The 57671-nt window shown below is 43.8% G+C and carries 48 protein-coding genes and 2 tRNA genes (1 of these 50 only partly in view); 26 read left to right on the forward strand and 24 right to left on the reverse strand.

Annotated elements, in window-relative coordinates; translation table 11 throughout:
* Nucleotides 1-131 precede the first annotated feature (131 nt).
* The 4 genes from rpsL to rpsJ all read left to right on the forward strand — a co-directional run bounded on the left by rpsL (nucleotide 132) and on the right by rpsJ (nucleotide 3671).
* Nucleotides 132-545, forward strand: coding sequence for a 30S ribosomal protein S12 (rpsL, locus tag B0I21_RS13800; protein WP_002993550.1), 414 nt, complete (start codon nucleotides 132-134; stop codon nucleotides 543-545).
* A gap of 19 nt (nucleotides 546-564) precedes the next feature.
* Complete coding sequence (gene rpsG, locus B0I21_RS13805; RefSeq protein WP_037500026.1) at nucleotides 565-1032, forward strand: 30S ribosomal protein S7; 468 nt, start codon at nucleotides 565-567, stop codon at nucleotides 1030-1032.
* Nucleotides 1033-1169: 137 nt separating this feature from the next.
* On the forward strand, nucleotides 1170-3293 hold the full coding sequence (gene fusA, locus B0I21_RS13810) for an elongation factor G (RefSeq protein WP_133641068.1): 2124 nt from the start codon (nucleotides 1170-1172) through the stop codon (nucleotides 3291-3293).
* A 72-nt stretch (nucleotides 3294-3365) separates the two neighbouring features.
* A complete protein-coding gene (gene rpsJ / locus B0I21_RS13815; RefSeq protein ID WP_002993539.1) occupies nucleotides 3366-3671 on the forward strand; it encodes a 30S ribosomal protein S10 in 306 nt (101 codons plus the stop codon).
* A 73-nt stretch (nucleotides 3672-3744) separates the two neighbouring features.
* On the opposite strand, the gene B0I21_RS13820 is transcribed toward rpsJ, so the two are convergent.
* Complete coding sequence (locus tag B0I21_RS13820; protein ID WP_133641069.1) at nucleotides 3745-4377, reverse strand: porin family protein; 633 nt, start codon at nucleotides 4375-4377, stop codon at nucleotides 3745-3747.
* Nucleotides 4378-4628: 251 nt separating this feature from the next.
* On the opposite strand from B0I21_RS13820, the gene B0I21_RS13825 reads away from it, so the two are divergent.
* A tRNA-Cys gene (locus B0I21_RS13825) sits at nucleotides 4629-4699 on the forward strand.
* 29 nt (nucleotides 4700-4728) lie between these two features.
* Nucleotides 4729-4908 (forward strand): spore protein, encoded by a 180-nt coding sequence (locus B0I21_RS13830; protein ID WP_133641070.1) that lies wholly within the window; start codon nucleotides 4729-4731, stop codon nucleotides 4906-4908.
* A 52-nt stretch (nucleotides 4909-4960) separates the two neighbouring features.
* On the opposite strand, the gene B0I21_RS13835 is transcribed toward B0I21_RS13830, so the two are convergent.
* Entirely contained in the window at nucleotides 4961-5713 is a 753-nt protein-coding gene (locus B0I21_RS13835) for a copper homeostasis protein CutC (RefSeq protein WP_133641071.1), read from the reverse strand.
* Between the two features lie 183 nt (nucleotides 5714-5896).
* On the opposite strand from B0I21_RS13835, the gene B0I21_RS13840 reads away from it, so the two are divergent.
* Complete coding sequence (locus B0I21_RS13840) at nucleotides 5897-6292, forward strand: hypothetical protein (RefSeq protein WP_133641072.1); 396 nt, start codon at nucleotides 5897-5899, stop codon at nucleotides 6290-6292.
* 43 nt (nucleotides 6293-6335) lie between these two features.
* On the opposite strand, the gene B0I21_RS13845 is transcribed toward B0I21_RS13840, so the two are convergent.
* Complete coding sequence (locus tag B0I21_RS13845; protein ID WP_133641073.1) at nucleotides 6336-7208, reverse strand: energy transducer TonB; 873 nt, start codon at nucleotides 7206-7208, stop codon at nucleotides 6336-6338.
* A 152-nt stretch (nucleotides 7209-7360) separates the two neighbouring features.
* Entirely contained in the window at nucleotides 7361-8362 is a 1002-nt protein-coding gene (gene tsaD / locus B0I21_RS13850) for a tRNA (adenosine(37)-N6)-threonylcarbamoyltransferase complex transferase subunit TsaD (protein WP_133641074.1), read from the reverse strand.
* A 39-nt stretch (nucleotides 8363-8401) separates the two neighbouring features.
* Here tsaD and B0I21_RS13855 point away from each other — a divergent pair, with 39 nt between their 5' ends.
* Nucleotides 8402-12799, forward strand: coding sequence for a translocation/assembly module TamB domain-containing protein (locus B0I21_RS13855; protein WP_449448554.1), 4398 nt, complete (start codon nucleotides 8402-8404; stop codon nucleotides 12797-12799).
* Here B0I21_RS13855 and B0I21_RS13860 read toward each other — a convergent pair.
* Nucleotides 12796-13086 (reverse strand): hypothetical protein, encoded by a 291-nt coding sequence (locus tag B0I21_RS13860; RefSeq protein WP_133641076.1) that lies wholly within the window; start codon nucleotides 13084-13086, stop codon nucleotides 12796-12798. The two genes, B0I21_RS13855 and B0I21_RS13860, sit on opposite strands and share 4 nt — an antisense overlap.
* Nucleotides 13087-13294: 208 nt before the next feature.
* Here B0I21_RS13860 and B0I21_RS13865 point away from each other — a divergent pair, with 208 nt between their 5' ends.
* Together B0I21_RS13865 and B0I21_RS13870 are read left to right on the forward strand one after the other, a co-directional pair.
* Nucleotides 13295-16849, forward strand: coding sequence for a SusC/RagA family TonB-linked outer membrane protein (locus B0I21_RS13865; RefSeq protein ID WP_133641077.1), 3555 nt, complete (start codon nucleotides 13295-13297; stop codon nucleotides 16847-16849).
* 18 nt (nucleotides 16850-16867) lie between these two features.
* Nucleotides 16868-18259, forward strand: coding sequence for a RagB/SusD family nutrient uptake outer membrane protein (locus B0I21_RS13870; RefSeq protein ID WP_133641078.1), 1392 nt, complete (start codon nucleotides 16868-16870; stop codon nucleotides 18257-18259).
* A 52-nt stretch (nucleotides 18260-18311) separates the two neighbouring features.
* On the opposite strand, the gene B0I21_RS13875 is transcribed toward B0I21_RS13870, so the two are convergent.
* The gene (locus B0I21_RS13875) at nucleotides 18312-20567 is read right to left on the reverse strand and encodes a Tex family protein (protein ID WP_208292347.1); all 2256 of its coding nucleotides are present in this window, start codon (nucleotides 20565-20567) and stop codon (nucleotides 18312-18314) included.
* Between the two features lie 204 nt (nucleotides 20568-20771).
* Nucleotides 20772-21278, reverse strand: a complete 507-nt coding sequence (locus B0I21_RS20490; protein ID WP_133641080.1) for a Sec-independent protein translocase subunit TatA/TatB — start codon at nucleotides 21276-21278, stop codon at nucleotides 20772-20774.
* Nucleotides 21279-21411: 133 nt separating this feature from the next.
* Between B0I21_RS20490 and B0I21_RS13885 the strand changes: the two genes are divergently transcribed.
* Entirely contained in the window at nucleotides 21412-22869 is a 1458-nt protein-coding gene (locus B0I21_RS13885) for an MATE family efflux transporter (RefSeq protein WP_317130185.1), read from the forward strand.
* A gap of 76 nt (nucleotides 22870-22945) precedes the next feature.
* On the opposite strand, the gene B0I21_RS13890 is transcribed toward B0I21_RS13885, so the two are convergent.
* The 3 genes from B0I21_RS13890 to B0I21_RS13900 form a co-directional block, all read right to left on the reverse strand.
* On the reverse strand, nucleotides 22946-24322 hold the full coding sequence (locus B0I21_RS13890) for a dihydrolipoamide acetyltransferase family protein (protein WP_133641081.1): 1377 nt from the start codon (nucleotides 24320-24322) through the stop codon (nucleotides 22946-22948).
* Nucleotides 24323-24421: 99 nt separating this feature from the next.
* Nucleotides 24422-25684 carry a competence/damage-inducible protein A gene (locus B0I21_RS13895; protein ID WP_133641082.1) on the reverse strand — a complete coding sequence of 421 codons (1263 nt, stop codon included), beginning with the start codon at nucleotides 25682-25684 and terminating at the stop codon, nucleotides 24422-24424.
* 21 nt (nucleotides 25685-25705) lie between these two features.
* On the reverse strand, nucleotides 25706-28357 hold the full coding sequence (locus B0I21_RS13900; RefSeq protein WP_243836136.1) for a putative LPS assembly protein LptD: 2652 nt from the start codon (nucleotides 28355-28357) through the stop codon (nucleotides 25706-25708).
* Between the two features lie 163 nt (nucleotides 28358-28520).
* Between B0I21_RS13900 and B0I21_RS13905 the strand changes: the two genes are divergently transcribed.
* The 3 genes from B0I21_RS13905 (at nucleotide 28521) to B0I21_RS13915 (ending at nucleotide 32993) form a co-directional block, all read left to right on the forward strand.
* Nucleotides 28521-29387, forward strand: coding sequence for an N-acetylmuramoyl-L-alanine amidase family protein (locus tag B0I21_RS13905; protein ID WP_133641083.1), 867 nt, complete (start codon nucleotides 28521-28523; stop codon nucleotides 29385-29387).
* A gap of 57 nt (nucleotides 29388-29444) precedes the next feature.
* On the forward strand, nucleotides 29445-30392 hold the full coding sequence (locus B0I21_RS13910) for an MlaD family protein (protein ID WP_133641084.1): 948 nt from the start codon (nucleotides 29445-29447) through the stop codon (nucleotides 30390-30392).
* A gap of 708 nt (nucleotides 30393-31100) precedes the next feature.
* Nucleotides 31101-32993 carry a serine hydrolase domain-containing protein gene (locus tag B0I21_RS13915; protein WP_133641085.1) on the forward strand — a complete coding sequence of 631 codons (1893 nt, stop codon included), beginning with the start codon at nucleotides 31101-31103 and terminating at the stop codon, nucleotides 32991-32993.
* 135 nt (nucleotides 32994-33128) lie between these two features.
* On the opposite strand, the gene B0I21_RS13920 is transcribed toward B0I21_RS13915, so the two are convergent.
* From B0I21_RS13920 to B0I21_RS13950, 7 genes are all read right to left on the reverse strand, one after another.
* Nucleotides 33129-33623 (reverse strand): nucleoside deaminase, encoded by a 495-nt coding sequence (locus tag B0I21_RS13920; protein ID WP_133641086.1) that lies wholly within the window; start codon nucleotides 33621-33623, stop codon nucleotides 33129-33131.
* A gap of 413 nt (nucleotides 33624-34036) precedes the next feature.
* Nucleotides 34037-34843, reverse strand: coding sequence for a hypothetical protein (locus tag B0I21_RS13925; protein WP_133641087.1), 807 nt, complete (start codon nucleotides 34841-34843; stop codon nucleotides 34037-34039).
* Between the two features lie 112 nt (nucleotides 34844-34955).
* Nucleotides 34956-35534 (reverse strand): RNA polymerase sigma factor, encoded by a 579-nt coding sequence (locus B0I21_RS13930; protein WP_133641088.1) that lies wholly within the window; start codon nucleotides 35532-35534, stop codon nucleotides 34956-34958.
* Nucleotides 35535-36175: 641 nt separating this feature from the next.
* Nucleotides 36176-38266 carry a S9 family peptidase gene (locus tag B0I21_RS13935; protein WP_133641089.1) on the reverse strand — a complete coding sequence of 697 codons (2091 nt, stop codon included), beginning with the start codon at nucleotides 38264-38266 and terminating at the stop codon, nucleotides 36176-36178.
* Between the two features lie 231 nt (nucleotides 38267-38497).
* Nucleotides 38498-40003 carry a cell envelope integrity protein CreD gene (gene creD, locus B0I21_RS13940; protein ID WP_133641090.1) on the reverse strand — a complete coding sequence of 502 codons (1506 nt, stop codon included), beginning with the start codon at nucleotides 40001-40003 and terminating at the stop codon, nucleotides 38498-38500.
* Between the two features lie 102 nt (nucleotides 40004-40105).
* Nucleotides 40106-40408 carry a winged helix-turn-helix domain-containing protein gene (locus B0I21_RS13945; RefSeq protein ID WP_133641091.1) on the reverse strand — a complete coding sequence of 101 codons (303 nt, stop codon included), beginning with the start codon at nucleotides 40406-40408 and terminating at the stop codon, nucleotides 40106-40108.
* A 2-nt stretch (nucleotides 40409-40410) separates the two neighbouring features.
* Nucleotides 40411-41025 carry a hypothetical protein gene (locus tag B0I21_RS13950; RefSeq protein WP_133641092.1) on the reverse strand — a complete coding sequence of 205 codons (615 nt, stop codon included), beginning with the start codon at nucleotides 41023-41025 and terminating at the stop codon, nucleotides 40411-40413.
* Between the two features lie 153 nt (nucleotides 41026-41178).
* On the opposite strand from B0I21_RS13950, the gene B0I21_RS13955 reads away from it, so the two are divergent.
* The 3 genes from B0I21_RS13955 (at nucleotide 41179) to B0I21_RS13965 (ending at nucleotide 43294) form a co-directional block, all read left to right on the forward strand.
* A tRNA-Leu gene (locus B0I21_RS13955) sits at nucleotides 41179-41260 on the forward strand.
* A gap of 74 nt (nucleotides 41261-41334) precedes the next feature.
* Nucleotides 41335-42669, forward strand: coding sequence for a trigger factor (locus tag B0I21_RS13960; RefSeq protein ID WP_133641093.1), 1335 nt, complete (start codon nucleotides 41335-41337; stop codon nucleotides 42667-42669).
* A gap of 64 nt (nucleotides 42670-42733) precedes the next feature.
* On the forward strand, nucleotides 42734-43294 hold the full coding sequence (locus B0I21_RS13965) for a GNAT family N-acetyltransferase (protein ID WP_243836138.1): 561 nt from the start codon (nucleotides 42734-42736) through the stop codon (nucleotides 43292-43294).
* 61 nt (nucleotides 43295-43355) lie between these two features.
* Here B0I21_RS13965 and B0I21_RS13970 read toward each other — a convergent pair whose 3' ends face one another.
* Complete coding sequence (locus B0I21_RS13970; RefSeq protein ID WP_166637857.1) at nucleotides 43356-44276, reverse strand: WG repeat-containing protein; 921 nt, start codon at nucleotides 44274-44276, stop codon at nucleotides 43356-43358.
* Nucleotides 44277-44378: 102 nt separating this feature from the next.
* On the opposite strand from B0I21_RS13970, the gene B0I21_RS13975 reads away from it, so the two are divergent.
* Complete coding sequence (locus B0I21_RS13975; RefSeq protein WP_133641095.1) at nucleotides 44379-45071, forward strand: hypothetical protein; 693 nt, start codon at nucleotides 44379-44381, stop codon at nucleotides 45069-45071.
* 12 nt (nucleotides 45072-45083) lie between these two features.
* Here the strand turns inward: B0I21_RS13975 and cysM are convergent, their stop codons facing one another.
* From cysM to B0I21_RS14000, 5 genes are read right to left on the reverse strand one after another with little or no spacing between them, the layout of a single operon-like run.
* Nucleotides 45084-45956, reverse strand: coding sequence for a cysteine synthase CysM (gene cysM, locus B0I21_RS13980; RefSeq protein WP_133641096.1), 873 nt, complete (start codon nucleotides 45954-45956; stop codon nucleotides 45084-45086).
* Nucleotides 45956-46774 carry a serine O-acetyltransferase EpsC gene (epsC, locus tag B0I21_RS13985; RefSeq protein ID WP_133641097.1) on the reverse strand — a complete coding sequence of 273 codons (819 nt, stop codon included), beginning with the start codon at nucleotides 46772-46774 and terminating at the stop codon, nucleotides 45956-45958. The genes cysM and epsC overlap by 1 nt, the downstream gene beginning before the upstream one ends.
* A 46-nt stretch (nucleotides 46775-46820) precedes the next feature.
* On the reverse strand, nucleotides 46821-47204 hold the full coding sequence (locus B0I21_RS13990; RefSeq protein ID WP_133641098.1) for a DUF3037 domain-containing protein: 384 nt from the start codon (nucleotides 47202-47204) through the stop codon (nucleotides 46821-46823).
* A complete protein-coding gene (locus B0I21_RS13995) occupies nucleotides 47182-47979 on the reverse strand; it encodes a HipA family kinase (protein ID WP_133641099.1) in 798 nt (265 codons plus the stop codon). The genes B0I21_RS13990 and B0I21_RS13995 overlap by 23 nt, the downstream gene beginning before the upstream one ends.
* The gene (locus B0I21_RS14000; RefSeq protein ID WP_133641100.1) at nucleotides 47976-48518 is read right to left on the reverse strand and encodes a DUF4269 domain-containing protein; all 543 of its coding nucleotides are present in this window, start codon (nucleotides 48516-48518) and stop codon (nucleotides 47976-47978) included. The genes B0I21_RS13995 and B0I21_RS14000 overlap by 4 nt, the downstream gene beginning before the upstream one ends.
* 116 nt (nucleotides 48519-48634) lie before the next feature.
* Here B0I21_RS14000 and B0I21_RS14005 point away from each other — a divergent pair, with 116 nt between their 5' ends.
* The 6 genes from B0I21_RS14005 to B0I21_RS14030 all read left to right on the forward strand — a co-directional run bounded on the left by B0I21_RS14005 (nucleotide 48635) and on the right by B0I21_RS14030 (nucleotide 54733).
* Nucleotides 48635-49174 (forward strand): DUF1599 domain-containing protein, encoded by a 540-nt coding sequence (locus B0I21_RS14005; protein WP_133641129.1) that lies wholly within the window; start codon nucleotides 48635-48637, stop codon nucleotides 49172-49174.
* A gap of 9 nt (nucleotides 49175-49183) precedes the next feature.
* Nucleotides 49184-50383, forward strand: a complete 1200-nt coding sequence (locus B0I21_RS14010; RefSeq protein ID WP_133641101.1) for a BT_3928 family protein — start codon at nucleotides 49184-49186, stop codon at nucleotides 50381-50383.
* 1 nt (nucleotide 50384) lies between these two features.
* Nucleotides 50385-50906, forward strand: coding sequence for a shikimate kinase (locus B0I21_RS14015; RefSeq protein WP_133641102.1), 522 nt, complete (start codon nucleotides 50385-50387; stop codon nucleotides 50904-50906).
* Nucleotides 50890-51837, forward strand: coding sequence for a glycerophosphodiester phosphodiesterase family protein (locus tag B0I21_RS14020; protein WP_133641103.1), 948 nt, complete (start codon nucleotides 50890-50892; stop codon nucleotides 51835-51837). Before B0I21_RS14015 ends, B0I21_RS14020 begins: the two co-directional genes overlap by 17 nt.
* A gap of 379 nt (nucleotides 51838-52216) precedes the next feature.
* Entirely contained in the window at nucleotides 52217-52795 is a 579-nt protein-coding gene (locus tag B0I21_RS14025) for a hypothetical protein (RefSeq protein ID WP_133641104.1), read from the forward strand.
* A gap of 642 nt (nucleotides 52796-53437) precedes the next feature.
* Entirely contained in the window at nucleotides 53438-54733 is a 1296-nt protein-coding gene (locus tag B0I21_RS14030) for a family 43 glycosylhydrolase (protein ID WP_208292349.1), read from the forward strand.
* A 206-nt stretch (nucleotides 54734-54939) separates the two neighbouring features.
* Here B0I21_RS14030 and B0I21_RS14035 read toward each other — a convergent pair whose 3' ends face one another.
* Nucleotides 54940-56430: an acetyl-CoA hydrolase/transferase family protein gene (locus tag B0I21_RS14035; protein WP_133641106.1), complete on the reverse strand. Its 1491-nt coding sequence runs from the start codon at nucleotides 56428-56430 to the stop codon at nucleotides 54940-54942.
* Nucleotides 56431-56630: 200 nt separating this feature from the next.
* Between B0I21_RS14035 and B0I21_RS14040 the strand changes: the two genes are divergently transcribed.
* Together B0I21_RS14040 and B0I21_RS14045 are read left to right on the forward strand one after the other, a co-directional pair.
* Complete coding sequence (locus tag B0I21_RS14040; protein WP_133641107.1) at nucleotides 56631-57446, forward strand: helix-turn-helix domain-containing protein; 816 nt, start codon at nucleotides 56631-56633, stop codon at nucleotides 57444-57446.
* Between the two features lie 17 nt (nucleotides 57447-57463).
* Nucleotides 57464-57671, forward strand: partial view of a 3-keto-disaccharide hydrolase gene (locus tag B0I21_RS14045; RefSeq protein ID WP_133641108.1) — the 5' portion only. 656 nt of this gene lie beyond the right edge of the window; 208 of the gene's 864 nt are visible here — the first part of the coding sequence; its start codon is at nucleotides 57464-57466; its stop codon lies off the right edge, out of view.

Raw genomic sequence — 57671 nt, forward strand, 5'->3', positions numbered from 1 at the left:
AGACAGCCAGCCCTCCCCCGCCAGATCTTCAAAAAAAATTAACACACAACACTTTACTGTTTAGATATTAATCATTATCTTTGCGGACTTTAAAATTAATTTTTACAAATTAAAAAAACAAAAACAGGTAAATGCCTACTATTCAACAATTAGTTAGAAAAGGTAGAGTAGCTCTGGTTGACAAGAGTAAGTCACCAGCGTTGGACAGCTGTCCACAGCGAAGAGGCGTGTGTACGCGTGTATACACTACTACCCCTAAAAAACCAAACTCAGCAATGCGTAAAGTAGCTCGTGTACGTTTAACAAACGGTAAAGAGGTGAATGCTTACATCCCAGGTGAAGGCCACAACTTACAAGAGCACTCTATCGTGTTAATCCGTGGCGGTCGTGTGAAAGACTTACCAGGTGTACGTTACCACATTATCCGTGGTGCATTGGATACATCAGGTGTTGCAGGCCGTAACCAACGTCGTTCTAAATACGGAACAAAACGCCCTAAACCAGGACAAGCAGCAGCCGCTCCTGCAAAAGGTAAAAAGAAATAATTAAACGGAGGAAAAGAAAATGAGAAAGTCAAAACCAAAAAAGAGAATCATTTTACCTGACCCGAAGTTTAACGATACTCAGGTAACACGTTTCGTAAACAATATGATGTTGGATGGTAAAAAGTCAACAGCGTATTCTATTTTTTACGATGCTGTAGAATTAGTAGAACAAAAAACACAAGAGAGTGGTCTTGAAGCTTGGAAAAAAGCGTTGAACAACGTTATGCCAGCTGTAGAGGTTAAGTCTCGTCGTGTGGGTGGTGCCAACTTCCAAGTTCCTATGGAAGTTCGTCCAGAGCGTAAAATCGCTTTAGGTATGAAATGGTTAATTTCATATGCACGCAAACGTGGTGAAAAAACTATGTACGAGAAATTAGCAGGAGAAATCATTTCAGCTTCTAAAGGTGAAGGTGCTGCTGTGAAGAAGAAAGAAGATACGCACAAGATGGCGGAAGCTAACAAAGCGTTCTCACACTTCAGATTCTAATTTTGAAGACAACGAATAAAATATGATGACACCGACTGTCAATAAGCATCACAAGCCTTATTACAGTCGGTGTACTTATTTCTTTCAAACAACATTGCACAAAAACAAGCTTTCAAAGCAAACTGCATAAATATATTATGGCAAGAGATTTAAAATTCACTAGAAACATCGGTATCGCTGCCCACATTGATGCTGGTAAAACGACGACAACTGAGCGTATTCTTTACTACTCAGGTGTTAACCACAAAATTGGTGAGGTGCACGAAGGTGCTTCAACAATGGACTGGATGGAGCAAGAGGCTGAGCGTGGTATCACGATCACTTCTGCTGCGACAACTGTATTCTGGAACTACCGTGGCAATAAATACCAAGTAAACGTTATTGATACCCCAGGTCACGTTGACTTTACCGTAGAGGTAAACCGTTCTTTGCGTGTACTTGATGGATTGGTATTCTTGTTTTCGGCCGTTGATGGTGTTGAGCCGCAATCCGAAACAAACTGGCGTCTAGCCGACAACTATAAAGTGCCCCGTATTGGTTTCGTTAACAAAATGGACCGCTCTGGTGCTGACTTCTTGAAAGTTGTTAAGCAAGTTAAAGATATGTTGGGATCAGAAGCCGTAGCATTACAATTGCCTATCGGTGCTGAGGACTCATTCACTGGTGTTGTTGACTTGATCAACAACCGTGGTATCGTTTGGAATGAGCATGATAAAGGAATGACCTTTACAGAAGTGCCTATCCCTGATGATATGGTTGATGAAGTAGCGGAATACCGTGAAAAATTATTAGAAGCTGTTGCTGGATACGATGAGTCGTTGATGGAGAAATTCTTTGACGATCCAAACTCGTTGACAGAACGCGAAATCTTAAACGCTTTGCGTGCTGCTGTATTGGATAACTCCATCGTTCCTATGGTATGTGGATCATCTTTCAAAAACAAAGGTGTACAAACCATGTTGGATCTTGTGATGGAATTATTGCCTTCACCTTTGGATTCAGAAGGTGTAAAAGGTACGCATCCTGATTCTGGCGAAGAATTGCTTCGTAAGCCTAGCGTGAGCGAGCCTTTCGCAGCATTAGGTTTCAAAATTGCAACAGATCCATTCGTAGGTCGTTTATGTTTTATCCGTGCTTATTCTGGAAAATTAGACGCAGGTTCTTATGTCTTGAACACACGTTCAGGAAACAAAGAGCGTATCTCGCGTATCTTCCAAATGCACGCTAACAAGCAAAACCCTATTCCTTTTATCGAGGCTGGTGATATTGGCGCGGTAGTAGGTTTCAAAGATATCAAAACAGGTGATACGCTATGTGACGAAAAAGCACCTATCGTGTTAGAATCTATGGTGTTCCCTGAGCCGGTAATCGGTTTGGCGATCGAGCCTAAGACACAGGCTGACGTTGATAAATTGGGTATTGGTCTTGGTAAACTAGCAGAAGAGGATCCTACATTCGTTGTTAAATCTGACGAAGAGACTGGTCAAACTGTAATCTCCGGTATGGGCGAGCTTCACTTAGAGATCTTGATCGACCGTTTGAAACGCGAGTTCAAAGTAGAGGTTAACCAAGGTGCTCCTCAGGTAGCTTACAAAGAGTCTATCAAAGGTACTTCTGAGCACCGCGAGGTTTACAAAAAACAATCCGGTGGTCGTGGTAAATTTGCAGATATCAAAGTTGTGGTATCCCCTATCGACGAAGATTATGACACATCGAAATCTGCACTTCAATTTGTGAACGAAATCGTGGGTGGTGCTATTCCAAAAGAATACATCCCTTCTGTACAAAAAGGTTTCGAAAGCTCATTGAAAAATGGCGTGTTGGCTGGTTACCCGCTATCCGGCATGAAAGTTCGTTTGATTGATGGATCATTCCACGCAGTCGATTCAGACTCTCTATCGTTCGAATTGGCAGCTAAAATGGCTTACCGTGAGGCATTGCCGAAATGTACCCCAGTATTGATGGAGCCTATCATGAAAGTGGAAGTGTTAACACCAGAAGAAAACATGGGTGATGTTATGGGCGACTTAAACCGTCGTCGTGGTCAGATGCAAGGTCTTGATTCACGTAACGGAGCACAAGTTATCAAAGCCTTGGTACCACTTTCTGAAATGTTTGGTTACGTAACACAATTACGTACGATCACTTCGGGCCGTGCGACATCAACCATGGAATTTGATCATTACGAAGAAGCACCACGTAACGTTGCTGACGATGTAATCGCAAAATCAAAAGGCAGAGTTAAAGGATCTGTAGAATAATCCTTATCTAAAATAAACCGACCTCCTGTTGTGAATAGCTCTAACGGGAGGTCATCTTAAAAACAAATAAAAATGAGCCAAAGAATCAGAATTAAATTGAAATCTTACGATTACAATTTGGTTGACAAGTCAGCTGAGAAAATCGTAAAAACAGTAAAACCTACAGGTGCAGTAGTTAGTGGTCCTATTCCATTACCTACGGAGAAAAAAATCTATACCGTTTTACGTTCACCACACGTTAACAAAAAAGCACGTGAGCAATTCCAATTGTGTGCTTATAAGAGATTGTTGGATATCTATTCATCAAACTCAAAAACTGTTGATGCCTTGATGAAACTTGAATTGCCTTCAGGCGTTGAAGTTGAAATCAAAGTGTGATAGATTTCAAGTACTGAAAAAATAAAAGAGGCTACCGAATCGGTAGCCTCTTTTGCATGCTGGTATCTTGTGCCTAGAATTGGAAACCAACGCCAAACGACAATACGCGGTTGGATCTTTTGTTTTCAGTGTTATAAAGGCTCGTCAACCCGAGTCCATAACCGGCATTAATTAAAAATCCGTTTGATAACTTGTAACCCGCCATAAAATTGGCACCAGCGTCAATGACTTTCATTTCATCATCAGCACCGCCGAAGTTAATATCTGTTTCGATATCTCCAGAACCGAACTCCGTCTCTCCACGATTTTTTTCCTTACCGCTTACATTAAAGCCAATATAAGGTCCAGCACCTAAAAAAACATTTCCTGATCCCGCAGGAATCCAGTACACCGCATTAACAGGAATTTCGATTGACATCGTATTGATGGTATTGGTACCGTCAAAACCTGCTATGCTTCCACTTAATTTGCTACCTTTCCCTTGTAAAGATACGCCGGGTTGTATAGAGAATTGTGGCGCTACTGGTAAGTCCGCAAAACCGGTCACGTAAAATGACGGATTCATTTTCTGTAAATCGCTATAGCCAGAACTTAAACCACTATACTTACCTAAGTTCAAACCTGCTTTTAGACCCCAGCTCGTTTGAGCTTGTGCGCCTGCAGCTAATAATAATGCTGCTCCTAAAGAAAGTAAAATCTTTTTCATACTCTTTATTTTTGTTTTACAAGGGTGGTATTGCAACATTCAGACCAAAAATAAACAAGCACTTGAAAACAGTATTTATACAACTGATTATAAGCAGCTTAATTACTTTACAAAACCGATTACCATCCCGTAATAATAGCCGTAAACCTATGGCCCGGTTACGCACAAAAAAATATGTAGAGAAACTTTTAAAATAAGCGTTGTAAATATGAAAACTAAAGTTTATTTTTGCATTCCCTTAGGGGATAAAGGGTCGGATGGCCGAGTGGCTAGGCTGAGGTCTGCAAAACCTCCTACAGCGGTTCGAATCCGCTTCCGACCTCGTTTTATTGACAATAAAAAGACACAACAATGGGAGTTACACGTTTAAAAAGAAAAGATAGAAGAAATAAAACTGTTTCACGTGTGGAAGTTCAGTTTTTGAAATTAGGCCGCAATATTGAGCTAGGTTCGAAAAGCCAAATGCCAAAGAAAAGCCAAATCACGAAGAACAACGAAATTTTGAATGCACTAGCTACCGACGCTAAGTAAGGCTATTCAAGAAAGAGATAAAAAAGGAGAACGGAAATGTTCTCCTTTTTTATTAATGTGCCTCCAAGAGCTCTTTCAACGCTTTTACTAGCTCGCGCGAGGTCTGCCAAGTGGGTTCATTCATCCCATCCAGAGCGTCAGATTCGAAAGCCATACGCGATTTGACCGAAATCTTTGCGGAGCTATGCACCGACTTTGCGCCCGTCTTCCGTATAAGGTCTATTATATTGCTAGCATTCACTCCAGCCCCGGGCATAATTTCGATCCGGCCATCGGCTTGTACTATCAGTTCGCGAAGTAATTCTTGCCCCTCATCTGCGGTGTTTCTCAATCCGGAAGTCAAGATCCGATCAAAGCCAAGTGCAATCACATCTTCCAAAGCTTCAGTGGGGTTTTGCGTGCGGTCGAAAGCGCGGTGAAATACCACCGTCATCGGTTTCGCCAAAGCGACGAGCGCCGCATTGCGCGCATGATCTACGCCACCATCCGGGGAAAGAATCCCGAACACCACGCCGTTGCAGCCGGCCTGCTTGCAAAAGCTGATATCCATTTTCATTTCTTCAAACTCCTCATCGCTATATACGAAATCACCCCCTCGTGGACGTATTAGTACATGCATACCAATATGCAAAAGGTGTCGGGCACGTGCTATCTGTCCGTAGGAAGGCGTGATACCCCCATTCTCTAAATTTTGGCAAAACTCCACACGACTCGCTCCCCCAAGTTGCGCCTGCAGGGCGGAGTATGATGAGTTGGAACAAATCTCTAATTTGATCCCGTTTATTTCTTTTTCTATGACATCCATAGAACAAATTTGCCAATTTTCCCGAGGCTACGCAGCGATACAGCTGGGAGTTTTTATCGAATTATGATAACAACCAATAGATCAGTACGTTATTTTAATAAAAACAAAACTATTTGAATCCTTGCCTTGTTATAACAACTCGTGCTAAACCGTATAAAGTGAAATCTTTAATCGTTATTCGTCATGACAATAATATCTAGAGAAATCGAAATCCAAGACAAGCTATCCAATATCTTTGAGGAGCTTATGGACCGTAAAGAACTTATCCACGATGAATTGGTACAATCGCGGCAGAGTTATACACAGATATGTGACAAGCATATTTTTTCAGGCTTTTCCTCGGAAACAGAATGGATAAACGCCACGGAGCATCACGAGCAAAAGTTTCGGGAGTATGATGTACACTGCTATCTTGTAGACGTCTTGTCAGACTACAGGGATATTGAAGGGTATTTTCCGGAGTATATCGATATGCTAGCTAACGTAGAAACGATTATGCTAAGGTTTGCGCGTGAGGAGCAATACGAGATTTCGGCCATTATTAAGCTTTGGTTGGGCAAGCTCATCAAATCGCTCTAGAAAAGGCATGCATGAACGAGAACGTTCGTTCATGCTTATACGATCACATGGTGCTTAACGTTATAGGAAGCGTATATTGAACGCGTACCTGCCGCCCATTTTGTATACCCGGAGACCATTTTTTAGCACTTTTTAATATCCTGACAGCTTCTTGCCCGGTGCCAAAGCCAAGGTCGCGTAAAACTTTTATATCTGTTAGACTCCCATCACGCTCCACTACGAAAGAGACCAGTACACTGCCTTTTATGCCTTGCTGTAAGGCGGCATCAGGATAGACATAATGCTTACCAACCCATTGCACGAACGCTTTCATACCCCCAGGTGGCTCAGGCATAACTTCAACAGCGATAAAAGCTGCGTTGCCATCGGCAGATCCCGTTGTCTCGCCGGATGCTGTACCAGTCATCGCACCTTCTTGCTTCGTTGGTCCAAACTCGCCGTTAGCAAGATAAGTCCCTCCTTCCACCTTTTTCAAGGTGATACGCGCAGTCATCTTATCTTTCATCTCGTCTTGCGTGGCCATTTCCTCCGTCGCGTGATGTGCGCTCGTTACGATAGGCTCGACAGCACGGATCAGATCGATCGCTGGTGGATCGTGCGCAATCTGTTGGATGGGCTTGGCTTCCGGTATCAGCAACTCCTCTTCTTTCGGCAGATCAGGAACTTTTAAATCATCATCCAAAATCACGGCTGTCTCCTGATAGGTCACGGTAGGAAGAACTGCCTTGGGCATATGGTCGTAGGCAAATTTAGCACCTACTAGCACAATGACAACTCCGCTAACGATAAACAGGGCTCGGTTGGTAGCGAGCGCCGCATTCCTTCGTAGATCATAAGCACCGTACATACGATTTCGGGATGAGAATACTACATCCAACCATTCCTTTTCATAGATATCTAATTTGTTCGTCCACATAGCAAGTAAATTTTAAGGTTTACATTCGTTACATACATGATGCAAACGCCTGTTACTTTTCATAAAATTTTCTACAAAGCAGTGTGAGCCTCGAAATCAGAAAGAATAGGGGGAAGAATAGTATACGCGAAAAATAGCGGCGATAACGGCAACTACACGTGCATACGCGCGAGCGGCGTCACATCTTGCGCGACAAATGATTTTTGCAGGTATTTTTGATAGCCCGCAATGGCAATCATGGCGGCATTGTCGGTACAATACTCGAATTTCGGAATAAACACGTTCCACCCTAAACGGTCGCCCGTTTCCAATAAGGCCTTACGCAATCCCGAATTGGCCGATACCCCACCGGCGATAGCAATTCGGCTTACGCCCGTCAGCTTTGCTGCTTTTTTGAGCTTATTGAGCAAGATAGAGACGATACGCGATTGCACCGACGCACAAACATCGGCCAGCTGTTCTTGAAGAAAGTTTGGATTTATTTTTTCCTGTGCCTGCACCATATACAAAATTGCCGTCTTCAGTCCGGAGAAACTGAAATCCAAATTTTCAATCTGCGGTTCGGGAAGTTGAAAAGCATGGGGATTACCTTCCTTTGCATATTTATCGATAAGAGGGCCACCCGGATAAGGCAGGTTTAATATCTTCGCGGTTTTATCGAAGGCTTCACCCGCCGCATCGTCCAGCGTTTGCCCGAGGAGCTCCATTTCGAAATAATCCTTCACCAACACAATTTGCGTATGCCCCCCAGATACCGTCAGGCATAGAAAAGGAAATTCAGGTTTGGGATCGTCAATAAAATGGGCTAAAATATGCGCTTGCATATGATTAACCTCTATCAAAGGAATATTACGAGCCAGAGCAAAGGACTTCGCAAACGAGGTTCCAACAAGTAATGCACCTAAAAGTCCGGGGCCGCGCGTAAAAGCTACCGCATCAATATCATTTTTATGTATTTTTGCCTGCACAATGGCCTGATCGACGGTTGGAATGATATGTTGTTGATGCGCACGCGAAGCAAGCTCGGGAACAACGCCCCCGTATTTTGCGTGGATTGCTTGACTAGCAATAATATTTGACTTAATTTCACCGTCTATACAAATAGAGGCTGAAGTTTCATCACAAGAGGATTCGATACCGAGGATTATAGCCATTGCGCGAAGTATTAAACAGAACACAAAAATATCAAAAAAATACTAAAAATAACGCTTGTTACCTTGCTTAGCATCACCTTGCTAACAGTAGGTGTGATCTTTGCGTTGCGCTACCCCTCCGTCCAAACCTATGTAAGCAAGAAAACCGCAAATTACCTTAGCGAGCAGCTGGGAACAAAAATATCGGTCGGGAACGTGTATATAAACCCGTTCCGATCGGTAGAAATAAAAGGACTAACCGTAAACGATCGGAAAGGGAAAAAGATGCTGTATGCCAAGAGCATAACGGCCACTTTTTCGCTGGCGAAGCTATTTAATAATGAATTTGAAGTACGAAAACTTAGCTTAGAAAACGCCTATTTCCAGTACGAGATCTATAAAGATAGCACCAACCTCAGCTTTCTTATAAACTACTTTGCACCGAAGAAAAAAGGACCGAAAAAAAGTAAGTCGAAGCTTTCAATCAACCTGAGACAGGTTCAACTTCACGACAACCATGTTAAATTGGTCGATCACCGCTGGTCCAGAAAGCACAACGGCCTCAACTTCAATGACCTCGATATTCAAGGCATCTCTGGATTGTTGGACGAAATCCAGTTTAACGAACAGGAGCTGCAAGCCAACATCGAGCAATTAACCTTCAACGATAAGAGCGGGTTGCATGTGCGTGAGCTCTCCGCTAAATCGTACATATCCGCTAAAAAGATGACTTTTAAGGAGTTAACTTTACGCACAAGCCGTTCGAAAATTGGAAACTACCTGCAGTTTGAATATGATCACTTTGCCAGTTTTGAACACTTTGTCGACAGTGTGCATGTAACCGCAACCTTGGATCAGGCCTTTCTTGATTCCCGAGATATTGCATTTTTCGCTCCGGATATGTCTAAGGTTCGTTTCTTGACGACCATCCAGCAAGCCGAGCTGTGGGGAACGGTGGCCGATATAAAGGCACGATCCGTCAACCTAAAGACTGGAAAGCAAACCGCATTCCAGGGCAATCTTCGAATCGCTGGTCTTCCCGATATTGAGCGCACGAAATTTGATTTCGATATCAAGAGGCTCGTTACCTCAGCAAACGATTTAGAAAGCTTAGTCCCCGACTTAGCGGATATGCGTAGCTTTACACTACCTGCACAACTGCATAGACTGGGCAATATAAGCTATACCGGAGATCTGGATGGCTATTATCATAATTTTACCCTTGATGGAAAAGCCGAAACGGGTCTCGGATTGATCGACGCTAAAGCAACAGTGGCCATCCGCCCTACCCTACAATATGCAGGGCAGATCAACAGCTCGAATTTTAATATAGGAGAGCTCCTAAATGCAAAAAGCTTAGCGACAGCTGGTTTCGACTTTCAATTTGACGGCACAAGTTCCGACAAGCTCTCCCTTCAACTTGCTGGTCAAGGACGGTTTCATAACTTTTTTTTTAAAGGGTATGAATATGATCAAATACTGTTCGAGGGGGAGATACAAGACCGGCTGTTCACCGCAACAGGCAGTATTCAGGACGAGCAGGCAAAACTGGAATTTGACGGAGAGATCGACTGGGACACGGAAACACCTATTTATACACTTTCATCAGATATAGAGGTGCTGAACTTAAAAGACCTCCGCCTATTTACAGAAGATAGCATCGTGGTGAAGAAGTCTAATCTGCGCGCAACGATGCATGGCAACTCCTTGAATTCGCTTAATGGCCATATCTATTCAGATCATATTCAATTTCAATCTTCCCGTGGAGAATTTGTTATGGATTATCTTGATTTTAACTCCGAGGGTGATGAACAGTCGAAACTGCTAACGTTGAAGTCGGATGTGGTCGATGGTGTATTGAATGGGCAGATCGACCTCAATACAATAGCCGCTTATTTTCGTTCGCTCGCGATGCGTTATGCGCCTGCGATCAATATTGATGCGGCACCATACAATCCGCAAAACTTCGATCTTCAGGTTACCATAAAATCTTTTGATGCCGTATCCGCACTCTTTGACCCGAACTTACGGTTGGAAGATGGCGCGAATTTAAAAGCTACCTTTTCATCAGCCGATTACACGGCAAACTTCAGCGCGTTTAGTCCTGTAGTATCTTATAAGGGTTTGAAAATAACTAATCTTGCCTTGTCGGAACAGGCGGATGATAAAGCCTTCTCGCTATCGGTCTACGCCGATAGACTCAGTATGTCAGACTCGGCTTATGTGGAGCATGTTAGTATGCATAATACGTTGGCTAATGATAGCTTACATTTCAAGATGACACTCTCCGAGAACGATCGCGCCAACTATCTAAATCTAAACGGAAACATCCACTTTGCGCAGAATAAGCCCGCATACATAAAATTCGATAGATCAGAAATAGTCTTGAATAGGGAGCAATGGACCATCAATGAAGACGCTGATCTACGGGTATCCAAAGGCAAGTTTTACTTGAACAACCTCTTGATCATACGTGATAAACAGCAGATCAGTCTAAACGGCATACTGTCTGACGATGATGCCGATCGTTTAGATATAGCCTTTAGCGACTTCAGTTTATCATCCTTAGCGGGTGTTACCAAGCCAATGGGCATAGAATTGCAGGGCAGCATGAGCGGTGACGTGCATGTACAATCGGTGTTCAAGAAGCCTACCTTATCCACGGACATCAATACAACGCCAATCATCTTCAATAACCTTCCTATCGGCACCCTAAACATTCGCGCAGATTTTGATCCAGCAAGTGGACTTATGCTGTTGAGCTCCAAATTGCAGGATATCGATGGACGAGGGATAGATCTAGCCGGTACCTACGATTTAAAATCATCTCAAAACGCCTTGCGCTTGCGCGGAAAAATCAACGATTTGGATATTGGTATTTTACAGCCCTTTTTAAAAAATCTGGTCTCCAATGTATACGGGAAACTGAGCGGAGACCTGACGATTGAAGGCACCATAAGGCATCCAAAAATTAACGGCAGCTCAACGATACCCGAAGCCTCATTTTTAGTAGACTATCTTCAGACCCGGTACCAGCTGACCAATCAGAGTTGCCTGATTCACGATAACCGCCTCCTTTTAAACAACTGGCGTTTTAGCGACATCAACCGTAGTACAGCAACAGCGAAAGGGTACATTGATCTGGATAATCTCACTAATCCAGTTTTAGATATTAATGTCGACGCTAAAAACTTCCAGATTTTAAATACCGGGAGGAAGGATAATGAACTATTTTTCGGAACAGCGTATGCCTCGGGCAGGTTTGGCTTTAAGGGCCCGGTAAATGCGGTCATTATTGACATCAATGCCACATCAAACCCGAACACGGTGATCACGATCCCATTCAACAGCTCCCTGAAAGTAAGTGATAACGATTTTTTTTACTTTACGACACCAGACTCGGCAAGTTTGGAAGCGCCCCTTTCCAAACAATTGTTTGAAGGCCTCACGATGAATATGGATCTCAATTTGACCAGAGATGCGGAGATCAACTTAGAGAACAATATCGGATCGTTAAAAGGCTTGGGTACGGGAAGCGTTTCCCTGCGTATGGCGAGCGTGGGCGATTTTGAGATGTTTGGCGATTACCTCATTTTAGCAGGGAAATTTCATTTCACAGCGCAGGATTTTTTTAATAAGTTTTTTGATCTGAAAGAGGGAGGCACGATTCGCTGGGCCGGAAAGCCGGGCGAAGCAACGGTGAACCTAAGTGCCACCTACCAGCAACGCACATCTGTGGCGCCGCTATACAACGCGGCAGGCAGAACGGAAAACAACGACCGAATCTTAGCGCAAGCAGACATGATTTTGAAAGGTACTCTTTCCCAACCGGAAATTTCATTTGATCTCAACTTCCCACAAGATCCCTACGTAAAAGATGAGCTTCAAGGCTACTTGAGTGATGGAAATAATGTAAACCAGCAGGCTATCAGTTTGATTGTGCGCCGAAGTTTCACCCCGGCGTCTACCCAAGAATTTGGCCGCGAAGTGAATAATACCCTATTATCTGCCGGAACAGAAATCGCCTTTAACCAGTTGAATAGTATCATTTCGCAATCCTTGAATATGAACTTCTTAGACCTCAACATCCGTTCCTTCAATGACGCATCGGCATCCTTACGCTTCTTTGATGATCGGTTAATTTTGACGGGCGGTGTCAGTGATCGAAGTCGTAGCCAACTGAACGATCTTACGGTGTTTTCCGATCAGATTGCCACCGACGCGGAGATCACGTTTCGGCTTCGTCAAGATGGCAACCTCGTATTGAGGGCATATAATCGGCTTAACACGCGGAACTTCCTGTTCACGCCATACAGCGACTACATCAGCGCCGTAGGGGTTGTTTACAGGCAAGAGTTTAACACGCTCGGTGAGTTTTGGCGAAAGCTATGGATCTGGAATGAACGAAAACAACGCGCTGACCAATACGTGGTGCCCGACAGCTTAAGCGCCAACTAGCCCAGCAGCATTTTCACAAGCTCTTGCCATTCATCAGCAAGATCACCTTTGTAGACGGGTTGACCTGCCCGTCCATACCAATACTTCGCGTTCCATAGATCACCTTCCACCCGGTGCAGATAAGCATGAACATGTGCTGATGTCTGATCATCCAGTTGATCGATCAAGTCGTGCGCACGGTTCCAATCACCCTTCCCCTCAAACCATAAAGCTTTAAGATGAACATTTAACACTGCAGGTACTGTTTGATCTGATTTTATGCTTTGTGAAAACTTTTCAAAATCCATAGAAAAACGTCTAATTTACGAACGCCATTACTGGCGATTGCTGTAGAAATATACATTTTTATTTGAAAGGACATACTAATTATTGTAAAGAGAACGTTAGAAATAAGGTTTGTAACAAAAATATTATAATAGATAAGATGAACGTGCGTAGCTGATTTTTGTTAGAACTGTAGATAATGGTACTCAAATTAATAACTAAAAGTCACGAATGAAACATTCTATTTACGCTATTCCGTTACTCCTGTTCGGACCTACTCCTGTATTTTCCTCACTTTCGAACCCGGAGACGACAAAAATTGTACAGCAAAAGACGAGTACAGCATTTACCATTTCCTTTAATAACAACCATGCAGTACGCGATTATTGGTCGGCTTCTCCCCTATCAATAGACACGCTCAATGCGGTGAAAGGGTCGATTAAAGATGAGCAGGGTGCGCCGTTACAGGGTGTTATCGTGACCGTAAAAGGCGAATCTGTCAATGTTGTTTCTAACGATCAAGGCGCTTTTGAATTGGAAGCCAAGCCTGATGCGACATTAATGTTTAACAAAACAGACTTCGCAAGGCATGAAGAGCCTGTCAACAATCGCAGCGAAGTTAATATCGTTTTAAAGGTCGCTCCACCAGACTCCGTGAAAACAGATTCCACGGCTGTAACGACCAGCACAACAGACTCAACGAGAACAGATTCTACCGCTACCAAGTTAACCGGAGTCGTTCCAGCGCAACAAGATTCAACGAAAGCAGCGCCAACTACCGTGCAAACGCAAACTGACTCTACCCGCGCAACACAAAATACACAAGACCTTGTACAGGGCACGGTGCGAGATGCTAACGGCCCTGTTGCAGGCGCAACCGTATCGGTCAAAGGCCTCGCGGTTACCGCCGCCACAGATGATCAAGGTAAGTTTAGCATTGCAGCGGGCAGCAGTCCAGCGCTGATCTTTAGCGCTGTCGGCTATAAAGAACATGAAGAGCTCCTGAACAACAGGAAATCTGTCGACGTAACGATGGTTCAAGAAGCCACAACCATTCAATCGGTACAGGTTGTGGCCGTAGGATATGGTACAATGGAACGAGCAACCTTGGCCAGCTCCGTGTCCAGTATCGGATCAGACCAAATCGAAAATGAAGTGCTACCGAGCATTTCACAAGCCATACAGGGTAAAGCCGGCGGGGTGCAGGTCTCTCAGAAATCAGGATCTCCGGGTGGCGGTCTCAGCATCCGCGTTCGCGGTACCACATCCATCAACGCGAGCTCCGACCCCTTATACGTGATCGACGGAATCCCGGTAAATAGTACAACAAACTTTACCGGTGGATCTACCTTTGATTTTGGCGGCGGAACACAGGGAATAAACGTACTTTCGTCACTGAATCCTGCCGATGTGCAGTCTGTGGAAATTCTTAAAGATGCGGCATCTTCCTCTATTTACGGTTCCAGAGCAGCCAACGGTGTCGTCTTAATTACGACCAAAAAGGGTGACGCAGGGACGAGCCAATTTCATTTCAACATGTACGAAGGTTTCTCCGAGATGCCCTCCGAGCGGAAGTACAAGTTGATGAACACCGCGCAATACCAAGATTATATGCGTGATTTCTATGCTATCGCACAACAAGAGACACCGACAACTACGATCCCGCAACAGGTGTTGGCAAATCCGGATCTTACAACCGATTGGCAAGATGTTATTTTCCGCAAAGCAGCCACACGCAGCTATGAGTTAGCGGCCAGTGGCGGAAGCGACAAAACACAATATTACACCTCCTTTGGCTACATGCGTCAAGGTGGTATCCTACATGGTTCGGACTTTAACCGAATCAGCGGGCGCATAAACTTAAACCATCAACATAGCGAGAAGCTGAATTTTGCTACGGCAATCAATATTACGCGTGCGGAAAACGACCGCGTGCAGGAAGAGAACTCCAGAGAGGGGGCTACCAAGAATGGTATTTTTGCACCGCCTAATATTCCAGTCTTCGATGCAAATGGAAATTATGTCTATGATCAAGTGAGCGCGTCTCGCGAAAATCCTCTTGCTATATTAGAGCTCCCCGTGAATAATGCGCAAACATGGCGTATTCTCGCCAACGTGAGTGCGGAATACAAAATTATCCCATCGTTAGCGTTGAAAACGAATTTCGGTACCGACGTGAGCTTTATTGACGAAACGTTCTTTATGCCGCCAAACGGCCTTCGCTCGTATGCCAGCCAAGGGGGTATTGGTGCCCGTCGCAACACGCGCGATCAACTATGGATCAATGAAACGACACTGACATTTGATCAAACATATGGCGATCATCATATTAACGCGTTGGGCGGATTTTCCGTACAGGAATCACGTTTGGAATTTGTACATGCACAACGAAACAATTTCCCGTCCAATGATATTGAATATATTAACGCCGGAGGTGTGGTTACCCAAGCTAATTCGTTTCCGGAAGAATGGGCTATCGCATCCGGTTTTGCCCGGGTGAACTACGACTTTCAGAAGAAATATATCGTAACCGCCAATTTGCGGACAGATGGTTCGTCTCGCTTTGGTCGAGAAAACCGTTGGGCAACATTCCCATCCGTTGCAGCAGCTTGGCGCGTTTCGGAAGAAAGTTTCATGAAAGAGGTTCCCGCGATCAGCAACCTAAAACTAAGAGGAAGCTGGGGGATCACGGGTAATCAGAATATTGGAAATTACGCAAGTTATTCGTTATACTCAGGCGGCAACAACTATTTGGGATCTCCTGGATTTGTGCCTTCTGTCTTAGGCGATGTAAATTTGAAATGGGAAACAACACGGCAAACCGATATCGGGATTGATGTAGGCCTGTTCAACAATAGGGTTTCGATCTTAGCCGATTATTACTATAAGAGAACATCCGACCTGCTAATTGCTGTTCCTATTTTGACCAGTTCTGGCTATGCAAACCAGTTTACCAATTCGGGAGATATCGAAAATAAAGGTTTCGAGTTTGAACTAACCACGCAGAATTTTGTTGGTGAATTTAAATGGACTACATCGTTGAACATGACGTTCAATAGAAACAAAGTTTTATCCCTTCCTCCAGGTGTTCCAAGGATGTTAGGCGGCGTCGGTGAATTAAATATTGCACAGGCAGGCTTACCATTGGGTGCATTTTATGGCTGGAGAATGCTTGGTGTAAATCCGCAAACCGGTTTAATCGAGTATGCAGGTGCTGATGGATCGGCGACTACGCCGAGTGAGCCAAACGACCGCCAAATTATTGGTGATCCAAATCCGGATTTCTTTGGTGGTATTACCAACACCTTTCAATACAAGAACTTTGATCTAAGTATCATGGGGCAGTTCTCCTACGGAAATGATCTCTTTAACTACAATTTGGCTACGGGCCTAGGGGGCTCAAATCTAAGTTCCAACGGTTTGGTGGACTGGGTGGATAGGTGGCGCCAACCGGGCGACCAAACAAACGTTCCGCGTCCAACACCAGGTGACTTTGATAACTCCGCCATCTCCGATCGGTTTGTACAAGATGGATCATTCTTCCGCTTAAGGAATATTACATTGGGTTACTCCTTACCGAAAGATTTGACGGATAAGCTGAGAGTCAGCAAGCTTCGTGCTTATGTAACCGTTCAAAATGCCTACGTCTTTACAAAATACAACGGTTACGATCCGGAGGTAGGATCAAGCCACGGAGGTGCCAATACGGGGTTAATTTATGGGTATGATTATGGTAGCTATCCGCAACCACGAATCTTCACCGCCGGTATCAACTTATCTTTTTAACATTAGTGCCTACACAACATGAATACACTATATAAATTTATTGCCATAGTCCTGACTGGAGCAAGTTTGGCCTCCTGTAATAGCTTTCTGGATCGTCAACCATTGGCTCAGGTAACGGCAGATAGCTACTTTAATTCGGAAACAAACGCAAATGCCGCTGCCATAGGAATGTACCGGACAATGACCCCTTCGTTCGGTTGGGGACAAACCGTCATCACCTTACCGGAGTTCTCCGCTCGACACATTGCCCATATTTCTTCGTTCCCGGAGTACGAAAACTTCGCCACACATAACGTGACAGTTATCAATCCCTGGACGTCCAATGTCTGGAATAGTATGTACAATACGATAAATGCGGCAAATAACATCATCGCTCGGGTGCCCAATATTCCGGACGATGCTATTTCTGCAGCGAAGAGAAATCAATTCATCGGTGAGGGAAAGTTTATACGGGCTTTAAGCTATTTTTTCTTGGTTCGCGCCTTCGGACGTGTACCGTTAAAACTTACTGCAACAACGGAGGAAGAAAACCAAGCTATACCGCAGTCAGAACCACAAGCCATTTACGAACAGATCGTGCTTGATCTTACAGAGAGTGTAGAGGCCCTCCCGGAGACGCATGCTAGCGCTGAGGCAACGAAGGGCAGAGCAACCAAGGCCGCTGCGCAAGCACTATTGGCAAAGGTGTACTTGTACCAAGCAAGATACACAAATGATTACGCCAAAGCCGCTGCGGCAGCTAAAGTGATTATAGATTCGGATGCTTTCCAGCTAGTGACCAACTATGGCAGTATCTGGCAAAATGAAAACACGGCGGAATCTATTTTCGAGTTGCAGTTTGACAACCAAACAACAAACCCGCTAGCGTCGGTGAGCAATAACAACCCAAGTATGTTATTCTACGTGCGTGATTCCAGCATTCGTAACCTATTTGAACCGACGGATATTAGACGTAGTTTTTCTGTCGTGCAGGGAACGAGGGTAAGTTCATCGGGAGATACGACTTTCCTTGATTTTATGGGGAAATTTCCTAATTTCAATCCGGCCAGTCAGAATTTACCTCTTATTCGTCTAGCGGAAATTTATTTGGTCCATGCCGAGGCCGAAGCACGCGCTAGCGGCGCAGTAACCGAAGCAGCCTTCGCATCGTTGAACGCTGTGCTAACGCGTGCGAATGTAAGCGGCAGTATCGGCGATTTCAGCAGCGTAGACGGCTTCGTGCGCTTTCTACAAGAAGAGAAGGAAAGGGAGATGCTTTTTGAGGGAGAAACCTGGTTTGACTTTTGCCGCACGGGCTTGGCACTTGAGAAATACCCTACGTTGACAAATGAACAGTACTTTGTTTATCCTATACCAGCTGCACAGCTTAGTCTTGGCGGAGGACTGGTACAGAATCCGGGCTATAATTAAACGGGTAATGATATAAAACAAGAAACGGGAGCATGGTGCTCCCGTTTCTTGTTTATTTAAACTTGCTGGCCAATGCCGCGAGTTTAGATGCCATATCCGTTTCCGGCTGCTGCACCCGTTGCTTTCCATTTCCTCGACCAGCGAGGTCTCGGTTTTTGTCACGTCGAGGTGCCGTGCTGCTTTTCTCTTCGGTTTTCATCGTCAGCCCGATACGATTACGACGTTCGTCGATTTCAGTAACGGTCACCATTACTTGTTGCTGCACCTTGACCACCTCGTGTGGATCCGACACGTAACGGTTTGCCAATTGGCTGAGATGTACTAAACCATCTTGGTGCACCCCGATGTCGACAAATGCCCCGAAATTGGTAATGTTGGTTACGATACCGGGCAGTTTCATACCGATACGCAGATCGGAAACCGCATTCACCCCATCTGTAAAGTTAAACGCTTCAAACTGCTCGCGCGGGTCGCGTCCGGGCTTCGACAATTCTCCTATAATATCGTTTAGCGTGGGTAGGCCTACGTCCTCGGAAATATATTTCTTTAAATCAATTTGCTTTCGCAACGCTTCATTAGTCAAAAGGTCTTCCACTTTCGCGTTAACATCGCGCGCCATTTGTTCAACCAGCGCATAACGCTCGGGGTGTACAGAAGAAGCATCTAAAGGATGCTCGGCCTGCCGGATGCGTAAAAATCCTGCTGCCTGTTCAAATGCTTTATCGCCTAAGCGGGGAACTTTTTTGAGCTCCTTTCGCGATCGAAATGGACCATTTGCCATGCGGTAGTTTACGATCTGTTGAGCCAGCGATGGGCCAAGGCCTGACACGTAGGCCAGAATTTGCTTGGAAGCGGTATTCAGTTCTACACCAACAGCGTTTACGCAAGAAATAACCGTATCGTCCAGTGCAGTTTGTAGCTTATTTTGATCGACATCATGTTGGTATTGACCAACACCGATAGATTTTGGATCTATTTTAACCAGCTCGGCCAAGGGATCCATGAGACGCCTTCCAATGGAAACGGCACCCCTTACGGTCACGTCATAATCCGGAAACTCCTCACGCGCTACATCAGATGCCGAATAGATGGACGCACCCGATTCGTTGACCATCACAAGCGTTACTTCCTGTAACCCTAGTTTTCGAACAAAATCTTCCGTCTCACGGCCAGCCGTACCATTCCCTACCGCAATAGCCTCTATCGCATGCTTCGCTACCAAATGCCTTATCACCCGTTCGGATTCGGCGGCACCGCCAGCCCCTGTGTGGGGAAAAATTGCGGTATTTTCCAATAGTGTTCCTTGGGCATCCAGCACCACCGTTTTGCATCCTGTACGAAATCCCGGGTCGATCGCCAACAACCGTTTTTGTCCCAAGGGAGCGGCCAATAATAACTGCCGCACATTATCGGCAAATACCTTGATCGCCTCTTCATCGGCGCGCTGGCGCGTGAGTACACGAATTTCGGTTTCCATAGAAGGCCTCAACAGACGTTTGTAACTATCTTGTAGAGCCAACTTTACCTGACCCGCAGATTCGCCAGCATTTTTTATGTATAACTTTTCCAAAGCAGGCGCGATTTCCTGCTCTTCGACCGCAATATCCAAATAAAGAAGTTCCTCCTTCTCTCCTCTTCGCATGGCCAAGATACGATGGGAAGGTGCGTCTTTCAACGATTCAGTCCATTCGAAATAGTCTTTATATTTTTGGGCCGCTTCTTCTTTGCCCGGCACTACGCGTGAGACAAACTGCCCCTTGTCAAGAAAAACCTTTCGTGTTTTGATCCTTACGTCTACATCTTCCGCAATTTGCTCTGCAATGATATCACGAGCACCAGCCAACGCCTCTTCCATATTTTCTACACCTTTACTGCTATCTATATACTTCTCGGCAGCAGCCGAGATGTTCGCGCTTTCTTGCAATAAGAGGAAGTCAGCAAGGGGTTGGAGTCCCTTCTCCCGAGCGATCGAAGCCCGTGTTTTGCGCTTCGGTTTGAATGGCAAATACACATCTTCGAGAATAGCCATCGTTTCGGCCGATTTTACAAGATGCTCAAGCTCTGCAGACAGCTTTCCCTGCTCACTGATCGATTTCAAAACAGCATCTCTACGCTTGTCCAAATCCCGCAATTGTTGAACGCGGTCGCGTATAGATGTGATTTGCACCTCGTCCAAACTACCGGTCATTTCTTTTCTGTACCGGGATATAAAAGGAATAGTTGCCCCTTCATCCAAGAGGTTAATCGTTGTTAAAACTTGGCGAGTTGTAATACCAAGTTCCTTCGAAATAATAATCTCGTATGCCATATGTATTTTTAATAGCGATAGAATGTTGTATAATGTTGATGAGAAAGAAGAAGGAGATCACAAAGCAGCTTAGGCGGTAGCGAAGAAGCAACCTACGTTTTTATCGTAAATTGCTTCCCTTACATTATCTCCTGTCTTACAAATTATCAAGTATTGGTTGACGGCCCTCTCTGCTGTCAGCACAATTTTCTGGTATCTTGCCGCTTATGCGTTTTTTGTAGGTTGCTCCGTCTCTTTCTTTACTAAAGATTCGCCATCTGTAGCTGGCGCTTCTGGAGCGAAATGGTCATTGTAGCCGTATGTGTAATGCTGGTCTCCGGTAGCAGGTTGCTCACCCGGATTATGTTGATACGTATTTTCTGGTGCGCTAAATGTAGGAAGCGGTTTTTTTTCTTCTTTCGTAGCCAGTTGTTCTTCTTCCGCCACATCCAGATTTTCTCCGGTTTCTTTTACTTCTTGCTCGGCCACTGTTACCGATGCATCTGCGACTTGCTCATCTGCCGTCACGTCTAGATCTTTTTCGAAATTATTGATCTGATCGGATATTTCTCGCTTTATCCCTTCCGAGGCATCTTTAAATTCGCGAATCCCTTTACCTAAACCTCTGGCCAATTCGGGAAGCTTTTTGCCACCGAACAATAACAAAATAACGATGACGATGAGCACCATCTCTTGTGTACCAATATTTAAGAATCCTAAAGTCCCTACCATGTTATTAAAATTTACTATTTACTATAGGCTAAGGTAAGTCTAAATTTAATTAACCTCAAAATTTTTGATGTAATTATTTAGTAACATTTTCATAATCAGGACATCCTTTCGTTCGAACAAAAATTCGTTAACTATGCAAAACGATGACGATGCGAAATTAATCATTTGCTATCTTTGCCGCCACACTATGTTATCACATTACTACAAAAAAAACAAGCATTTCTATTGGAGTGCATTCGCACTTGCTGGCCCTGTTGTCATCTCCCAACTCGGACAAACATTGGTACACACTGCCGATACGGTTGTGGTCGGCAAATTTGCAGGAACGATTCCTTTAGCAGCAGTTTCTCTCGTACATTCTGTGTTTATTGTCGTGATGGTTATCGGCCTCGGTATTTCATACGGACTCACTCCCCTTATTGCCCAAGCCAACGGTAAGGGGAATAAAGAGATCTGCGCAAGACTACTTTCCAACAGTCTTTGGCTGAATGTAATTACGGCACTACTTCTTTTCTGTGTTGTCAATTTCGGGTCGATGTATGCCATGGAGCATATGGATCAAGACTCGCGTGTTGTTGATACCGCCAAGCCCTATCTATTGATCTTGATGCTATCCATCCTACCACTGATGGTTTTTAATACGTTCAAACAGTTTGCGGAAGGGTTGGGTTTTACCAGGCAAGCGATGAACATTACTATCTGGGGAAATGTGCTCAACATCATCCTAGCCATTGTTTTCGTGAAAGGACTGTTCGGGATTAAGCCCTTAGGCATCGTGGGCGTTGGCTACGCGACATTGATAGACCGTGTATTAATGATGCTAGCGATGTCTGCTTACGTTCTGCGATCCAAATTATTCAAAGCGTATGTATCGTATTTCCGGGCATTGCACCTACGGTGGAATACGATCAAAGATATCTTCAAGATTGGTGCCCCTGTGGCACTACAATATGTTTTCGAAGTTGGTGCTTTCGCCGCAGCCTCGATCATTGCGGGAAAAATTGGGGCAATAGAGCAAGCAAGTCATCAGGTCGCGATCACCTTGGCCGCAATGACGTACATGATGGCTAGTGGTATCGCCTCTGCGGCGACCATAAAAACGGGACATAACTATGGCAAAATGAATATGGAGCGCGTACAAAAATTTGCAACCGTTTCCTATCACCTGGTGCTCGTTTTCATGATTATTTGCGCATTGATTTTTACGGTGTTCAACCAATATCTTCCTTGGCTTATCAGTGATGACCAGGCGGTAATTCGCATTTCTGCACAGCTTATCATCATCGCGGGTTTGTTTCAGTTGTTTGACGGTACTCAAGTCGTCGGCCTGGGTATCCTCCGTGGCCTCGGCGATGTAAACATCCCGACGTTGATTACCTTTGTTGCCTATTGGATCGTAGGAATACCTAGCGCCTATCTATTCGGTATTTATTTAAATATCGGCATTCAAGGTGTATGGTATGGGTTGACATTAGGACTGCTATCCTCTTCGGCCATGCTGTTCTTACGTTATCGCAAGATCATGAGGTTACGTCAATCTCATGGAACTGGAAAAGAAAATGATCTTACCGCTAATGTTCCTGCGGTATAGGAGCATTAGCGGTAGGATCATATGGAAAACTTATTGGATAAGAGCCATCGGCCAGTATACACTACAGCCTATTCGATTAAATTTCTCGATTAGTATCCCAATTTTCTAAATAGTCCGCCACACGCTTTAGGAATGTTCCCCCGAGTGCGCCGTCGATTACGCGATGATCATAGGACATGGATAGATACATCATATGGCGGATAGCGATCACATCGCCGTCTGCGGTTTCCAGCACGGCCGGACGCTTTTTTATCGTCCCAACGGCCAGTATGGCAGCCTGCGGTTGATTGATAATAGGGAACCCCATAATATTGCCAAACGCGCCGATATTCGAGAAGGTGAATGTTCCACCCTGTGTATCATCCGGTTTGAGTTTGTTGCTGCGGGAGCGATTGGCTAAATCATTGACCGCTTTGCTGAGGCCCACCAAACTTAATTGGTCTGCATTTTTTATGACGGGCACGATAAGATTACCTGAAGGCAGGGCTGCTGCCATGCCAATATTGATATGTTTTCGTTTGATAATGTTATGGCCATCAACGGAGACATTGATCATCGGAAAATCTTTGATCGCCTTGCTAATGGCCTCAATAAAGATTGGGGTGAAGGTAATATTTTCGCCTTCCCGCTGCTTGTAGCTATCTTTGATCTTATTTCGCCAGTTTACCAAATGCGTCACATCGGCTTCAACAAATGAGGCAACATGCGGCGATGTTTTCACGCTGTGCACCATGTGGTCAGCGATCAGTTTCCGCATTCTATCCATCGCTATAATTTCATCTTGTCCTGACGAAACACTTTTTACTGCGGTTTGCACAGGTGTGGTGTCGGCGCTCCATGCCGCCTGCGGTGCCGGATCGGGTGTTGTTGCGGCAGCATCTGATTTGGCCCGATTGTGTAAATGATCAAGAACATCTTGTTTGGTCACTCGACCATCTGCACCACTTCCTGAAATTTCGTCCAGCTCTTCCGGACTGATGCCTTCTTCCTGCGCAATATTTTTTACAAGCGGAGAATAGAAGCGACTGCTCGGACTCACCGTGTTTTGTGCAGCTTGCTGCTCATCCAACAGTCCGACACCCGGGATTTCTTGCACTTCACTTTCGCCTTCTGTCGTCTCTGTGTGTTGATCAATTATTTCTTCATCGGAAACAGATCCCGGATTAACAAATGCAGGTGTATCCTGATCATCATCGCGCAACATGTCATCCGAATCAGTTTCGATCCATGCAATAGCATCACCTACCTGCACTACCTGATTTTCTTCGAATAGTACCTTGGTCAATGTCCCGGCTACAGGCGAAGGCACATCAGAGTCTACTTTATCTGTTGCTATTTCAACAACGGCTTCATCTTCTTCTATCGTGTCTCCTACAGATTTCACCCACTTGGTGATCGTCGCCTCGGAAACACTCTCTCCCATTTTTGGAAGCAATAATTTATATATAGCCATAAGATCTAAGTTCGTTGAACGAATTACTAAATTAACATTTAATCTATTGAATTTATATAAACAAAATATAATAATTTATAACATCTGATATGCGAAACATTATTCTACAGGATCGGATTCTTCTTTTTGGAACAAATTCCAGAGCATGGTCAGTGCTGCTATGGTAGCACGTTGAATATTAATTGCTCTGTCATTCTTAAATTGATAGGTCTGAACTATGGTCTCCGTCTTTCCGCTTATGGCGATGCAAACCATGCCTACAGGCTTCTCCGGAGACCCACCGCCCGGCCCGGCAACGCCACTTGTCGCGATAGCATAGTCGGTATCAAATGTGCGCTTTGCACCCTCCGCCATCTGCCTCACGACAGCTTCACTCACCGCACCAAACGTTTGGAGTGTAGCTACATCGACCTGCAATACGTCTACCTTTACCTGGTTTGCATAGGCCACTACCCCACCCTGAAACATTTGACTAGCACCAGCAATCGCGGTAAGTTCCGCAGCAATGTTACCACCGGTACAGCTCTCTGCGGTAGCCAAACGCAACCCTTTTTCACTAAATCGTCTTACTATAACTTCCTGAAACGAGATATCCTCTTGCGCCACGACATAAGATCCCAGACGGGTCGCTACTAAGGAGGCTAAGCGGTCAGTTTCTGCTTTTAATAAACTATGGTCTGTCCCGACAGCGGTAAACCGTAATCGAACCATACCTAGCTTGGGCAGATAAGCGAGCTTGACAAAGGCGGGCATCGCGTTTTCGATATCTTCGATTTGCCTTGCTAAATGCGATTCGCCAATACCGACCGTTATTAAATGTGCGTTATAAACAAAGGTGCTTGGTGATAAGTCGCGCAGGATCGGTAACACACGGTGTTCAATAAGAAACTTCATTTCGTAAGGCACACCGGGCAGGAAGAAGTAATATTTCCCGTTTTGACGAACAAACATGCCCGGCGCTGTACCGACGTCATTGAATAATACATGGGCATTTGCCAAAACATCGGCTTGTTGTTTATTAATATCGGGCATATCGCCCGTTCTTGATCGGGAGAATATTTCCTGCACATGCAGCAGAACCTGCGGATCACGCACCAGACCTGTGTTGAAATAAGTGGCAGCGGTGTGTTTTGTTACATCGTCTTTGGTTGGTCCTAAGCCGCCCGTGATCACGATGATATCAGCGCGCTCTTCCGCCTGCTGGAGTGCATCAACGATGGCGGAGGCTGTATCGGCAATGGAACTGATCTGCTTGACAGCAATCTGTATCGGTGCAAACTGCTGTGCGATCCATGCGGAATTGGTATCGACAATTTGACCATTCAGGATCTCATCGCCTATAGTTATAATTTCTGCTTTCATAAAGCGTTGAAAGATTAATTGCTAATAAACATAGTGGCTCTCGCGCTTCGTCAGTTTCAAATCTTGTAGAACCGAAGCTTTCGCACGAATGGTTATGTTATAACTTTTATATTGCCCGAATGGCGTCCATCCGACAGACATGTCCCAACAATGCAAGTCTCGGTAGATACTGAAACGTGTCAGCGAAAGGGCTTGCTGGCGAAAATCATAGCCGGTATTGAATTGAACTTTCCACTTGGGCGTTACATTGAAATCACCATTCAAATTAACGGTGGCAGTCACATTATTACGTACCCGACGCACCGTTTGATCGAACGACTGGGAATAATTCATACTGAATGATCCGTTTAAATTCCAAGGGATATTGAAATCGACAAATGCATTCGGATCGGTACTCACGCGTGCCAGCGCATTTGCTTGGTCTTGCGTTAAATTAGGCATCTGATTGCGCAAAGAGTCAATATTGTTGTTTCGACTTTTATTCGCATTGGGGTTCAAGCTATAGTCAAACGAAAGACCAAAATTCGTCAATCGAGCGAGTTTGCCGTCTTGTATGGCAAAACGATTGACGCGTACCCCATTCTCATCCAACATATAGGGGTCAAACGTACCGTTAAAATTTAAGTTGATCTTCTCCTTGAAAAGTGAGGTACGACCTGAAAAGTTAATGGTTGATAGTTTCAACGAGTCTGCCATAAAATTGTAGTTCCCGCTAAATGTCAGACCTTGCAAGATCTTGACTTTCCGAAAACCTTTGCCCGTGGTATCATTTTCCGTTCGGATTTTTGCTTCGATATTATTGTCCACCGAAAATCCAATTCCCATCGATCGACCGGCCTGCGGACCTCCATAGATACCATTCTCGAAAATAGAATAGCGTTCTTCTAACCCATTTTGATTCACAAAGTCTCGGTAAAATCCATACCGTGGATCCGAAAAATCAGGACGATAATTTAAATTTACAGATGGTGTCACGACATGTCGGATGGCTTCTATCTTACCCATCTTGGGGTACATACCATATATCTTGGTTGACAATCCGGATGTCACCGAATAATCATAGGCGCGCTGGAATCCCTGAACGGTATCGCGAACTTCTGAAAACCCGTTAACTTCATTGATCAGGCCTTTGCGAATGGTCTGTAAATACCAACGCTCGGTATAATTCACCGACGTATTAAACTGGAAATACTTCAGTACGTTTAGATTTAGGGAAACAGGAATGTTATGCTGAAAACCATTTGTAAAATTGCTTAATGCCTCCTTTTTAAAGAGCACTGAATCTCCCGTAGATATGGAGTTCCGTCCTTGTAAGCTATACCCTACCGTAATTCGCTGATACCATTTCTGCTCGCCTACCCTATTTTTGGAATCGAATGGATTGAACGTAGAAACGTTCAAGCTAAACGTTGGCAACTCCAAATCCACCCGCCCAGACGACATCTCCTGCCGGTGGCTCATACTTGACGTAAAGTTGACTTTTCCATCCGCGAATACTCGCCCATAGGAAATCGAGGAAGACATATTATTCCGGGTGATATCCTCAATGCTATTCATCTGGTTGAAACCCGTATTCTGGAAATAAGTACCGGTACCGAAATTCACCGATGCCGAAAATGATGTTCCTGGGTTGGCCTCTTGCCGTTGTGTATGGTTCCAGGTCACGTTAAAATCCCTATTGTTCCGAAAAGTCGGTGTTCCCTCTACGCCAGTAGGTGTTGAAGCGTAGCGAATATTAAACCCACCACTGTATTTATAGTTAACTAAATAGTTGGTTCGGACACTACTCTCCCAAGCACCATTGGAGTACACACTACCGCGAATCTCTGAATCCCAATAGTCGTTAAAGGCAAGGTACCAACCGAGATCCCGCATCGCTAAGCCACGCGTTGCGTCTTCTCCAAATGAAGGGAATAGAAAGCCGGACGCTCGCTTGTTTTGTCGCGGGAAAAATCCGAAAGGAATGGCCGCAAACTTGATCGGGATATTCTCCACGACCAGATAGGCAGGCCCAACAATGATATGGTTCCCGGCCAATAGTCCCTTTGTAAATTGAATACCGAAATGCGTATGCGGAAACGGCAGATTACACGTGCTGTACATACCTGTACGCAATGAAAGTTCGTCATAGAGATTTTTACGAACTACCTTCGCCTGAATATACGCACCATCTTGCTCCGTCATAATACCATAGGTATTCCCTTCTTTCGATTTGTAATCGTAAACCAGCGAATCGACCGATTTCGGTGTGTCTCCAGGAAAGATAACGACTGGGCGCCCGACGTATTTGCCATTATGATCGGTGATACCGCTGGCGAAAAGCTGATTGGTATTTCTATCAAGCCGAATGTAATCGGCAGATAGCTCAAACTCCTCGTACTTAACTTTGGCACCATTATAGAGGTGAAGAATATTTTTGCTCACTTCGTTCCAAGCTGAGTCGTTGGCCACAATGGTTACCATCGTTTCGAGACCACCTTCGCCCTTCATCACGACGGTATCTGTGCCGCTGGCTTCTTTGAACTGGTTTTTTGTGGTATCGGAGGCAATTAGCGAGGTATCTTGCACGTTAGAACTGGTAGTCTTGGACGTGTCTGCCACCTGAGCAAAGGTGCCCAAGGTAAACGCAAACAGGAACAAGATGGTGCAGAAAAAACAAGTTAACGCCTTCAATGTAAATTACGAATGTTATTTTTGTTTGAATTTAAACTTACTTCGGGCAAAAATAGTCAAAAAACATTTAGAAAGCGTGACCCACGAACACGAATAAGGAAAATAAAATTTTACGCTATTTTTGCACACTATTAAAACGGAGATATACTAGGATATTATACATATGACGAAAAATTTAAATGTAAAAAGATTGAGTTTATTTGTTGCAACGATTTTTACGTTAACGCTCGCCACATCGGCCACCCCGCCCCCACAAGACAACCAACAACCACAGGCACCTGGACAAAAGCTGCGCACCATAGTACTGGATGCTGGCCACGGCGGGCACGATGCCGGCGCACGGGGAAGGCAATCCAATGAGAAAGATATCGCGCTGAGCGTAGCACTAAAATTAGGTAGGAAAATAGAAGAAGAACTACCGGGCGTGCAGGTAATCTTTACCAGAAAAACGGATGTATTTATTCCTTTATATGAACGACCAGCTGTTGCCAACAAAAATAAGGCAGATTTATTTATATCCATACACTGTAACTCCGCAGACAGCGATAGACGCGTAAAAAATAACCGAGGACGGTACGTGACAACCACCGTGCGCAAACCATCCGTAAGGGGTACAGAAACGTTCGTGTGCGGTTTCAATAGACTAGGGAGTCAAGATGTCGCTATTCGGGAAAATGCATCCATACTTTTGGAAGACAACTACAAGGAAAATTATGGCGGATTTGATCCGAAAGACCCATCCAGTATGATTGTCTTTCAGTTAATGAAAAATCAATACCGTAGAGAGAGTATAAAATTGGCATCGAACATGCAAGATGAATTTGTGCGATCGTCTCGCGTAAATCGCGGCGTGCAGGAACTTTCATTAGCAGTATTGGCTACGGCAGGCATGCCATCGGTACTTACGGAAATCGGTTTCATCAGCTCGCCAGATGAAGAGGCTTATATGCTTTCAACAGCTGGGCAATCGGAAATTGTAGCAAACTTATTTAACGCAATAAAAACTTACAAAACCGCAACAGAACGCTAAACATTTAGTACATTAGTTTGTTGTTATTGCAAAGTAAATTAATATTCAGACCGTATTTTGAAAGTATCAAACGAAACGAAAGTTGGTATCATCACCATAGCCGCACTTGCTCTATTGTTTATAGGGTACAACTTCTTAAAAGGAAATGATGTCTTTAGCTCCGAAAATGAATTTTACACGGACTACGATAATGTAGATGGCTTAACCGCCTCTAAACCTGTGGTCGTCAATGGGTATCAAATTGGGCGTGTTTCGAAGATGGAACTTTTAGAGAACGGAAAAATTAGAACGCATTTTAAAATTAAAAACAACTACCAGATACCTTCGAACTCTGTTGCCCGGATTGTTAGTGCAGATCTGCTCGGTAGTAAAGCTATTGTATTTGAACTGGGCAATAGCACGACAATGGCCAAAGATGGCGACCCGCTCCTTTCCGATGTACAAGCAAACTTATTGGAAAAGGTGGAACCTCTCCAAAAAAAGGTCGAAAACCTCGTGGTCAAACTCGACTCGGTGCTCTCGGCAGTCAATACAGCCTTGGATGACGAATTTCAACGCGACTTTAAAAGCAGTTTACGCAGTATTTCCGTATCGCTTAACAATATGGAGCGGATCACAAGTGATGTAGAAGGCTTGATGGGTTCCGAAAAGATACGCCTTGCTCGTATTATGCAGAATCTGGAATCAATCACCAACAACTTTAAAAATAATAACGATAAGATCAATAGAATTTTAGCGAACTTAGACAACCTGTCGGAAGATTTGTCTAAAACGGAGATTAAAGCGACGATCGACAACGCTAACCAAGCCATGAAAGATGTGCAGGCTATTACTACAAAAATTAACAATGGCGAAGGTTCTATAGGCCTATTGCTACATGATGAAAAACTTTATAACAACCTGAACAGCGCCACGGCAGAGCTGGATGGTCTTATAAAGGATGTGAAAGAACGCCCCGGAAAATACATCCGCATTAGTATATTCGGAAAAAAAGATACGAATTAACAGCAAACAACTTGCAAACGCTGCGCTACTTAGCCGCAACGCGTTTATTTATTCATAGCAATTGCCCAGTATGATCTAGCTATCAGCTGGGCAATTTTGTTTTAACAATATGTTTAGAAATAAGTTGTATTTCCTACGCCTTCTGGCCAGCCACTGATGTAAAGCGATGTCATCTACCCCTATTTCATCACTAGCAATCTCGTACTTTAGCCACAAAGCGCGTCTTTTACCTCGCTACAAGTTTAGAAAAAAGTGATACTTATCGCTTTCTTTGTTTTATATACTTAGCAACATGTCTATGTTATTATACAGTTAAGGCCGGGTATAAATTTATATTCAGCCACAAGTATGTGTATTTGCATATTCTAGCATATTAGTAAAAATCAACGCTTTTCCGGAAAACATACAAATAAGGTCATCATTTTCAAACGACATAGGAAGACCGATGAAACAGCCTTCTTGATGATAGTGATTACTTACCGCAACAACTAGAATTCCCACAAAATCGGACTCATCCAAAAAGAAGTCAAGTTGATTGACCTGTTTCCTGAGAAATAGCGCACGCTAAACATCATTGGCGATTTTGACTGTAAAGGCTTACCATCTAGACAGTCTCTGTCGTTTTATTAAGCATTCTTTAGTTCGCTTGGGTAATAGCGAACTAAAGAACAATCGAGCGCAAGTACTTTGTCAAGAAAATACACACTCATGAAAAAGTATACAGCATTGTTTTTGCCACTATTTTTCGCAATCTTACCATGTATCTTAGCGAATGCCCAGGCACAGCAGGATCACTTCTCAACAGCAGCACTAGCCAAACTACTTCTTAAAGTGGATACCATTCGGCAACAAGGACAGATGCCAGGTTTGATGATTTCCATTGTCGCAAAAGACCGCATCGCATTTTCCACAGGGCTTGGATATGCAGACGTCGAACAAAAGATACCGGTAGACAGCACCACGCAGTTTCACTTAGCTTCCATAAGCAAATTTTTCGTAGCTATGGGTATCCAAAAATTAGTCACCGAAGGGAAATTAAACCTTAACGATCGACTTAGGGATATAGCGCCCGAGGTTCCTTACACCAATACGTGGGAGTCCTCGCATCCGATTAGGCTTGTCCATCTTCTAGAACATACTGCTGGTTTCGAAGATATCGCTTTAAATAAGATGGTCAATGTTAGCGGAAAGCCGTTAACAGGGATTGATGCTATAGTAGATCAAAAGAATGCCCTGACTTCGCGGTGGAGACCTGGTGAAATGATGGCTTATTCAAATCCGGGTTACAATGTTTTGGGATACATCATTGAAAAGGTATCAGGTAAGCCATGGGATGCGCACATTCAACAAACGCTTTTTAAACCATTGGGTATGCACAGTACCTTATTTGACTTGCGAGGTGAAAGTAGGGCAACCTATGCGAAAGGTTATGACTTCAGAAATGGAAAGCACATGTTGCTACCGTTCTACACGCCAAGCAGCAATGGCGCTTCCAGCGCATTGGTATCGAGTGCGGCCGACATGAGTAAATTCCTGCATTATCTTGTAGAGAGCCCTCGCTATAGCAGCGATAGCCTACTTAACAACCAAGCCCTTACCGAAATGGAAAAGGTACACAGTACTTTAGCTAGCCGTAACGGTCTTCAAACAGGATACGCGCTAGGCAACGATCTTTTTCCCAACAATAAAAAAGTAACATTTCGAGGACACAATGGCAAAGGTGAAGGATTTAGTTCTTGGATATTTTTTAATAGGAAGGCGGGTTTAGCTTATGCCATTTCCACCAATTGCAATACAAATCTATGGCCGATATCGGAGGTCGTCGAGGACTTTTTAACGAAAAATATGGCAGCTCCAGAAATGTACAGTATCAAAGTAGATAGCGCCAAAACAGAGCCCCTCCTGGGGTACTATCAATTTACAAATCCTAAGAATGAGCGATGGGAGTTCTACAAGAAGATTTTTGGTGGGATTAACCTACTCTCGATTGACGGTGATAAACTTATTATTGATAAAGGGAGGGGTCAGATCGACTCCCTGATCCACATGGGCAATGGAATTTTTCGATTGCAGGGCGATATAATTGCTTCCTGTATCATCGGACAGGACAATGAGGGACGTTCCTTTTTTCAAGGTTATGGAAATAGCTTTTATCGCAAAACAGCTTATGCGCCAATCCTCGTCCAAAAAACACTTATCTATCTGGGGCTGCTTGCTGCATTGCTTTCTATCATCTACGCTATTGTTGCCATCCCTTTGGCCATCTTTAAAAAAATCAGCTTCATAGACCTTTGTTCGATAGTATTACCCGCACTAGGTATACTTTGTTTTCTCTGGGCATATCGTCTGTTGGGCTCGACTGATGCCACCCATAAGGAACTTTTTGCAACCGCAAACACGACCAGTATTTCCATTTTTGCAGACACGCTCTTTTTCGCTATAAGCATCGCGACCTCAGCATATCTCCTATATAGAGGCTGGTCGCGAATTAGCAATACCTGGCTCAAATTTGCCTTCGCTTTCAATACGTTATTTTTGCTTTATTTGGTCGCGCTCTTATCCATACATGGTTGGATCGGCATACCTATCTGGAGCATGTAAACCTTACTTCGGGTAAAAGCGGCAAAATACAGGCAAATCGATGGTTATTTTTTCTTATTGGCAGCTGCTCTACGATTATACGCGTTTACGGAAGCTCCTTATTGCTACATCGACATGGACGTGCCAGGTTGGATATCAGAGGGACCCGTCTTTAATCTTATCTTTTAGCTCGGGACTCGCTGAAACCCATTTCTCGAAAACTTTTATGGCATCGCTAGCACTTATACGTTCAAAATTGATAGCTTGATCATCGATGTTTTTCTTTAGCTGCTCAAGGATGAACTGGTCACCAAATCCTGCCCATTCCGCATCGCGCTTGGTGTTACCGTAATATACTTGCTTGATATTCGCCCAATAAATTGCGCTGAGACACATGGGGCATGGTTCCGCGCTCGTATACATCACGCAACCGCTCAAGTCTGCTTTTCCAATCTTTTTTGCAGCCTTGCGTATGGCATTTATTTCTGCATGTGCCGTAGGATCACAATCGTGCGTAACGCTATTGGCTTCTGCACTCAAGATCTTGCCATCCCTTACTATCACACACCCGAACGGACCGCCAGCCAGCGTTTCCAGGTTATTTTCCGATAGCGAGATCGCCCTCTGCATATATTTCTGATGTGTTTTCATACCTTATGAACAGCAATTAGGTACAAGCAGTTTTATTGTTGTTCATCCTATCTGCGTTATATGACGCTGTCTTTTATGCGAACATCGCTTTTACATTTATTACAAACCAGCTGGCTAAAGTTTTTCCGCGATGTCGTATGTCGACCATCAGCAATATTATAGGCTTTACTATTTCAGCTAAAGTCGTTCTTGGTATTTAGCACAATAAAATGATTAAACAATCATAGCATAAGAATGTTATAGCTTACTTTGAGGATCGATTTATGGCAGCTATCATTGGCTTCGAGCTTCAGTTCATAGTGTTCTCATATAGCGTCTCCTCCTTCGATACCAGATAGTCAATTTTTATTTTTTTCCTTCCCAGAATAAGGCACTTTAGGTGATTTTTCTAATGCTCTCATCACTATTTCTAATTATTTCACCGCACTGTTAATTACGTGACAAGGAGTAATTTTAACTAAACTCATGGGGTGACCCGTTAGATTTTGATAAGCGGTATAATTTTTAGAACATTCTCGATTAGCGTTTTTAGTAGTAAACTTTAGTGCTTCAGCTAATGCTCTTTCAACCTCAGCTTCTTGATCATAAGCAATCACCCTTTCTTCCACATAAGTTCTGAAACCTGGCTTTAACGAATAATGAGAATATTCATTAGCGTTACCTAAATGTTTAGTAACATAAAAATATGTCTCGGGTATCTCATATCTATCGAAATCAAGATGAAAATTAATCTTAATAACGTTCATTAGCTGATTGTAATTTCTAAAACCTGATGTTGGGCGGAATTCTTCATATAGCTTGTAATCTGGAGCGCTACTTGCACTACTAATACTGTAGAGCGTCGATGTGTAAATTATAATATTATCCTCCACAACCCCAGAGTTAGTCGGGTTAGAATTAGCGCTATAGCTATATATGTTTGCAAAATCAATATGCAATTGGTTCAATCCATTAAAATAATAACCGGGATTAATGTCAAATGGTGATTCATATTTGATAACCTCGAGAATAGCGTAAAATAACACCTTTTGGTTCTCGTTGAGAGATTCAAACAAAACAGCATCAAATTCCTGATCCGAATAGAATAATACACTCGCAGACGCAGCTTGATTTGGCAAAAATTGCTCGGAAGATTTACTGATCCCTTTAAGATTTTCCAATTGCGATTTTGAGCACGAAAGAAAAGTAAGCAGTAATACAATAAACGATAGCTTTTTCATATTTTCAATTTAAGTTAAACGCATTTCAATAATGAAAGCTTGGCAGAAAAAAAACTTATACATAATTATTACGAACAAGAACAGAAAAAGCACTAACGAAAAACAAAAAAAATTATAAATTATCTAAAAAAGGAAAGAAAAGGAGTGCTTTGAGCTCATTATTATATTGCGACGCAAAGGTACGGATCTGTTTCATAGCCAAAACGAGGTGATTACTAACTGTAGCGGGCGATATTCCCAGGATTTCACCCACTTCGCCATAACTCCTCCCCTCCATTTTACAAAGGGTAAAGATTAATTTGCGTTGCGGAGGCAGCAGATTTACTGCCTGCTCCAAAATTTTTTGCTCTTCCTTTTGCATAAAGGTATCTTCTACAGAATTAGACGTTGTGTTCGTTTGCAAGGACACGTGATCGTATACCGCTTTCCTGCTTATGTTGCGTCGAAGAAGATCAATTGCCATGGAATCAGACATACGTAGCAGGTAGTTTGCCACATTTTTCTCTACCGCAATAGCCGCGCGATTGGTCCAAAATTTGACGAATACATTTTGCAATAGCTCTTCCGCTTCGTCTTCGTCCTTCAGCAGATACAAGAGACGTTTAAAAACACGTTCGGAATAGCATCTATAAACCTGCTCAAAAGCTTTTTTATCGCCCGAAACAAAGAGAGAGAGCAACGTTTTTTCCATTTTTTAACTTAACTATCGGTTACTAGGAATCATTTACCAATAGTAAATTTATAAAATTTTTATCTTATTACGAAGTTAGACAAGCTATTCAGATTAATATATAAAATTAAAAAAACATAATGCATTCAAAACGCATTATAAATCATTTCAATTTGTTAAATTCAATATGTAGACAAGTCTTCATATTATCGGATATAGAAAGTGCATAATATCATCAAAGGAACTGCATAATCCTATCTAAAACAATCAGTTACTTATCGACATACACAAAATACATGGCAATAGTATTCATGACGTCAAACGCAACACATTAGGATCATACCAACCTAGCAAATCAGCACATAAAAATGAATTAAACAAGCACGACCTAACCCCTTCCGTTTCAAAGATAGGCTTGGTATGCACAGTGAATCACGTGGCCTTGGCTGACCGTAATTGCTTGTAGACTACCTAAAGGTTTCAAAAGGAAAGGAATCGGAAAAAGAGGCGGGTCGGGAAAAGGATACACATGGCTATGCGAGATCAAAAAGAGCGGCTATTAGGCTGCTATAAAGATAAAGAAGTAAAAAAGGGAGCTGTCCATGCACAGCTCCTTTTTTACTGGAGTATAAGAGCGAACTAAAAAAGATTGCCCGTTCGACTTACAAGGTTTCTTTCAGCCAGCCAAAAAACTCACGCTGCCATACCTGCGCATTGTGGCCAGAAAGCACCCAATGATTTTCTTCTGGTAGATATACCAGGCGGCTTTTAATATTTTTCAGCTGTGCAGCCTGGAAGGCCTCAAGCCCCTGCCCTATTGGCACCCGAAAATCCTTACCGCCTTGGAAGATCAAGATTGGCGTATTCCATTTGTCGACATGTTTGATGGGGTTGAACTCCGTATATGTCTTTTCATTAGCCTTATCCCAATATGGGCCACCAAGATCGTAATTGGCAAAAAACAGTTCCTCTGTTGTACCATACCATGATGTCATGTCAAATAGCCCACAATGAGAAATCAATGATTTAAATCGTCCTTCATGCACGCCTGCCAACATGAAAACGGAGTAACCACCGTAGCTGGCACCTACCGCGCCAATACGTGCTTTATCGACATACGATTCTTTCGCTAAATCATCTACAGCAGATAGGTAATCGCGAATAGGCTGCCCGCCCCAGTCTTTGCTAATGTCTTGATTCCATTTCACACCCCAGCCCGGCATCCCACGTCTATTAGGCAATAGCACAATATACCCTTGAGACGCCATCAGCTGAAAGTTCCAACGAAAGGAATAGCCCAATGTCGTGGCCGACTGCGGCCCTCCCTGACAAAACAACAACGTCGGGTATTTTTTCGCAGGATCGAAATTCGGTGGATAGATGACCCAAGAAAATAGGTCTGCTCCGTCGCTAGCCTTTGTAAAACGGCCTTCCACCTTCGTTTCAGCAATCTTGGAAAACGCTGCATCGTTTACTCTGGTAATAGCTCGCAATGACTTCTCCTTCAAATCGTACCTATAAATCTCTGCGGCCCGCGTTAAAGTCGTCGATGAAACCACCAATCCACCATCTACCTCCCCTACGATATCACCGATATCAAATTGTCCTTCGCTAAGTTGCTTCACCGGAACAACCCCTTTTTTGGCCTGCCCCACTGCTACTTCAAACAGCTGGACGGTGCCTTTGGTCGGCGCAGTGAAATAGAGCTTTCTACTGTCCTTGCTCCAGATGAACGAGTTGACCGTGCCATCCCAAGACGCCGTAAGATTCACCCGCTGCGAAGACTTCCTGTCAAAGACTATAATATCGGTCTTGTCGGCTTCATAACCGTCTGTCTTCATGCTTAGCCAAGCCAGCTTTTGCCCATCGGGACTGTAAACCGGATGGGTATCGTAACCCGCCATCCCTTCGGTAAGATTGGTTGTGGCTTTACTAGCCAGCTCATACCGATAGATATCCGTGTTTGTGCTGACCGCATAATCTTTGCCAAACTTTTTCTTACTCACGTAGAGCACGGCCTTACTATCGGGCGTCCAAGCGAAATCGTCTGCCCCACCAAATGGTGCTTGTGGGCTATAGAAGGGCTGGTCGGCAAGCAAATCGATCGGCTCGCCGATCTTACCGTTGTCATAGCTGGCTACAAATGGGTGGTTGAAGCGCCCATCGTTGAAGCTGTCCCAATGCCGGTAATCCAGATCATCGTATATGTACACATTGGATTTGGCCAAATCCGGATACTTATCGGGGCTGTGATATTTCTTGACCAACACGGGGCGGCTGTAGAGAATATGCTTGCCGTCAGGCGAAATTTTCACATTTTCCAGTCCCTCCTCGACGGATGTGAGCTGCTTAGCCTCTCCTCCGTTTAATGATTTTGTCCAAAGCTGCCGGTTATGAAGATAGATGACATTGCCCTCTTTCGTTATTTGCACGACAGACTCTCCGCCGGCCTCCGTCGTAAATGGGACAGCCTCACCCCCACTTACGGGCGCAATGAATAGATTTTTTTCCGATTTATTTTCACCAAAGCTATACATGGAAACACCATAGATTAGCTGCTTTCCATCGGCGGACAATCCCTCTGCGTTCACCCGCCCCAGTTCCCAAAGTTTCTCCGGCGTCATACTATCTTGTCGTATGTCATAAAATTTATTCTTTACCAATGTTCTATTTACCCGTTGCGTCGGCGTATGCTGCGCCATCACGCCCGAACTGAGCAGCAAGGCGAAAGCTATAGCAGAAATCTTATCCATAGTGTTGTCTTATAGCGGTGCAATTTACTAAATGATCTGACTTTCCCGAAATGGACATCGCCAAATGCAGTAAAATTTATGCTGTCGGACGATTAACTTGTAAGCTTGTGCCGTCTGCTACCCGTCATCATCCTAACTTAGGTAATATATGCCTTGAGACGCCAATAGTAAATAGCGCTGAACGTCGTAAAACAACGAAGCTTCCGTTTGGAAAAAACCCTGTTAAGCGCCTCACGCATCGCCGAAGCTGTTCCAGTTAACCCGTGTTGATAAGCGCATCAGGATAGCTAATATGATGAAAACACCTATGGTACCTACGATCAGCGAGAAATCTTGCAATTGCATCAACAGGTATATGAAAGCGTAGAAAATGGCCAAAATAGCGGAGAACACCTGGCTTGTTTTACGCTCTTTGGTAATTCCATAAATAAATGATGCAATCAACACTACGGTGGCGCACGACGAAATAAGATAGCTCCAGTTAAAACCCAGATGCTCGCCGATCGCTAATAACAGGCAATAAAATAGCACCATCGCCGCACCGATAAGGATGTACTGCACAATGTGGACGCGTTGCTTTTTGATGATCTCCGTAAAAAATAGCGCGGTGAAGGTTAACACGATAACCAAAATTCCATATTTCGCAACCCGCGTAGTTTTTTGATAATTGTTGACCGACTCCAAAAAGTTGATTTGCACCATATCCTCTAGCGTAGATTGCTGGAGAGCCGATTTCGTCTCTCCTACGGACGCAGCGGCAGCTGTCCCGCTCGAATATTCGGCGTAAGCTGCAGAAACGTCATCGGTATAATCCGACGCTACGCCAATCGGTACTTGGTACAATTGCTGTTTAGCCCCTGTCCACTGCTGCGGGATTTTACGACCGAAACTCGGAATGCGCCAGCTCGCTAAAAAGCTATCCGTATGAACGGTTCGCTCTTCGGGAAGATAACCGCCATTAAAGCTTGGTGAACCCCATGCGCCGGTCACATCAATGATCGACTCGCGTGCTGTTGGGAAAAATGTGAGGGATTGCGAACCCCGGATGTCTAGGGATATCTCAAAATCGCCTTTTGTGGATTTTGTGGGTAACGCCATTTCGCTTTCCATCGTGCGTTCAAATAGTCCAACCTCACCATTGCCCATCTCAAATGATAAGGTGTTGTTTCCCCATTTCAGTTGGGGATTACTGCTCAAACCCTTCAAATCACTCACCCCGATAAAGAGCTTTGCATGTTCCCAATCCAGTTCCTCTGCCCGGACATCCAGCTTTGAAAAATCGATTTCATTAAAATTGCCTTTCATACGCAACTGGGCATTATAGGTGACCGTCTGATAGATGCCGCGTTTAAGATATTGCGGGCTTACTTGCGCGGAGAAAGCCGCCTTATTTGCAACCAAAAATACATAGTCCTTTTCCATATAAGACAGGGTTTTTACCTTACCGGTATCGTCCGTTTTATCCACAACATGCCGCCGTGTATAAGGAATCCCGAGTACAGGGCCCGAAAACACTTGCGAAGCGCCCCATTTGCCAGCAATTTCCTGGCTAACCAAACGGTCGCGATCTCTACGTTCGCTAATCAGGCTATCCACTAAGCCCATCGGAATCAATAGCAAGATAATCAGAATAAATACCGTTGCTAGCTTCGCGACTGCCGACTGCGTAAACTTCTCAAAAAATGATGGCCCTCTGCTTGGAAGAGGCGGCGGTGTCTGTTGATTTTCATGTTCCATGATTGTGTTCTTTTTTAAATAAATGAAATATCGTTGCTGATCTGAAAATGATAATATAAAAAATAAAGTACTTTGTTTTTCAAAGTTTATGCGTAAAAAAATTTATTTGTACTGCTGCTTGATAAGGTTTTCCAAGGCAATTAAATGGTTCTCAAAAGCCTTCCTTCCCTTATCCGTTTTCATATATCGCGTGTTGGGTTTTCTATCTACAAAACTTTTTTCCACAGTTAAGTATCCCTCCTTCTCCAAGGTTTTTAAATTGGAAGCCAAGTTACCGTCAGTTGCATCCAATAGCTCTTTCAGCGAACTAAAGTCGTAAAATTCATTGGCCATCAGTATGCTCATAATCTGCAACCGCAGCCGATTTTCAAATATCTTATTGTAAAGAGAGAGATCCAACCCCACTATTATTCGTATTTCTTGTACACTATAAAACCATAAATGATATGCAGAAAGCCAAATCCCGCCATCCAAAACCACAGACCGTAGCCTGGAAACAGCAAAGCTAACAATCCTAAACCAATTTTCAGAATCCCTAACCAGCGCACCTCCTTAAACGTATACATGCTTCCGTTTACCAGGGCAAGGCCATAGAACAGCAGCAATATCGAGGCAATCAGTGCCAAATACCCTTTAACGATGAGCAGGATAGCCAATAACCCACCGGTTACTAAAGGAACAGCCATGGCGAACAGCATGGATTTGCTGGCGGGGTTCCAGATCGTCTGCTTGGCACGCTTTGCTTTCCGCCGGGCCATAAGCACGCCCGTAACCAATGATGCAAGGAGAACCAGCACCGCGACTACGATTAGATAATGAACAATACCGTCGTCAGTAACATAGTGGTCTCGATAAGCCAATTTACCAAATCCGTAAACTTTCAAATAGGCTAATGATGCTCCAAGTAGCGCATACACGCCTATCAGCACAGCTGATAATCCCGATATGGATAGGAATTTCGATGACTTTTCCATCATCGAACGAATATGTCCTATTTCTTTTATTAAATCTTTCTGATCCATGCAAAGAACTTTGTTTTTCAAAGTAAATGAATTTAAAACACTTATGCAAATACATTTTTATCTTTCACATTTTTTTAAAAAATATTTTAAAAAAGACTTGCAGGATATGGTTTCGGTTCCTATCTTTGTGCCACAATAAAAGTCCTAATCACTGCGGAAGTGGCGTAATTGGTAGCCGCACCAGACTTAGGATCTGGCGCCGCAAGGCGTGGGGGTTCGAGTCCCTTCTTCCGCACTTGGATGTCCTCCCGAACTTAATAAACTCGGGAGGATTTTTTTTTGAAAAATGCGTAAAAGCTAAACGAGAGTATGAATATTTCACACCAAAAAGTTGACGACGTCAACGCAAACATCAATGTTGAATTAGCACCTGAGGATTATAATCCTGCAGTAGATAAAGCGATCAAAGACCAAGCAAAAAAAGCAAAACTACCTGGCTTCCGCCCAGGAATGGTCCCTACCGGTCACATCAGACGCACCTACGGAAAATCAATCCTTTTTGATGAAATCAATAAATTGGTAAATGATAAAATTGCTGAGTACATCGGTGAAAATAAGCTGGAAGTATTAGGCCAGCCCTTACCGTCCGAAAGCGATGCGGATGCAAACTACAATTGGGATTTCAAAGATACCTTTACGTTTAACTATGAAATTGGCTTAGCTCCGGAATTTGAGACGCCGTTTTCAAAAGAAACTGCTTTTACAGCGTATGCCATTAAAGCGGATGAAGCAACACTTGCAGAACGTGTTAAAAACCTCCGTCGCAGCTACGGAAAAATGACAAACCCGGAGGTGTCCGAAGAAGGCGATGTACTGTATGCAGCGCTTAAGCAAGATAAAGAGGAAGGTATTGAGAAAACCAGTTCCGTGCGTACCGATATTATCGAAGATGCTAAAATAAAGAAATCGTTAGTTGGCTTGAAAAAAGACGACAGCGTGAAGATTGATATCAAGAAAGCTTTTAAAACGGCTGATGCAGCACGCATCTTAGGAATCTCTGAAGAAGAAGTCGAAGCTTTGGATGTGACGAAATTTGAGCTAAGCGTACAAAACATCAATCGTCTTGAAGAATCAGCCTTGGATCAAGAGTTCTTCGATAAGCTATTCCCGGCAGGTGAAGTAACCAAAGAGGAAGAGTTCGAGGCGAAAGTAAAAGAAGAAGTAGAAAACTTGTTCAAGCAAAACGCTGATCAGAAATTACGCAATGACATCTACACCTATGGTATGGATAAAGTTGATGTTAAATTTCCGGAGCCGTTCCTTAAGAAATGGTTGAAAGCCACTAATCCAAATATCACGGACGCGGAACTAGAAGAAGGATTTGAAGATTTCTTAAGAAATTTAAAATGGACGATCATCGAAAACCGCATCGTTACGGCGAATGAATTAGAAGTGAAATATGATGAAGTGATCAATTTGGCGAAAGAGCGTATCTACGCGCAAATTAAGATGTACAACATCAACGAGGAGCCTTCCGAAGAGCAATTAAATCAATTCGCTATGCAACTTTTGCAAGATAGAGAGCAAGCGAACCGTCTTTTCGAAGAGGCAAAAGCTCTGAAGGTTTTTGAATATTTGAAGGAAAACGTAACATTGAATACGCAAGATATTCCTTACGTAGATTTCGAGAAGCTAGAAAAATAAGTTTCAGTAATTATAAAATGTTAGGGCTACCTGTATGGTAGCCTTTTTACTTTAAAGATACCACATGATACATATCCGAGCAGCGCAACCGCAAGACGCTTCCGCGATTGCAGAACTGATGTTATATGCTATGCAGGACATCGTGTATTATTTTATTGGCGAAGAGAATGCGCAGAAAGCCACTACATTCTTGCAGACGTTGATCAGCCAAACAGGAAACCAATATTCCTTGGAAAATACTATTGTTGCTGAAGTTGATGGCGTTGTTTTGGGGCAGTTGTGCTGCTACCCTGGCGAAGACATCATCAGTCTACGTGCTCCTGTTCTCGCCGAACTCGCCGAAAATTATGCACGGTCGATTGATCCGGAAATCGAAACGCAAGCTGGAGAAATGTACATCGATAGCTTAGCAGTCTCGCCTTTAGCCAGAGGTCGTGGAATTGGCAAAATGTTACTGCTTTACGCCATCGACCTATACTGTACCCGTCAACATAAGACCTTAGGACTTCTTGTCGATCGGGATAACCCGCAAGCGAAAAAGCTCTATCTCCAACTTGGCTTCAGGGAGGTTGGCCATAAATCTGTTTTTGGAAAAGAAATGTTCCATTTGCAATTCAGCCCTTAGGTCCAAGCAGGTCTGTAAAAAGCTGCCATAAAGCAATTCGTTGTAGACGAATGAACGAAAACTATTCAAGACCTTTATTCAAAGCCAAATACGCTTTCAGCGGCATTTTCGGCTTATAGTAATCAAAATGGTAAAGCTGCCCCTCTTGGTCAACCAAAATATAATCCGGTGTAAACTGTTTCACTTGGCCGATAACATAGTACGGAAAGCCGGAGGTCGGGCGTTCGAGAATACAATACGGCGCACCCTCGCCCATAAATATTTTCTGGACATGCGGATCTTGCTGAATTCTCGCCAACAATTTCTGTTCTTTTTTATTGGTCACCGTATAATAAGATGGATAATGTAGCGAATCTCGCCATAATTCAACGGGAGTATCGGCTGCATCAGCCACCTTGCCTACGACCTTTTCGCCATCTTTGTTTAACACAAATGTTTCATACTTTTTTAACGGATCGGGCACGATCGACCAGTGCTCGCCTCCTGCTTCAACCTTCCGTTTAACACCATTATATACGCGTACATAACCGCTTTCCAAAGGCTCAACAAAGTCATATCGAGCTGGAATCAGTATCTTCCCATAGGGATGAACGAGTCCCATTTTTTTAGTGTTGACATCTACAAATCTCCGCGCCCCCTCCCGAATATAATCGGCACCATTGTCAAAGAAAAAGGGGTGATACAGGATCTTCCCTTGTCGGTCATACGTCGTGTTGGCCGTGTAAGCCGCTTGCAGCGAGTCGAAGTCAAATGCTTGATGGGCGGGCATCCCATAAAAATCAAGGATAGACTCAGCAATGAGCTCACCATCCGACCAGTAGCCCACTGTAGGGTGATCAGCGGGAATGACGAAATGTCCGTCCTGATCTTTTACGCCCTGCTTCAAACTATCCGCTGTTATAAAAAGATATAATTTCTGCTCCTGCGCGATAGCGACAAGATGGAATGAAAACAACACAGAAATAACGATTGTACGTAGCATAGTATTCATATTGTGTTTGTACTGCGAATTACAAGATAAAAATTAAACAAGGAACATCAGGTATAATTTCCTAATTTTAAGTCGCACCAATAGATTATAGACATGAAAAGCTTTTTTTTATCTAGCCTTTTTCTCGGCATTGTTATGCTGCCCTTTGCTCAGCAAGCTGCACTTCGTGGAGCTTTTACCACAACAAAAGGCGATGAAAACTCTATCTGGCTGTTTGTAGATGGCTATTCTTCGCGGACCCATTACAAAGACGACGAATATCGATCAACCTCGGGAGGCCCTTTTACCTTTAGCGGAAACAAGCTAACTGTGCAGCTCGAATACAGTGATGCCCATGTGGACGCTGTAGGGAGCAATGAAACCGCGCAAATAACGCTGACAGCGGATGGGTTTCAAGAACAAGACGGAACCGTATGGAAAAAGCAAGCGACCCAAAAGCAGGAGTTGGATGGACTTTGGCGAATCACTGGAAGAATGCAAGATGATAAGATGAGTCGTATTCAGCGCGCAGACAGGAAAACGATCAAACTATTAATTGATGGTTATTTTCAGTGGATAGCCATTAATCCGGCCAACAAAGGATTTTACGGAACGGGGGGTGGGCATTACACGTTCGGGAATGGAAAATATAAGGAGCACATCCTGTTTTTCTCTCGAGACAACGCACGCGTTGGCGCACAACTATCATTTGATGGCGCCTTGCGGGGCAGAGATTGGCACCACAGCGGGTTAAGCTCAAAAGGCGACCCGATCCATGAAATATGGAGTCGGGAGCGCGAAGATTGACGTCCTGCTTGATCAGACAAATAAGTCGGAGCTAAGGTATCTGTCGCCACGATCACAGGCTATAAACACAATAATTCCTTCGTCAATCTCATTGGCTATGGCGAGGGCGGCATGCAAGGCTCCGCCAGTACTCATTCCGGCGAAGATACCCTCCTTTTTCACCAACTCGCGGGTCCGCATAGTTGCATCAGATTGCGCAATATCAATCACGCGATCTACCCGCGACGCATCAAAAATTTTGGGAAGGTATGCGGCTGGCCATCGGCGTATACCTGGAATGGAAGACTCTTCGGTGGGTTGACAGCCTACAATTTGTATGGCAGGATTCTGCTCTTTGAAAAACCTCGAACAACCCATAATGGTGCCCGTTGTGCCCATAGCGCTTACAAAATGAGTAATGCCGCCCGCCGTATCACGCCATATCTCAGGTCCAGTGGTTTTGATGTGTGCCAGGTAGTTATCTGGATTGGCAAACTGGTTTAGGATAAAATAACCTGCACTGGCTGCTTTCTCCTCGGCATAATCGCGGCAGACTTCCATCGACTCTAACAGGGTGACTTTCGCACCATAAGCTTCCATGGTTAGCGTGCGTTCTTTCGTTGATGTAGCCGGCATCACCAATTCCAGTTCCAGCCCATACAAGCAAGCGATCATCGCTAAAGCGATACCCGTATTTCCCGAGGTCGCTTCGATAAGTTTGGTATCTTGCGTAATCTCACCACGCTCCAGTGCCGATCGGATCATGTTCAATGCCGCACGATCTTTCACCGAGCCGGCAGGATTGTTGCCTTCCATCTTCGCGAAAATTTTGACCTTCGGATTGTCGTGAAAAGATTGAATTTCGACGAGTGGCGTATTGCCAATCGTATCTATTAACTGTGCCATTATGCGAGGGGTTTTGAATCAATAAATTTAGAGTTGGGTTGATGGTAGACGGTAGTGTAAGGATCTATGCTAGCGGTCAACCATACATTTCCGCCAATTAAGGAATGATGACCGATAACCGTTTGCCCGCCCAATATGGTTGCACCGGCATAAATAATAACGTAGTCTTCAATAATCGGGTGCCGCTGCGTATTGGCCATATTTTTTTCGACGCTTAATGCACCAAGGGTCACGCCTTGGTAAAGCTTAACGTGATCGCCAATGATACAAGTCTCGCCTATCACCAACCCTGTACCATGATCGATATACAGGTGTCGGCCGATACGTGCTCCGGGATGGATGTCGATGCCAGTCTTTGAATGTGCGTGCTCCGTCAGTATCCGTGGAATCAGGGGAACGTTCGCTAACCAGAGTTGATGCGCAATACGATACATACAGATTGCCGTGAAACCGGGGTATACACGAATCACCTCACGCATGCTCTTCGCCGCAGGATCACCATCCATAATGGCTTGCGCATCCGTAAGCATAATCTCGTAGATGGTGGGAAGCACTTCAAAAAATTCCCGCGCAATCAGCCGATTATCGCAGTGCGAACAGGCTTTTGTCTTCTGCAATAAGGCCAGCAACTCTTCTTCCGCTTCCTCAAAAGCAAGCCTCACGTCTTCTATGCGTAAAAACGTTGTCGCTTGTTTCTCGGGGAACAGCAAATGGAGAACACGCTTGGCCCAATCTGCAATGCGTGCATTGCTCGGCATGTCTTGCACTTCCAATTGCTTTTGAAATATATGCTGATAAAAGTCGTCGATGTTTTCCATGATTGCAGGTCAAATGTAAGATTCATTTTAAAAAATCCCACTATTTCTATAGGATTAATTTATCAAATAAGGCCTGATGTGTTTCCTCTGCAGCGATGCACAAGCCGGGATGCAGCACAGAACATTGGATAAGCGTACTTCGCTTGGCCGTCAACCAGCGAAATCGTTCCGCTTGGTCAAGCTCGGCCAAGCGCCCTGCGGTTTTATCGCCTGCGCAAATGCGCTGGAAAGAGTCTAGATGCTTAGCGATTAAAGCCAGATCTACCTCCCCAAACAAGCATCTACATTTTGATTCGTCCACGAATATTTTCACAGCAGCGTACCGCTGCTTTTTGCAGTACAGCGCGATGCCTACGTTGATAAACTCTTCTCGTTCAACACGCGGAACAACCCGCACCACAGCATATTCATATACGGTTCTTTCGCTCATCTGCTATTTGTTTAATAAAATTATCGGCGTGCGCTACTCGCCCCAATAGAAAAGAGACATACACCTCACGAGCCTCTGCTGCGGACAGCTCAAGGGATTCATCGACCAACCATTCATCTGGAATCAAATGCAATACGTTCCGAATATTTTCCTCGTTGAAAACAGCACGATAATTAGCGTTCACCTCCGGCACTTTCGATGCATATTGCAACAATACATGATCTTTTATCTGTATAAAAGGCTTCGCTAACTGTTCTTCCCAATTGTCCCAAGCATGATGAAAATACAAGGCGGCTCCATGGTCTATCAGCCAAAGTTCATGGTGCCAGACAAGCATATTGGTGTTGCGTACGGTACGATCTACATTCATCAACAGCGCGTCCAACCAGACTATTTTCGAGGCTTCCAAAGCATCTACTTGATCCACATTGGCATCAAAAGTGATCGCACCATGGAGGAAATGCACACCTAAATTTTTACCCACGGAGAAGCGAAGCAAATCCTGAATTTCCTCGTCAGGCTCCGTACGTGCAAAAGACTCATCAAGCTCGGCGAACACCATCTCGGGCATCCGCAAGCCCAGAAATCGTGCGAGCTCTCCCCCTATCAATTCAGCGACCAGTGCCTTGCGGCCTTGCCCCGCACCTCTAAATTTGATCACATAACTAAATCCGTCGTCAGCGTCAACGAGGGCCGGCAATGAACCTCCTTCTCGGAACGGTTGCACATACCGTGTAATCTGCACATCACGTATTTCTGGTGTAAATATTTTCATATAACCGTATAGTTTAGCAAAGCCTCATAGGGATCTCCCGTTAAACGGAGTAGATGCGCAAAGGCCGGTTCGGTTTTTATTCCCGAAAGCTTTAAAGCTATTACTTTTTGTTTGAACTCCTGTCCCATGGCCGTCAGAATTTCCCATTCTTTGACCAGGTGCATATACCCATTTTGCTGTTGAACGGGTATTTGCTGCGCGAATATTTCTATAGCAAAATCTTCTATCGTAAAGATAGCTAAAACTGTAGGTTCATCATTAACCACGAGTCTGGAACAGGAGAAACCGGGCCGACTGGCGAACGTAAGCTGCACAAATTCTTGAAAAGCATTCAGGTCATCCGCGCAGCAAAGAATATCAATATCACTGGAGGGAATACAAATATCCAGCGGAATTGTACCCGCCAAAACAGGCGTATAGGCTTGCAATTTCATGAACAGGCCCTCCCGTTCTAGGAGCTCGTACACGTTACGTTGTACCAGAGTACCGGTACGCAAATAGCCGATATGCTCAAATTTATCCTGATTTGATGCATGCATAGTCAAAAATAACACTTATTTTTCTTAATCATTAAATTGAGGGCCTATAGACCTTATGCAAATAACATATTCTCCCTATATTTGTACAACACGATATGGAAAGAACAACATCGACGATGGACACGACCACCGAATACAATACGGTCATCACGCATTGTAAAGATCTATTTTTAAAGAAAACAAAGGATTACGGTACGGCGTGGCGCATTATGCGACCATCTTCCATCACCGACCAATTATTTATCAAAGCACAACGAATCCGTACATTGGAAATAAAAAAGGTTTCCAAAGTGGGGGAAGGTATCGCAGACGAATATGTCGGGATCGTGAACTATTGTGTCATCGCGATGATTCAACTTGAACTGCCAGCTGCGGCTTCAGATGACTTGGATTACCTCTTTGTAGAAGAAAAATATACAGAAAAAGTAAACGAAACGCGCGATTTGATGTTTGCTAAGAACCACGACTATGGCGAAGCCTGGCGCGATATGCGCATCTCTTCATTGACAGATTTAATCCTGATGAAGTTGCATCGTGTCAAGCAAATTGAGGATAACAACGGCCAAACATTGGTATCTGAAGGCTTAAAAGCAAATTACCAAGATATGCTGAACTACGCGGTGTTCGCTTTGATCAAATTGGGGCTTGCCGGATAAAAAACAACTATGGAAACAAACTTTAATCCTACTCGAAAGAGAAAGACGAATGTAGAAGATGTCTTGCTTACGTTTAGCCGTCTATTCGTCGGTATTTTGTTTATTTTTTCCGGATTTATAAAGGCAAATGACCCAACAGGCTTCGGCTACAAGCTGCAGGAATATTTTCATGTCTTTCACTTAGATTCCCTCAACGACTACAGCACATGGATAGCAATCTTGATCTGCGGATTTGAAATGATAGCTGGTGCATTTTTGTTGCTAGGCCTTTACAAAAAAACGGTCGCCTGGGGCCTGCTGCTATTGATCATCTTCTTCACCTTTCTTACATTTTACTCGGCATTTTTTGAAGTGGTGACCTCCTGTGGTTGTTTTGGTGATGCTATCCCTTTAACGCCTTGGCAGTCTTTTATCAAAGACCTTATTCTCTTTGTCTTTATTTTAGTCATATTCCGCTATAGAAACCGGATAAAGCCACTATTAGCAAAAGGTGCTTTACGAAGCACGATGGCGACCATTGTTGTGTTACTTGCCTTTGGCATCGGAATTTACACCTACTACTTTTTGCCCTTTATCGATTTCCTTCCTTATAAAGAAGGAAATAACATACCCGAGCTTATGGTATTGCCGGAAGGAAAACAAGGTGATGTATTTGAATATATCTATGAAATCAAAAACAAAAGTACCGGTGAAACAAAAAAAGTGACCGATAAAGAATATATGGCTGGGATTTGGGAAGACGAAAACTGGGAAGTTGTTGGCGAACCTTCCTCCCGCTTGGTGAAAAAGGGCTATCAAATTCCAATCCCTGATTTATTAATATCAGACGCCGATGGCAATGATGTGACGCAAGAGATTGTAACTAACCCTTACTACAATTTTATTGTGGTCAGCACCTATGCGGACAAACTATCCACAGCTGATATAATTGCGCTTGACCGCATAAATACTACTATCCGCGATCTATCCACTGATTTCAATATTCGCGCCGTATTACTGACGGCAAGCTCGGCACAGGTAGCCAACAGCTTGAACGAAGAAATGGACCTGATGTTAGAAATGTTTTACGCCGATGCCGTGCCGTTGAAAAGCATGGTGCGATCGAATCCAGGCGTTCTGCTTTTGCAAAACGGTGTGGTTATCAAGAAATGGTCGAAAATAACTTTCCCTTCCAAGGAGGAACTAGAAAAGCAATATCTCGCAAAATAAAATGAATCGACCGATTTTTCTTATTGGATTTATGGGTAGTGGCAAGACGACATTAGGTCGTAAACTAGCCAACCATTTACAGAAAGAATTTATTGACCTTGACCAGCTCATCGTACAGCGGGTGGGTATGTCTATCCCCGAATATTTCGAAAAACATGGGGAACAGCAATTCCGAATAGTGGAAAGCCAAATCTTGAAAGAGCAAACTGCTAGTAATGTAGTCGTATCTACAGGTGGCGGTAGCCCTTGTTATTTCGATAACATGGAATGGATCGTAACACATGGCACGGCTGTGTATTTGCACCTAACACCGAAAGCTTTACACGCCCGGCTGCAACAATCAAAAATTCATAACCGACCGGCCTTAAAAGGCCTATCGGGCGATGAGCTCCTCCAATTTATTGAGGAAAAACTGGCCGAACGGACGCCTTTTTATACGCAGGCTCACCTCCACATCGATCAACTTAACACATCGGTAGAAATGCTTTCCCAAGCCTTAGCGAAGTATGCGACAGCAGATTAAACTATTGGCCTTATGCGTAATTCTCGTCGTTTCTGCGGGATGTTTTCGGCAGGAAAGAGCGTCCAACCTGGCAAATATTAGCAACCACAATCAGGTTTTTAATTTTTCCAGCATAGAGGATCTTTATCGCTTTCTAACCTATTCGGATAAAAGGTTACCCATGGTTAGCGCACACCGGGGCGGGCCAGACGTGGACTACCCGGAAAATGCCATTGAAACTTTTCAACGGCTTGCTTACAAAACCCCCATCATCATCGAATGTGATATTGCGTTATCAAAAGATTCTGTGCCGATCCTCATGCATGATCAGTTTCTGGAAAGGACCACTACCGGGAGCGGCAAAGTCAATCATCAAACACTACGGGAGCTCAAAGATCTACGTTTGAAAGATCCATTCGGAAAGATCACCAATTACCAGATCCCTACGCTGGAGGAAACGCTGCTGTGGGGTGTGGGCAAGGTTATTTTTACATTGGATGTCAAGCGTGATGTTCCCTATCGCATGGTGGTTGATGCTATTCGCAAAGCAAAGGCCGAAGCTTACTGTATCGTGATCACCTACAGCGCTGATCAGGCAGCTACGGTTAACAACTTGGCGCCCGACCTCATGATTTCCGCCTCTATAAAAAGTGCAGACGATCTGTTGCGGCTTAGTGATGCGGATGTGCCCGACACGCGGATTGTCGCTTTCATAGGGACGGCAGAAGCGAAAAAGCCGTTGATCGATCTACTGCACCAACATGGAATACTCTGTATTTTAGGGACCATGGGTAACTTGGATAAACAAGCGGAGCAACGAGGCAAACAGATGTATGCGCAATACATTGAAAATGGCGCCGACATTTTGAGTACCGACAGACCGCTGGATGCAGCATCAGCACTTAACTATTATAGTGCAAAAAGGGGACTGTCTTCACCTTACATCAATTAATTGGCTATGCGCTTACGCAGAGGCATGCTAGTATAAAGTGTTAATATATCCACGCTGAGCTACCCCTATCGTGCTGTCATATTCAAGTTCATAGCCATATCTAATATTCGACTACAATGATCGAGATCGCGAAGCATATAAAGAAACTTGAAACGGAAAGAAGAACGTTGCATGCTAAGCCAGCCCTACAACGTGTAGCTTTTCACGTGGTATTAATCAACCTTCATCAGCATATCACCACGAATCATTTTTTTTGTAAAGGGATGGGACTAAGCTAGCAGAAGCAGTCGCTGAAAGAAATTTTTGTACGCTTAACAAAATAAATAAAACAATTCCCTCGATCCTGTGTTATTAGGTATACATTAACACTTGATTAAATATGAAAAAGTTTACATTTTTGATGGCTTTGTTAGGAGGTTTCGCGCTTAACGCCGAAGCACAGAAGGTTGAAACGGTGCCTCAAACTTCTGCTAACGTAGGGCTAGAGCCTATTAAACAAGGAAATTGGATGCTAGGTGGATCTATAGGGAATATCGGCTATAGCTTCGAAGGTGATCAATTCAGAATCAACTTAAATCCCCGCGCAGGCTACTTTATCACAGACGGTTTGGCTATTGGTGCACAGGCTAATTTAGGTCTTGCAACATTTAAAGGTGAGGATAATGTATACAATTATGGAATTTCTCCTTTTGTACGTTATTACTTCCCTGGCGGTGCTAGTGCGACTGGTCGCTTCTTCGGACAAGGTGATATCGGTATCGCTGGTAGTAGCCCAGGCAGTGATGTTTCATTAGCATTAGGCGCGAACGTTGGTTATGCACACTTCATCACACAGACCGTTGCATTGGAGGTAATGGGTGGCTATAACTACAGCAAAGCAAACCTAAACTCGGGTAACGGACAAAGTGGACTTGGTATATCTCTTGGTTTCCAAATCTACCTTCCAGGACAAAGATAGGTCTTTAAAGCTTTTTATGCTTTTGCGCACGTTCCTGAAAAGGAACGTGCGTTCTTGTTTTACCGCCATGTTTATCCCATTTACTCGGAGGGATTTTTCCGAACATGTCCATGCTGGAAGGCGGATATGCCAGCCTATATTCCTTTTTTACACTTACTCCATATCTCTTCGATTCGCTGCTTGAGCATTCAGCAAAATGACATTGCCCTATCTACCCCATCGGCCTTTACTTTTTGGCTAGCCATACGGGAAATATGGATATTAGGGCATTTTTGGAACCCTAATGCAGTCTCTTCTCTACCTGTATCGGCATACGCAGCAACAGGGTCATTCTGTCCCAGTGTTAAGAAAATACAAAAAACTGAAAGGTTAAAAATTTACCATAAACTTATCTTAAATCCATCTTTTATTACTCAATAAAATAAATACTAGCATTTTCCTATTGTAACATGCCATAATTGGAATTTTTATTTATAAATTTACCACCATGTAAACTAACACTTATCCTACATGAACAAGAGCTCCAGTACGCGAAAAGCTATCGTGCAAGCTTTTATTTTCTGTACACTTGACATTTTTATAGCAAGTTGCAGCATCAATTCGAAAATATCACAAGCGAAAACGATCCAAACAACCAAGAGAATGCTAAATCCGATAGCACCTCCAGGCGTATATATTGCGGATCCCGAAGTCAGAAAGATGCCCAATGGCAAAATCTTTTTATACGGATCAAAAGATGATGTTGGCAACCAATGGTGCTCTAACAACTACAATGTACTCTCTACCGACAATTTGGTCGAGTGGAATATGGAGCAAACCTCATTTGCCACGGAAGGAGTTGGTAAACAAACGGACTATACCACGCAGCTATTGTATGCTCCGGATTGTATAGAGCATAATGGGAAGTACTATTTATACTATTGTCTCGCGACCAATGAAGAAAATGAAGGAGTAGCTGTTTCGGATAGTCCGTATGGTCCATTTAAAAACGGGCAGATCATGAAAGGCGCGGAAGGAATAGATCCTTCGGTATTTATTGATGATGACGGTCAAGCCTATCTTTTTTGGGGCCAAGCCAATGTTAAAGGAGCGAAGCTGAGTCAAGATATGAAGCAGATCGCAGGCCCAATAACGGAAGGCCTGTTGACTTATAAGGTACATAAGTTTAACGAAGGAAGTTCCGTAAGAAAGCATAATGGCATTTATTATTTTGTTTATGCGAGTCATGTAAGACATGGGGAGAGTAACTGCGCGACATTATGTTATGCAACATCGACATCGCCTTTAGGTCCATATACCTATGGCGGGGTCATTATCGATAATTGGGGGAGTGGTCGGAATCTAGTCAATAACCACGGTTGTATCGAAGAAATTGATGGGCAGTGGTATGTCTTTTACCACCGACCAACACATGCAAGCTCAACTATGCGCAAAGCATGTATGGAGCCCATTTTCTTTGAAAAAGATGGAACGATTCGCGAAGTTGAAATGACAACGCAAGGAGCCGGGGGGCCTATAGATCCTACCCTCCGCATGGAAGCTGCAAGAGCCTGTTTAATGGATGGAAATGTGTTTGTTCAGGTGCGACGCCCGGCAAATGATATCCCCGTCGAATTTTTAAAAGATTTCCGAACTGGCGACCATGCGGTATGGAGGTACTTTGATTTTACAGGCAAAAATTTGAAACAGTTTACTTGTAAAACCTGGGGCAATACCCAAGATGCAATCATTGAAATTCGTATAGACGGCGTGGGCGGTCAGTTGTTGGGTACCGTCGATATTGCAGCGCATCAAGAGGAAACGGCCTACGCGATACATACTGCTGCTGTTCAAAAAGTAACCGGTATTCATGCCATTTATCTTGTTGTCAGATCAAAAAAAGAGCAAGACAAAAGCAAGGATCTACTGAATCTAGAATGGTTTGAGTTTGGCCGTTAGTTCAGTCCTTTGACCGCTTCAGCTTAAATAGCGTAGAATAAAATCAGCATTTACTTATGACAATGGCTATTGAACATTCGTTCAAAAAAGGACCGGAATTCTTGAAAGATTCCGGTCTTTTTTCCAGCCAGCTGTATGACGAGTCAAAATAATATTTGGCGTTAATTCCTAAAATCTATTTGGAGACAGATCCTTTTTTTTTTTTTTTACTTTTTCATAGAACCGGTTTCTGCCAATCGAAGGTGCCAACTAAAGGCCTCTTCCAATAAGTGGGGGGTATGGCCGCCGCGAGCACATGCCCTATCGAAATAAGATTGCAATTGATCGCGGAAGTCGGGATGTACGCAGTTGTCAATGATCTTTTGTGCGCGTTCCCGAGGCGCCAAACCACGAAGATCAGCCAATCCTATATCCGTAACTAAAATATCCACATCATGCTCCGTATGGTCAACATGGGAAACCATCGGCAAAACGTGCGAAATGCTGTTATTTTTGGATGCGGCCTGCGTGACAAATATGCTGAGGTACGCATTACGGGCAAAATCTCCAGAACCGCCTATACCATTCATAATTTTTGTACCCGCAATATGCGTCGAGTTTACATTGCCGTAAATATCAAACTCAATAGCCGTATTCATCGCGATAATCCCAAGTCGACGTATCAGACCAGGTGTATTGGAAATATTTTGAGGACGTAGCACCACTTTATCGCGGTATTTTTGCAGGTTACCGAACACACGCTCATAACAGGCGGATGAAACGGTAATGGAGGATGCAGACGCAAAAGAGAGCACACCCGAATCGATAAGATCAAACGTGCTATCTTGAAGAACCTCCGAGAACATCGTAAGATCATAGAAATTACTATGCTTAAAACCGGTTAGCACGGCATTAGCCACCTTCCCTATCCCCGCTTGCAACGGCAATAACCGATCGGTTAAATGGCCCAACTGTACTTCATTTTCAAAAAACTTTAAGATATGACTGGCTATGGCTGTCGTTTTTTCGTCAGGCTCCGCAATATCTGCCGGACTATCTTTTTTATCCGTAAAAACGATGGCGACGATCTTATCCGGATTTACCGAAATCGTCTTTCGCCCTATCTTATTCCATGGCGCCACAATGGGGATAACATTTCTATGCGGATAGTTTTCTGCTTTGTAAATATCGTGCAGACCATATACTTCCATGGGAATGGCCGTATTGATCTCCAAAATAACCTTATCGGCTAGTTCTGCAAAAGTCGCAGAATTACCCACCGAGGTAGTTGGCACCAAACTACCATCTCTATCAATATAAGCAACCTCAAGCACAGCGATATCGACCGGTGGGACAATATTGTTATGGAGCAGCTCCACGCTTTCGCTTAGATGTTGATCGATAAACAGCACCTCGCCCGCATTGATTTTATTGCGTAAGACCCGATCTACCTGAAAAGGCATCCGTTTTTTTAGAACGCCGGCCTCGGCTAGTTTACCATCGGTATCATGTCCTAAGGATGCGCCTGTCATCAACGTAATCTTGATAGGATCTGTTTTTGCACGCTCGGCCAAGGCTGGAAGCACAACTTTACTATCGCCGGCTTTTGTGAAGCCACTCGCACCAACAACCATATCATTTTTAAAGAAACGAACTGCTTCCTCCGCAGTCATCACTTTATCTTTTAACCGTTCTAATTTTATTCTTTCGTAAGCCATATTGCATATGTTAATTCCCTTGATGTAAGAGCCCTTAGAGCGCCCTATACAATAATACGCATATTTTGATTGTACATTTTATTGATTATTGCCAGTTTGTTATCATCTGCTTCAATTTTCAGTATAAGCAAGCCCTTACTGACTTGGTTATCTCACTAAAAAATAAGAGATTTATAGCTTAGATCAGAAACATAGGCTTTATGAGCGATAATTTGTATGTCGATAAATACTATATCACCGAAGTGGATTCATTTGAAGACAGCATTTATTGTCATCATGCCATGATGGGCGAAAATTATATAGCCGAGCACAGCCATAAGAAAGGTCAATTTTTGTATACGGAAGGCGGTATCGTTTTTTTGAGAACTGATGAAAAATCGTATTTCCTACCGGCGCGCCATTATATATGGATTCCCGGCGGGGTGCGCCATAGCATCCATCCAAGTAGTCCAGAAGTTGTGATGCGCAACCTCTACTTTCCAAAATTTAAGACGGATACACCTTTTTTTGATCGGGTAAACATTTATCCGGTGAATGATTTTTTGATTGAATTCATCATGTTCACAAACCGTTGGACAGGTAATATCTTTCCGACAGAAGAGCCAAAATTTTCCATTGCGAAATCCTTCAAACTTATCCTGCCCGAAGTCTCCAATGCAGAACTGCCCTTAGCCTTACCTTATCCGAAGCACGAAAAGCTCAAGGAAATCGTCAGTTTCCTGGAACAAAGAATTGACGAAAACATCAGTTTTAAAAAATTGGCGCAAGAGTTTGATCTCAGTGAACGTACGTTGGCTCGACTTTTTCAGCGCGAACTCAACATGTCATTTATCCAGTACTACACGATCCTTCGCATGTTAACGGCCTTAAAACTATTGCTTGATGACAAGTTAAGCGTCAATGAAGTTGCGATGCGCGTAGGATACAGCAGTCTTCCTACGTTTAGCAATACATTCAATAAGATCATTGGTGTGCGACCTAGCGAATACGTAAAGAATAGGAATTTATTATTTTAACCCCTTAAACCTAACGCATGAAAATCACGTTTCTATCGGTTCTTGCTGCAAGCACGATCTTCTTAGCCTGCGCCACGAAAACGAATACCACATCTACAGCGGGAAAACCAAAAGCTATTCAGCTTTTTAATGGAAAAGACATTAAAAATTGGACGCCCAAGATTCGGTTGCACGAAACCGGCGACAATTACGCCAATACCTTTCGCGTGGAAGACGGGCTGCTGA

Origin of the sequence: Sphingobacterium paludis (assembly GCF_004364125.1) — a bacterium.
In the GTDB taxonomy this organism is placed as follows: Bacteria; Bacteroidota; Bacteroidia; order Sphingobacteriales; family Sphingobacteriaceae; genus Sphingobacterium; species Sphingobacterium paludis.

Excerpts from the sequence above, each read along its gene's own strand:
- rpsG (WP_037500026.1), top strand. The coding sequence starts at position 565 with ATGAGAAAGTCAAAACCAAAAAAGAGAATCATTTTACCTGACCCGAAG.
- B0I21_RS13970 (WP_166637857.1), bottom strand. The coding sequence starts at position 44,276 with ATGCTACGTACAATCGTTATTTCTGTGTTGTTTTCATTCCATCTTGTC.
- B0I21_RS13865 (WP_133641077.1), top strand. The coding sequence starts at position 13,295 with ATGAAACATTCTATTTACGCTATTCCGTTACTCCTGTTCGGACCTACT.
- B0I21_RS13830 (WP_133641070.1), top strand. The coding sequence starts at position 4,729 with ATGGGAGTTACACGTTTAAAAAGAAAAGATAGAAGAAATAAAACTGTT.
- B0I21_RS13990 (WP_133641098.1), bottom strand. The coding sequence starts at position 47,204 with ATGAGCGAAAGAACCGTATATGAATATGCTGTGGTGCGGGTTGTTCCG.
- B0I21_RS13930 (WP_133641088.1), bottom strand. The coding sequence starts at position 35,534 with ATGGAAAAAACGTTGCTCTCTCTCTTTGTTTCGGGCGATAAAAAAGCT.
- B0I21_RS14015 (WP_133641102.1), top strand. The coding sequence starts at position 50,385 with ATGAATCGACCGATTTTTCTTATTGGATTTATGGGTAGTGGCAAGACG.
- B0I21_RS20490 (WP_133641080.1), bottom strand. The coding sequence starts at position 21,278 with ATGGTAGGGACTTTAGGATTCTTAAATATTGGTACACAAGAGATGGTG.
- B0I21_RS13895 (WP_133641082.1), bottom strand. The coding sequence starts at position 25,684 with ATGAAAGCAGAAATTATAACTATAGGCGATGAGATCCTGAATGGTCAA.
- B0I21_RS13935 (WP_133641089.1), bottom strand. The coding sequence starts at position 38,266 with ATGGATAAGATTTCTGCTATAGCTTTCGCCTTGCTGCTCAGTTCGGGC.
- tsaD (WP_133641074.1), bottom strand. The coding sequence starts at position 8,362 with ATGGCTATAATCCTCGGTATCGAATCCTCTTGTGATGAAACTTCAGCC.
- B0I21_RS13975 (WP_133641095.1), top strand. The coding sequence starts at position 44,379 with ATGAAAAGCTTTTTTTTATCTAGCCTTTTTCTCGGCATTGTTATGCTG.
- B0I21_RS13875 (WP_208292347.1), bottom strand. The coding sequence starts at position 20,567 with ATGGCATACGAGATTATTATTTCGAAGGAACTTGGTATTACAACTCGC.
- B0I21_RS13845 (WP_133641073.1), bottom strand. The coding sequence starts at position 7,208 with ATGTGGACGAACAAATTAGATATCTATGAAAAGGAATGGTTGGATGTA.
- B0I21_RS13960 (WP_133641093.1), top strand. The coding sequence starts at position 41,335 with ATGAATATTTCACACCAAAAAGTTGACGACGTCAACGCAAACATCAAT.
- B0I21_RS14040 (WP_133641107.1), top strand. The coding sequence starts at position 56,631 with ATGAGCGATAATTTGTATGTCGATAAATACTATATCACCGAAGTGGAT.
- B0I21_RS13920 (WP_133641086.1), bottom strand. The coding sequence starts at position 33,623 with ATGAAAACACATCAGAAATATATGCAGAGGGCGATCTCGCTATCGGAA.
- B0I21_RS14010 (WP_133641101.1), top strand. The coding sequence starts at position 49,184 with ATGGAAACAAACTTTAATCCTACTCGAAAGAGAAAGACGAATGTAGAA.
- B0I21_RS14020 (WP_133641103.1), top strand. The coding sequence starts at position 50,890 with ATGCGACAGCAGATTAAACTATTGGCCTTATGCGTAATTCTCGTCGTT.
- B0I21_RS13835 (WP_133641071.1), bottom strand. The coding sequence starts at position 5,713 with ATGGATGTCATAGAAAAAGAAATAAACGGGATCAAATTAGAGATTTGT.
- rpsL (WP_002993550.1), top strand. The coding sequence starts at position 132 with ATGCCTACTATTCAACAATTAGTTAGAAAAGGTAGAGTAGCTCTGGTT.
- B0I21_RS14000 (WP_133641100.1), bottom strand. The coding sequence starts at position 48,518 with ATGCATGCATCAAATCAGGATAAATTTGAGCATATCGGCTATTTGCGT.
- B0I21_RS14025 (WP_133641104.1), top strand. The coding sequence starts at position 52,217 with ATGAAAAAGTTTACATTTTTGATGGCTTTGTTAGGAGGTTTCGCGCTT.
- B0I21_RS13915 (WP_133641085.1), top strand. The coding sequence starts at position 31,101 with ATGAAAAAGTATACAGCATTGTTTTTGCCACTATTTTTCGCAATCTTA.
- B0I21_RS13905 (WP_133641083.1), top strand. The coding sequence starts at position 28,521 with ATGACGAAAAATTTAAATGTAAAAAGATTGAGTTTATTTGTTGCAACG.
- B0I21_RS13925 (WP_133641087.1), bottom strand. The coding sequence starts at position 34,843 with ATGAAAAAGCTATCGTTTATTGTATTACTGCTTACTTTTCTTTCGTGC.
- B0I21_RS14035 (WP_133641106.1), bottom strand. The coding sequence starts at position 56,430 with ATGGCTTACGAAAGAATAAAATTAGAACGGTTAAAAGATAAAGTGATG.
- B0I21_RS13890 (WP_133641081.1), bottom strand. The coding sequence starts at position 24,322 with ATGGCTATATATAAATTATTGCTTCCAAAAATGGGAGAGAGTGTTTCC.
- B0I21_RS13840 (WP_133641072.1), top strand. The coding sequence starts at position 5,897 with ATGACAATAATATCTAGAGAAATCGAAATCCAAGACAAGCTATCCAAT.
- epsC (WP_133641097.1), bottom strand. The coding sequence starts at position 46,774 with ATGGAAAACATCGACGACTTTTATCAGCATATATTTCAAAAGCAATTG.
- creD (WP_133641090.1), bottom strand. The coding sequence starts at position 40,003 with ATGGAACATGAAAATCAACAGACACCGCCGCCTCTTCCAAGCAGAGGG.
- B0I21_RS13860 (WP_133641076.1), bottom strand. The coding sequence starts at position 13,086 with ATGGATTTTGAAAAGTTTTCACAAAGCATAAAATCAGATCAAACAGTA.
- B0I21_RS13885 (WP_317130185.1), top strand. The coding sequence starts at position 21,412 with ATGCAAAACGATGACGATGCGAAATTAATCATTTGCTATCTTTGCCGC.
- cysM (WP_133641096.1), bottom strand. The coding sequence starts at position 45,956 with ATGGCACAGTTAATAGATACGATTGGCAATACGCCACTCGTCGAAATT.
- B0I21_RS14030 (WP_208292349.1), top strand. The coding sequence starts at position 53,438 with ATGCTAAATCCGATAGCACCTCCAGGCGTATATATTGCGGATCCCGAA.
- B0I21_RS13965 (WP_243836138.1), top strand. The coding sequence starts at position 42,734 with ATGATACATATCCGAGCAGCGCAACCGCAAGACGCTTCCGCGATTGCA.
- rpsJ (WP_002993539.1), top strand. The coding sequence starts at position 3,366 with ATGAGCCAAAGAATCAGAATTAAATTGAAATCTTACGATTACAATTTG.
- B0I21_RS13995 (WP_133641099.1), bottom strand. The coding sequence starts at position 47,979 with ATGAAAATATTTACACCAGAAATACGTGATGTGCAGATTACACGGTAT.
- B0I21_RS13950 (WP_133641092.1), bottom strand. The coding sequence starts at position 41,025 with ATGGATCAGAAAGATTTAATAAAAGAAATAGGACATATTCGTTCGATG.
- B0I21_RS13870 (WP_133641078.1), top strand. The coding sequence starts at position 16,868 with ATGAATACACTATATAAATTTATTGCCATAGTCCTGACTGGAGCAAGT.
- B0I21_RS13820 (WP_133641069.1), bottom strand. The coding sequence starts at position 4,377 with ATGAAAAAGATTTTACTTTCTTTAGGAGCAGCATTATTATTAGCTGCA.
- B0I21_RS14005 (WP_133641129.1), top strand. The coding sequence starts at position 48,635 with ATGGACACGACCACCGAATACAATACGGTCATCACGCATTGTAAAGAT.
- fusA (WP_133641068.1), top strand. The coding sequence starts at position 1,170 with ATGGCAAGAGATTTAAAATTCACTAGAAACATCGGTATCGCTGCCCAC.